The sequence below is a fragment of the Rathayibacter sp. AY1H3 genome (assembly GCF_002932015.1).
Genome location: NZ_PSUU01000011.1, coordinates 1 through 56,461, shown reverse-complemented (window position 1 = coordinate 56,461; position 56,461 = coordinate 1). Strand labels below are relative to the sequence as shown.

Sequence of the window (56,461 nt, the reverse complement as noted above, 5' to 3'; positions counted from 1 at the left end):
AGGATCGCAGACCCGCGCGCCGGGGTCATTCCGCGAAGGCGATCAGGCGAAGTCGGAGATGTCGCCGACGAGGCGGGTGTTGTCCGCGGGGATCGGCTCGACGGCCGCCAGAGCGACCTGGGCCGCGAACTCCTGCACGTTGTAGAGCTTGCCGGCCGACTCGCGACGCGAGCTGATCGCGCCCGGGTTCGCGCGCTCCAGCAGGGTCGCGGTGATGGTGCCCTCGATCATGTCGCCCGAGACGACGACGAACTCGATCCCGCGCTCGGCGAGCTCACCGATCCGCTCGCGCAGGGCGTCCTCGCCGGCGCGCTTGGAGAGCGCGACGGGCTCGTACTCGGGCATCGTGGGCGTGGTCCGGATGAAGTGCGCCTGGTGGCTCGTGACGAACACGACACGGGAGCCCTCGGAGAGCAGCGGCAGCGCCGCGTCGAGCACGGCGACCTGCGAGTCGCGGTTGAGGACCATCGCGTAGTCCTCCCCCATGTTGCTCTCCATGCCGCCGGAGGCGTTCAGGACGAGCACGTCCAGTCCTCCGTACTCCTTCTCGATGCGGGAGAAGAGCTCGGCGCGCGAGTCGGCGTCGGTGAGATCGGCGCCGACGGCGATGGCGGTGCCGCCGGCCTCGACGATCTGCGCGACGAGCTTGTCGGCGCGCGGCGCCTTCGAGCGGTAGTTGACGACGACGCGGGCTCCGGCCTCGGCCAGGTAGCGGACCGTGTCGGCGCCGATGCCGCGGGACGACCCGGTGACGAGAGCGCGCTTGCCGTCGAAGGAGCCGGGGGCGAGGGGATTGGACACGGGTATTCCTCCAGAACGCCGGCTCGGAGACCGGATCGGGCACGATGACGGGCCACGGCCCGACGGAGGAGTCTACCAAGGGCCTCGAGATCGTCGGCGCACCCCCTCTCCCAGCCCTCGTCCGGGGGGCGTTGATAGCCTGGGAATGCTCGTCGAGGGGAAGGAGCACACAGCATGGACGCTGTCACCCAGTACGCGTGGATCCTCTGGCTCGCGCTGATCCTCATCTTCGTGATCGTCGAGATGATCACTCTCGAGTTCACGTTCCTGATGCTCGCCGTCGGCAGCATAGGCGGACTGCTGACCGGGCTGGTCGGGGCTCCCTTCTGGGTCCAGGTCCCCGTCGCGGCCGTCCTCGCCGCCCTCCTGCTGTTCTCCGTCCGTCCGCCGCTGCTGCGGCTGCTGAAGCGGGGCGGCGATCCCACCCCCAGCGGAGCGGACGCTCTCCTCGGGCTCTCCGGCAGCGTCGTCCTCGCCGGCCCCGGAGCCGGCCAGGTCAAGCTCGCCAACGGCGAGACCTGGACCGTCCGCCTGTCCCCGCTCGTCGAGGACCGCACACTCGGAGTCGGCGAGAGAGTCGTCGTCACCGCCATCGAGGGCGCGACCGCGGTCGTCGTCCCCGCCGAAAGGAGCACACCGTGACACCGTCCTCCGTCGTGACGATCGTCGTCGTCGCCGCCGTCGTCCTCTTCGCCCTGGTCGTCCTCTTCCGAGCGGTCCGCATCATCCCCCAGGCCACCGCCGGGGTCGTGGAGCGCCTCGGCAAGTACCACAAGACCCTGCTGCCGGGCCTCAATCTCGTCGTGCCGTTCATCGACCGGGTCCGCCCGCTGATCGATCTGCGCGAGCAGGTCGTCTCGTTCCCGCCCCAGCCCGTGATCACGGAGGACAACCTCGTCGTCTCGATCGACACGGTCGTCTACTTCCAGGTGACGGACGCCCGGGCGGCGACCTACGAGATCGCCAACTACCTCGGCGCGGTCGAGCAGCTGACCACCACCACGCTCCGCAACGTCGTCGGCGGCCTGAACCTCGAGGAGGCGCTGACCTCCCGCGACAACATCAACGGGCAGCTGCGCATCGTCCTCGACGAGGCCACCGGCAAGTGGGGCATCCGCGTCGGACGCGTGGAGCTCAAGGCCATCGACCCGCCCCTCTCCATCCAGGACTCGATGGAGAAGCAGATGCGCGCCGAGCGCGACCGTCGAGCCGTGATCCTCACCGCCGAGGGCACCAAGCAGTCCCAGATCCTGAACGCCGAGGGTCAGCGCCAGGCCGCGATCCTCGCTGCGGAGGGCCAGGCGAAGGCGGCGGTCCTGCGGGCCGAGGGTGAGGCCAAGGCGATCACCACCGTCTTCCACGCCATCCACGAGGGCCGCCCCGACAGCGAGCTCCTCGCGTACCAGTACCTCCAGACACTCCCCAAGATCGCCGAGGGCAGCGCGAACAAGCTCTGGGTCATCCCGAGCGAGCTCACCGAGGCGCTGAAGGGCATCGGAGGCGCGCTCGGCCAGCGCGGCCAGTCCGCCCCGGCGGTCCGCCCGCAGGATGCGGCACCCCCGTCGGCGCCTGCGGCGTCCGCGCCTGCCGCATCCGGGTCCGTCGGCTCCACTCCTGTCGAGCCCGGATCCGACACGTCCGCCCCCGTGGCGCCCGCGACGACCGACGGAGCCCTCGGCTCGGCGCCCACTCCTCCGCCGCCGGCCGTCTAGCCGCGGACCCGGTCCGCGATGCGCACCCCTGAGCGACCCCTCGCCCTGAGCGGGCCGACCCCCCGGGTGATCGCGCATCGCGGATTCGGCCCGCAGGCCGAGGGCAACACGCTCGCCGCCTTCGAACGCGCCCTCGCCGCGGGTGCGGACCTCCTCGAGACGGACGCGCGCGCCTCCCTCGACGGGGTCGCCGTGCTCGTCCACGACGCCGAGGTGATCGACCGCTCCGGCCGCCGCCACGTCGTCGCCGCCACCCGGTGGGAGGAGCTCGCCGACCTCCGACTGGCGGGCGGCGCCCGGCTCGCCTCTCTCGAGCAGGCCCTCGCCGCACTCCCCTGCGCGCGCTTCAATGTCGACGTGAAGTCGCGGGACGCGATCGACCCGGTCGTCGCGGCGGTGTCCGGCGCCGCCGCCGCGGAGCGCGTCCTGATCACCTCGTTCTCCGAGATCCGTCGAGCAGCGGCCCTCCGCCGTCTTCCCGGCGCCGCGACCTCGGCGTCGGCGGTCCGCTTCGTCGTCGCCCTGGTCGCCGCCCACCTCGGCGCCGCCCTCCCCGTGCGTCTCGCTCTCCGCGGCATCGACGCGCTCCAGGTGCCCGAGCGCGCGCTCGGCCTCCGCGTCGCCGAGCCGCGGATCCTCGCCCGGCTGCGGGTGACCGGCTGCGAGATCCACCTATGGACCATCGACGATCCGGAGCGGATGGAGCAGCTCCTCGCGCTCGGGATCGACGGGCTCGTGACCGACCGCACCGACCTCGCCCGAGCGGCCGTCGTCGCCTTCCTCAGCGCCCGTCAGCCACGCCCTCAGGAACCGCGGAATACGCCTCCGACCTGAGGATTCTCTGGCAATGGCAGGGACGGGAAGACCACCTCCAGGTACGACGTTGACACTGGGGAAGCACAGCGAGAGGAGACCACACAATGGCAGATCGAAGCTTGCGAGGAATGCGGCTCGGATCCCAGAGCCTGCAGAGCGAAGAAGGCGTCGTCTTCTCCCCGCGATCGACGTACGAGTACCACTGCGCGAACTGCGGCCACGACACCGACATGGTGTTCTCGGCCGATGCGGAAGCACCGGAGACCTGGGAGTGCCGCTCCTGCGGTCACGAGGCCACTCTGATGGTGGACTCGAAGCCGGTCGTCGTGGACAAGGGCGAGCAGAAGGCTCCGCGCACCCACTGGGACATGCTGCTCGAGCGCCGGACCCGCGCGGAGCTGGAGGAGCTGCTCGAGGAGCGGCTCGCCTATCTGCACGCCAGGCGCGGCGAGCACAAGATCGGCGCGTAGCGCCGGTCAGCGGGAACGGCGTCGCGGCTCGCGCGTCCTGAGGACGAACGAGACCATGCCGATGAGACCGGCGGCCAGGAAGTACCAGCCGAGGTCTCGCGCCCACACCAGAGCCGGGGTCGTGGTGGAGCTGAGGGGGACCTCGTCCACCATGGCACCCGGCTCGAACCATGTCAGGGAATCGATCGTCGAGCCGTCCGGCCCGATGATCGCACTCGTCCCGACGGTCGAGATGTTGACCACGCTGCGCCCGGTCTCGATGGCCCGCAGGCGAGCGATCGCGAGCTGCTGGACGCTCTCGTCCGTCCGGCCGAAGTCGGCGTTGTTGGTCTGCCCGAGGATGACCTGGGCTCCCCCGTCGACCATCGCGTTCGTCAGCGCGTCGTCCGAGATGTCGAAGCAGATCGCGATGCCTGCGAGGACGCCGTTCACGTCGAAGACGTTGGGACGGGTGCCGATCGAGTAGTCGCGGCTCACCAGGTCGACCAGGTCCGGAGCGAACATCCGCCAGAACGCCCGGTCCGGCATGTACTCGGCGAACGGCACGGGATGCACCTTGTCGTAGACCTGCGTCGCCCCCTCCCCCGCCTTCCAGAGCAGCGAGCTGTTGTAGAAGACGTCGTCCGAGGGGTTCGTGATCGTGCCCACGATGAACGGCGCGTCCATCGTCCGGCTGAGGTAGTCGAGGACGGCGGCCGACTGGGCGTTCCGGGTCGGATCGATGTCGACGCCGTTCTCGGGCCACACCACCATGTCGACGTCCTGGTCGAGGATCGGCAGCGTCGCCGAGGTGTGGTCCTCGAGGATCTGCCCGCGGTAGCTCTGCGAGAAGAGGCCCGCATCGGAGTCGCCCTGGACGGCGGCGATCCGGGTCGTGCCCTCCGTCGGTGCCGGCCAGGCGGGGAACACCAGCGCCACGATCGCGAAGCCCGCGAGAGCGCTGACCCGGGCGGAGGCCGGGACGGACATCTCGCGGACGGCCTGCGCGAGCACGGCCGCGAGGAACGCCACCACGAAGCCGAGGCCGGCGAAGCCGATCCACGCCGCGAGACCGGCGAGCGGGCCGAGGGACTGCGAGATCGCGAGGCGGCCCCAGGCGAAGCCGCCGTAGGGCCAGACGCTGGTGATCGACTCGCGCCCGATCCAGAGCGCCGCCAGGAGGGCGGGGAGGCCGACCATCCGGCCGAGCGGTCCCGTCCAGACGCGGTGGCCGCGCGTGGAGACGACCGCCATCAGCCCCGCGGAGACCGCGAAGAAGATCGCCTGCAGGCCGGCGAGGGCCGCCCACGGGACCGGGCCGAGGTAGAGGGTCAGCCACTCGATGTGGACGCCCCAGAAGACCGCTCCGCCGACGAGACCGACGAGGCTCCCGCTCCAGAAGCCGCGCCCCGCCAGCGCGAACAGGATCACCGCGGCGCCCACGATCGCCAGCGGCCAGACATCGGAGTCGGGGAAGCCGCGGTCGAGCACGGCGCCGCCGAGGGCGGCGAGGGGCAGCGCCACCCACAGCGGAACGGTCCGCCCGTCGGGCGGAGGAGCGACCGGCGTCATGCGACGGTCGAGTACGCGACGATGCCGCGGCGGACCAGGTCGAGGGCGGTCCGGGCCGCGCGGCCGACCTTGCCCTCGGCGACGACGGAGAGCTGATCGAGGAGGTCGATGGTCTGCTTCGCCCAGCGCACGAAGTCGCCGGCGGCCATGTCGGACTCGCGGAGCACCATGTCGAGCGGCATGCCCTTGGCCCACATGTTCATCGACAGCGCCAGGCTCGTCGAGATCGGGTTGCTGCCCGGCAGCCGGTGCTCCCGCTCGACGTCGTCGAGCCGGGCCCACAGAAGCTGGGTCCTCTCCAGCGCCTCGGGGAACGCGCCGCGGGGCAGGAACTGCTCGCCGAGCGTCCCCTCCTCGCGTCGCGGCTCGAAGACCAGGCAGCACGCCATCGCCGCGAGGCCGGCCGGATCGAGCTCCGTCCACGCCTGCTTCCGGAGGCACTCGGCGACGAGCAGGTCCCGCTCCCCGTAGATCCGGCGGAGCGTGCGACCGTTGGGCGTCAGCGAGAGCTCGCCGACCTCGTCCCGGCGGAAGTAGCCGAGCTCGAGCAGCACGTCCGTGATGTGGTCGAAGATGCGGGCGACGGCGCCGGTGCGCGAGCGGATCTGGCGCTCGATCTCGTCGGTCTCGCGGCGCAGCTTCCACCAGCGCTCGGCCCAGCGCGCGTGCTGCTCGCGGTCGGAGCAGGCGTGGCACGGGTGCGCCTTCATCCGACGCCGCAGGCTCGTGAGCTGTCCCTGGCGCTTCTCGCGCTCGGCGTGGGAGGCCGACTCGCCGCGCACCGCGCCCCGGCGCTCGAGGTCGCCGATCTCACGGCGGATCGCCGCGTACTGCTCGAAGTCGCCCAGGTAGCACTGCATCGCCGTGACGTAGCCCGCCATCGACTCCTCCTGCTGGCGGACCCGGCGGGCGAGATCGACGACGGACCGGTCGGCCTGGAACTGCGCGAACGACGACTCGAGGATCTCGCGCGTGCGCACCCGCCCGAACTGCTCGATCAGGTTCGCGGCCATGTTGTAGCTGGGGCGGAAGCTGGAGTTGAGCGGGTAGGTCCGCCGGGAGGCGAGGGACGCGACCGCCTGAGGGTCCATCCCGCCGCGCCACTGGATCACCGAGTGGCCCTCGACGTCGATGCCGCGTCGGCCCGCCCGGCCGGTGAGCTGGGTGTACTCCCCCGGTGTGATCGGGACGCGCGCCTCGCCGTTGAACTTCTCGAGCTTCTCGAGGACGACCGTGCGGGCCGGCATGTTGATGCCGAGCGCGAGCGTCTCGGTCGCGAAGACCACGCGCACGAGCCGGCGCAGGAACAGCTCCTCGACGACCTCCTTGAAGGCGGGGAGCATCCCGGCGTGGTGCGCGGCGACGCCCCGCTGGAGTCCGTCGAGCCACTCCCAGTAGCCGAGCACCGCGAGGTCCTCGTCGCGGATCGTCCGGCACCGCTCCTCGACGATCGCGCGGATCTCGTCGCGCTCGTGGCGCTCGGTGAGGCGCACGCCCGACCGCAGCACCTGGCGCACGGCCTGGTCGCAGCCCGCACGGCTGAAGACGAAGAAGATCGCGGGGAGGAGGTTCTTGCCGCGGAGGATCTCGACGACCTCCGAGCGCAGCACGAGCTCCTCGGTGCGCTGCTCCGGGTAGCGGCCGCGACCGCCTCGGCCGTTGCGGCCGCCCCTGCCGCCGCGCTCGACCCGGGAGCCGCCCTGGGCCATGCGGGCGAGCTCGGGGTTCACCCGGTTCGTCGCCGCCCGACCGGAGGAGTCGAAGAGATCGACCAGCTTGCCGCCCACCAGGACATGCTGGTCGAGCGGGACGGGCCGCTCCTCGGAGACGATGACCTCGGTCTCGCCCCGGACGGTCTGGAGCCAGTCGCCGAACTCCTCGGCGTTCGACACGGTCGCGCTGAGCGAGACCAGCCGCACGCGCTGCGGGAGGTGGATGATGACCTCCTCCCAGACGGCGCCGCGGAAGCGGTCGGCGAGGTAGTGCACCTCGTCCATCACGACGTAGGCGAGGTCGCGCAGGAGGTCCGAGTCGGCGTACAGCATGTTGCGCAGCACCTCGGTCGTCATCACGACGATGCGGGCGCGCGCGTTGACGTTCGAGTCGCCGGTCAGCAGGCCGACCTCGGAGGCTCCGTAGTCCTCGACGAACTCCTGGAACTTCTGGTTGCTCAGCGCCTTCATCGGCGTCGTGTAGAAGACCTTGGCCGTCGGGTCCTGCATGGCCAGGTGGATCGCGAACTCGGCCACCGCGGTCTTGCCGGCGCCGGTGGGCGCGGCGACGAGGACGCTGTGGCCGTCGTCGAGCGCGCTGCAGGCCTCGTACTGGAAGGGGTCGAGGTCGAACGCGAGGGTCGAGCGGAACGCCTCGACCCTCGCGTGGCCCTGGCGCGTCCGGAACGCGGCGAACCGCTCGGCGGGAGACGGTCCGGTCACGCGGGCAGGTCGGAGGGGCTGCCGTCGAACACCAGCTGGCGCTTGGCGGCGCGCCGGTCGTGCAGGATCGCGATCCCGCAGGCGAGGAAGAACAGGAAGATGATCGGGATGGCCAGGAGGAACATCGAGATCGGGTCGGCCGCGGGGGTCGCGATCGCCGTGAAGAGCACGATCGCCATGATCGCGATGCGCCACGACTTGAGGATCAGCATGCCGGGGAGGATGCCGAGGAAGTTGAGGAGCACCAGGAAGACGGGCAGCACGAAGGCGATGCCGACGACCAGCACGAGCTTGAGAACGAACTCGTAGTAGATCTTGGCGTCGAGGAAGCTCGCCGCGTTGCTGCCGGTGAAGCTCGTCAGGAGCTCCACGATGTGCGGGAACACGAACCAGCCGGCCGCGCAGCCCGCGAAGAACAGCGGGATGGCGGTGAGGATGAAGCCGAGGCCGTACCGCATCTCCTTGCGGGTCAGGCCCGGGACGAGGAACGCCCAGATCTGGTACAGCCAGACCGGGCTTGCCAGGACGATGCCCACCGTGATGGCGATCTGCAGCCGCAGGTCGAAGGCACCGGCGATCGTCGGGAAGTTGAGGATCGCCTCCTTGCCCTGGGTGGAGGCCACCTCGGAGATCGGAGCCTTGAGGGCCTCGAAGACCCACTCCGAGACGAACCACCCCGCGACGCACGCGATGACGATCGCGATCGCCGACTTGAAGAGCCTGTTGCGAAGCTCGACGAGGTGCGCCCCGAGCGACATGCGCCCGTCGGGGTTCTTCGTCCGCTTCGTCCGTGGCTTCTTCGGTGCCACGGACGTCATTACTTGAGCGGGGACTCGGGCGGCGTGGTGGTGCCGGTGCCGGTGGTCGTGCCGGTGGATCCGGCGACGGTGCCGGTGGTCCCCTCGGTCGACTCACGGCGCTCGGTGCCGTCCTCGTCCTTCATGGTCTTGACCTCGCTCTTGAAGATCCGCATCGACTGCCCGACACTGCGGGCCAGCTGCGGGAGCTTGGGCGCACCGAACAGGAGGAGGATCACGGCGAGGATGATGAGGAGGTGCCACCCCTGGAGGCCAGCGAACATTGCAGACTCACTTCACTTGTCGGTTGCGGTGTACGAGGAGCTTACCCTGTTCGACCCGTTCTGACCGGCGGAGATCGATCCTGTCGCGACGTGCGTCACGCCGGCCCTCGTGCGCACGCCTCACGTCGTCGCGATCGGCGAACAGCGACGAGGACGGCCGGGGCGGCAGGTCGTCCGTCATTCCAGGACTCAGTGTCTCGAGTTTCGCGGTGACCTCGGACAGCTGTCCGAGGAGCACCTTCCCCTTGCGCCAGTAGGAGAGGGCGAAGAGGACCAGCATCGCCAGAGCGCCCAGCGCGAGGCCGAGCCAGATCAGGATCCACGACCACCAGGTCACGACGGCTCCCCCTCGTTCGCGGCGAGCGCGGAGGCCGCCCAGAGCGCGACCGCGGTGCGCGCCTCGGGGGGTGCCACCACGGTGACGAGACCCGCCAACGACGCCACCAGGCGCGTCAATCCCTCCAGATGGGCGACGCGGAGACGGACGAGGACACCGTGGTCCTCCTCCCCCGGCACGGGATCGGGGAACTCGGCGTCGGCCGCGTAGTCGCCCAGCAGCACGACGGCGCTGGGGGCGACGCGCAGGTCCACGACGAGATCGGAGGCGGAGGCCTCGAAGAGCCGTTCCGAGAGGGTCACCTCGTTGCGGCGCCGGACGATCGGCGTCCCCGTGTCGCGGAGGGAGCGCATCCTGTCGACCCGGAACGTCCTGACGCCCTCGCGGAGGTGGTCCCATCCGCGCAGGTACCAGTCCCGATCGACCGATTCGAGCACGAAGGGGTCGACGAGCCGGGACTCGGTCTCGCCGCGGGCGCTGCGGTAGTCGAAAGCGACCTGCGTCGCCGAGCCCATCGCTGTCCGCAGGAGCGCCACAGCGCTGTCCGCGCCCGTGCCGCGCGAGACCGCGACCGCGCTCGGGGCCGAGGAGGCGCCGCGTGCGAGCTTCCCCATCAGCGAGGCGATCCGGTCGTTGCCCTGGTTCTCGGGCAGCGCTGCGAGGTACTGCATGCCGGCGATGAGGGCGGCGGCCTCCCGCGCCGAGAACCTCGGCGAGTCGTCGATCGCGACCTGGTGGGTGAGGACGACGTGGTCGTTCTCCTCGAAGTCGTCCCAGCCGATGTCGAAGAGGTCGTTCGCCTGGTACTGCGCGGTCTCGCCGGGGATGCCCGAGACGGCGATGAGGCGCACCGCGCGGCGCACCTCCTCCTCCGGGATCTCGAAGTGCGCGGCGACCTCGGCGACGGAGACGCGGCCCCGGTCGAGCAGGTAGGGAACGAGGGAGAGGAGGACGGCCAGGCGGTCGCGCGCCTGCAGGGAGCGGGGTCTAGCCACGGGGATCCCCTCCATGGTCGTCCAGGGTGCGGCGGAGGCGGTCGAGGACGCGGCGGCGGAGCTCCTCCGGCTCGAGCACCCGCACCTCGGGACCGTGACCGGCGAGCTCGTCCGCGAGCACGTCCGGGTCGGTGTAGTGCAGGCGCAGCAGGCCCTGGCCCTCGCCCTCGGCCTCGGCACGCCCGCCGAGACGGAGGGCGGCGTCGGAGTCGGGGGCGACGCGCAGGAGCGCGCTGTTGCGCTGCAGGATCTCGTCGAGCTGGGCGAGAGCGGTCGCCGCGTGGTCCCCCTCCACGAGAGGCGCGGTGCGGCCGGTGGACGCGACCGGCCCGACGATCCGCGACAGGAGGAAGGTCCGCGTGCCCTCGGCGCCCTCGTCCCAGCCGTGGAGGTGCCAGCGCCCCTGGTGGTTCACCAGGGCGCGGGGCTGCACGGTGCGCACGCGCGGCTCCTCGCCGCCGGGCTTCAGATAGGGGAAGCGGACGACCTGGCCGCGGTCGAGCGCAGCGTTGAGCGGCTCGAACGAGGCCTCGCGGACCCGGATCGAGGGGCTGATGCCGATGACGGGGTCGACGGACTCGACCCCGATCGAGCGCAGCTTGATCAGCGCGCGCCGCGACTCCGCCGAGAGCGTCCCCTCGCGCCAGACCGCCCCGGCCAGGCGGAGCAGCGCGAGCTCCTCCGGGTCGAAGGTCAGGTCGGCCGGGAGGTCGTAGCTGCGCTTCGCGATGCGGTACCGGACGGTCTGGGTGTTGCCCGGGTCGCCCGGGGCGTCGACCGTCTCGATCGGGATGCCCAGCTCGCGCAGGTCGTCCTTGTCGCGCTCGAACTGGCGCTCGAGCGAGGTCCGGTCGCCCCGGCCCACCCGCTGCCGGTAGCCCTGCACCGTGGAGAGGACGTCGGCCTTCGTCAGTCCGTTCTCGGCCGCGACGAGCGCGAGCACGAGGTTGAACAGACGCTCCTCGGCCGGGACGCGGCTCGAGGACGGGGCGTCGGAAGGCACGCCCTCCAGTCTAGGGCCGGGCCCGGTCAGACCTTTCCGAGGATGTCGGCGACGAAGATCAGCGTCGCGCCGCCGGGGATCCCGCCCTGAGGGGAGCCCTGGTCGCCGTAGCCCTGGTCCGGCGGGATGACCGCGATGACCTGGGATCCGACGGGCTGGCCGATGAGGGCGTCGGCGAATCCGGCGATGACTCCGCCCTGGGTGGTCGAGCCGTCGGCGGCCGTGAAGACGGCGGGAGCGCCCTTCTCCCAGCTGGAGTCGAACACCTTCCCGTCGCTCCACTGCCAGCCTGTGTAGGCCACGACGACCTGGTCGCCCTCGGCGACGACGTCGCCGTCGCCCTTCTTGAGCTGGGCGATGCGGAGGTCGGTCGGCGCGTCACCGGAGGGCTTCGCGAGCCCCGGGCGTCCGTCGTCGCCGAGCGTCACCGTCGGGAAGCCGTCGGGCGCGGGCTGGGCGGCGCCGTTCGCGCGGGCCAGCGAGGCCTCACGGACGTCCGCGACGAGCACGAGCGTGTCGTCCTCCGAGATGCCGAGCTGCGACGAGGACTGGCCGAAGCCGTCCTCGGGGGCGATCGCGATGGCGACGCGCGAGCCGACCTGCGTGCAGAGGAGGCCCTCGTTCAGGCCGACGAGCCCGGCTCCGCCGACGCCGAAGCGGGCGGTGCTCGACCCGTCGTAGGGCGAGGTCTCGAGGACCGTGCCGTCCGCTCCGTTGACCAGGGTGTAGTCGATGGTGACGAGCTGGCCCTTCTCGAGCGGTGCGCCCGAGCCCTCGATGAGGGTGCTGACCTGCGTGCCGTCCGCCTTCAGCGGCGTCGGGACGCTGACGTCCGGCTTCGCTCCGAAGTCGCCCGTGGCGCTGACCGCCGCCGAGGAGTCGCCGGAGGAGAACGGAGCGTCGCAGTCCGCCTGCGAGGAGGACGCGGTGCATCCGGTGAGAGCGGCGACGATGCCGATGCCGGCGATGAGCGCGGTGGTCCTGCGCACGGGTCCTCGATTCGAGTGAAGGGGAGCGGTGACGCCCGGGGTGGAGACGGCCCGGAGGCCGGGAACAGCTTAGAGGATGCCCTCGTCGTCGGGCTCCGCGGTCTCCTCGCCGAACCCGCGGGCCCGGGAGAGCTCGGCGCTGGTGGCGGACTCGCGGACCCGCTTGCGCAGGCTCTTGGGGCTCACGGCGCGCTCGCCGAGCGCGCCGGGGGTCCAGGCCTCCACGTCCTCGTCGCTGAAGTCCGTCTTCGACGGGCGACGCTTGAGCTCGGGGAGCACGGTGTCCGGAGCGAGCCGGCGAGCGGTGATGAGGAAGCCGGTGTGGCCGATCATCCGGTGGTCCGGCCGGACCGCGAGGCCCTCGACGTGCCAGCCGCGGACCATGGTCTCGTTCGACGACGGGTTCGTGAACAGGCCCGAGGCGCGGATCGCCTCCGCCGTCCGCGAGAGCTGCGTGACGGTGGCCACGTAGCAGAGGAGCACTCCCCCGGGCGTGAGAGCCTCGGCGGCGACGTCGAGGCACTCCCAGGGCGCGAGCATGTCGAGCACGACGCGGTCGGCCTCGCCGGACGGGACCGTGCCGGGCAGCGCCTCGACGAGGTCGCCGACGGTGACGCTCCAGTTGTCGGGCGTGTAGCCGAGGAAGGTCTCGATGTTCGCCCGTGCGACATCCGCGAACTCCTCGCGCCGCTCGAACGACGACAGCCGGCCGGTCGGACCCACCGCCCGCAGCAGCCAGAGCGAGAGCGCGCCGGAGCCGACACCGGCCTCGACCACGCGGGCGCCGGGGAAGACGTCGGCGAGGGCGAGGATCTGGGCCGCGTCCTTCGGGTACACGATCGCCGCGCCGCGGGGCATCGACATCACGAAGTCGGCGAGGAGAGGGCGCAGCGCGAGGTGCTCGACGCCGACGGTGTTGGTCACCACCGAGCCGTCGGGCAGCCCGATCACCGTGTCGTGCTCGATGCCGCCCCGGTGCGTGTGGAACACCTTGCCGGGAACGAGCGTGATGGTGTTCATCCGCCCCTTGGGTCCCGTCAGCTGGACGCGGTCTCCCGCGCGGAAGGGTCCGGAATGCTGCAGTGCCTCACCGGTCATCGGCGGGCCTCCGTCTCGGTCGTGGCCGGGCCGGAGCCGCGGTGCTCGGAGGACACCGTCGCGAGGTCCGCGACGGTGCGGCCCGCGAGAGTGGGCCAGAGGGCGTAGGGGCCGGCGGGGTCGAGCTCCAGCTGGTGCGGGACGCCGATCGACGCGGCTCCGGAGGCGACGGCCGCGCCGAGGCCCGTGAGGGAGTCCTCGATCGCGACGCAGGCGGCGATGTCGACACCGAGGGTGCTCGCGGCGAGGAGGTACGCCTCGGGGTGAGGCTTGCTGCGCTCGACCATGTCGCCGCTGACGACGGCGGCGAAGGCGGGGAACGGGATCCGGTCCACGACGGCCGCGGCCATCCGCGAGATCGACATCGTGACCAGCGCCTGCGGCACACCCGCCTCGGACACCGCGTGCAGCAGCTCGAGCGCGCCCGGTCGCCACGGGATGCTCACGGCCAGCTGGTCGACGACCTCGTCGGTCATCCGGTCGATGATCGCGTCGACGGAGAGGTCGACGCCCTTGCCCTGCAGGATGCGGGCGGCGGCGGGCAGGCCCGAGCCGACGAGTCCCATCGCGTCCTCGTGGGTCCACACTCCGCCGAAGGAGGAGACGAGCGCGTGCTCCGACGCCATCCAGTACGGCTCGGTGTCGACGAGCGTCCCGTCCATGTCCCAGAGGACGGCGGCGGGGGCGGACGCTCCTCCGAGCGGCTCGGAGGACAGCGGCCGGGCGGAGGTCTCGGGAGTCACGAGCGACCATGGTACCGGCAGGGCCGCGCCCCTCCCCGGCCGCGGGCCGAGAGCGAACAGCGCGGCCGATCCCGCCGGACGGGACGGGCGCGGCCGGGGGCGGTCCTATCCTGGACGGAGGGACAGGCGCGGTGTGCGCTCCCCGCACATCGAGCCGAACGCGGAGATCCTGCCTATGAACGTGATCACGGGGAACGTCCTGGTCGTGGCCTTCGAGGGCTGGAACGACGCCGGGGACGCCGCCAGCGGCGCGCTGCGGCTGGTCAAGGACGCCGGGGAGTACGTGCCCCTCTTCGCCGTCGACGCCGAGCAGTACTACGACTTCCAGTACACCCGCCCCATGCTCTCGATCGGCGAGGACGGCCGCCGCAGCCTCGCCTGGCCCGGCACCCAGATCTTCGGCCCGGCCGACACCTCGGTCGACGCCGAGAGCGCGCTGTACCTCATGATCGGCACCGAGCCCTCGCGCAGCTGGAAGAGCTTCGCGGCCGAGGTCGTCGACGCCATGCTCGCGATAGACATCTCCGCCGTCGTCTTCCTCGGCGCGATGCTCGCCGACGTCCCGCACACCCGGCCGATCTCCATCTTCGCCTCGAGCGAGAACGCGGAGCTGCGGAGCTCGTTCGAGCTCGAGCGCTCCAGCTACGAGGGGCCGGTCGGCATCCTCAGCGTGATCGGCGAGGCCGCACAGAAGGTCGGCATCCCCGCCGTCTCGATCTGGGCCTCCGTCCCGCACTACGTGCACAACGCGCCCTCGCCCAAGGCGATGCTGGCGCTGCTCGAGAAGCTCGAGGAGGTCGTCGGCCTGGCGATCCCCCGCGGCGACCTCGTAGAGGAGGCGGAGGAGTGGGAGCGCGGCATCGACGCCCTCGCCGCCGAGGACGAGGAGATGGCGTCGTACATCGCCCAGCTCGAGCAGGCGCGCGACACCGTCGACTCGCCCGAGGCGAGCGGCGAGGCGATCGCCCAGGAGTTCGAGCGCTACCTGCGCCGCCGCGGCGACGGCCGCTCCGGCGAGGAGCCCTGGCGCCCGTAGCCTCCGCCGGCGCCCGCTCGTCCGAGACGGTCGTCGATCACGGGACCGCTCCCGGCCGCCCTGACGGGACTCGCCCACGACGGGACTCGAGCCTTACGGGACTCGAGCCTGACGGGGTTCAGGCCGGGCGCACCCCGAGCAGGGCGTCGACCGCGTCGCGCAGGAGCGACGGGTCGTCCACGCCCTCGGTCAGTGCGGCGTCGACGACGGCGAGGGCGGCCGGAGTGCCGAGGTCGTCGGCCAGCGCCTCGCGCAGCTGCGCCAGCACCTCGAGCGCCGAGCGCGGTCCGACGGCGGCGAGGGCCGCCTCCCAGCGCGCCAGGCGCGCCTCGGCCGACGGCAGGTCCTCGGGCAGCCACTCCCAGTCGGAGCGGTAGTGGTGCGCGAGGAGCGCGAGGCGGATCGCCCGCGGGTCCGCGCCCTCGCTCCGCAGACGTGAGACCAGCACCAGGTTCCCGAGCGACTTGCTCATCTTCTCGCCCTGGTAGGCGACCATCCCGGCGTGCGCGTAGGCGCGGGCCAGAGGACGGCCGGACAGCGACGCGGCGTGGCCGGCGCTGAACTCGTGGTGCGGGAAGACCAGGTCGCTCCCGCCGCCCTGCAGGGTGAACTCGGGTCCGAGCCGGTCGAGGGCGATCACCGAGCACTCGATGTGCCAGCCCGGACGGCCGCGGCCGACCTCGGCGTCCCAGGCGGGCTCGCCGGCGCGCTCGGCCCGCCAGAGCAGCGGATCGAGGGGGTCGCGCTTGCCGGCGCGCTCCGGGTCGCCCCCGCGCAGCGCCGAGAAGCGGGCCATCGACTCCGCGTCGAGCCGGCTCTCGCTGCCCAGGTGCCAGACGGCGCTCTCGGCCGCGGCGATGTCGTAGTAGAGGTCGCTCGCGCCCTCCTCCGCCGCGTCCGGAGCAGCGACGCGGTAGGCGACGCCGTCGCGCTCCAGGCGGGCGACCGCCTCCGCGATGGGATCCACGGTCTCGGTGACTCCGACGTAGTGCTGCGGAGGCAGGACGCGCAGGGAGGCCATGTCGCCGCGGAACAGCTCGACCTGCTCCTCGGCGAGGTCGCGCCAGTCGACACCGGTGGCCGTCGCACGCTCGAGCAGCGGGTCGTCGACGTCGGTCACGTTCTGGGCGTACTCGACCGTGTAGCCCGCGTCGAGCCAGACGCGCTGGACCGTGTCGAAGGCGAGGTAGGTCGACGCGTGCCCGAGGTGGGTGGCGTCGTAGGGCGTGATGCCGCAGACGTAGAGGCTCGCGACTCCGCTGGGCGCGTCGAGCTCGACGGGGCCGGCGGTCGCGGTGTCGTGCAGGCGCGGTGCGCTCCCCCGGCCGGGCAGGGCGGGGACGTCGGCGGCGGTCCAGGCGCGCATCTAGGCGGCGATCAGGCCGGTGGCGAGCGCGACCATGAGGACGACGCCGAGGACGATGCGGTACACGACGAACGGGAGGAAGCTGCGGCGGGAGATGTAGCTCATGAAGAACGCGATCACGACGAAGCCGACCACGAACGCGACGATGGTCGCCACGAGAGTCTCGAGCCCGCCGACCTGGACCTGGTTCGGGAGCACGACCGGGTCGCTGATGCTCTTGTACAGCTGGTAGAGACCGCTGCCGAACACCGCGGGGATCGCGAGGAGGAAGGAGTAGCGCGCCGCCGCCTTGCGCTCGTAGCCGAGGAAGAGGCCCGCGGTGATGGTGCCTCCCGAGCGCGAGACGCCGGGGATCAGGGCGAGTGCCTGCGCGCCTCCGAAGATCAGGCCGTCGCGGACGCCCAGGTCGCGCAGGCGTCGCTTCTTCGCGCCGACCGCGTCGGCGATGCCGAGCAGGATGCCGAAGAGGATGAGGGTGGTGGCCACCACCCACAGGGAGCGGAGGGTCGTCTCGATCGCGTCCTGGAAGACGAGGCCGAGGACGATGATCGGGAGGCTGCCCAGGATGATGAGCCAGCCCATGCGGGCGTCCGGGTCCGAGCGCGGGATCCGGCCGACGAGGGAGCGCGCCCAGTGCGACACGATCCGCACGATGTCGCGCCAGAAGTAGATGATGACGGCGGTCTCGGTGCCCAGCTGCGTGATCGCGGTGAACGCGGCTCCGGTGTCGCGGCCGCCGAGACCGGGCAGCAGCTCGCTGACGATCCGGAGGTGGGCGCTGGAGGAGATGGGGAGGAATTCGGTCAGACCCTGGACGAGTCCCAGGATCAGCGCGTCGAGCAGGCCCATGCGTCACTTTCGAGGAGGGCTGGGGCGTCGTCGGCCAGCAGTCGGTCGGGATCGGTCGGTGCTGACCCGGTCCGCGGCGCCGTCAGGAGCTCAGCAGGAGATCGGTCAGGACCTTCCTGCCAAACACTAGTGCGTCCAGTGGAACGCGCTCGTCGACCCCGTGGAACAGCGCCGGGAAGTCCAGGGACGACGGCAGCTGGAGCGGCGCGAACCCGTATCCGGTGATGCCGAGCGTCGAGAGCGCCTTGTTGTCGGTTCCTCCGGAGAGCAGGTACGGGAGGACCTCGGCGCCCGGATCGAACCGGCGGATCGAGGCGGCCATGCTCTCGACGAGGGGGCCGGCGAAGGGCACCTCGAGTCCAATGTCGCGGTGCTGGACGAGGATCTCGACGTGCTCGCCCGCGAGGACCTTCAGGCGCTCGAGCACCGCGTCCTCCTCGCCGGGGAGGACGCGCACGTCGATGGTGGCGTCCGCGGTGTCCGGGATGACGTTGGCCTTGTAGCCGGCCGACAGCATCGACGGATTGGCGGTGGTGCGCAGCGTCGCGGCGATGAAGCGCGAGGCGGTGCCGGTGGCGAGTGCCAGCTCCTCCGGAGTGCTGCGCTGAGGGTCGTGGCCGAGCAGGCGGGCGACCTCGTCGAGCAGCTCGCGCGTGGTGTCGGTGAGGCGGGTGGGCCACTCCTCGCTTCCGATGCGGGCGATCGCCTGCGCCAGCCGGGTGACGGCGTTCTCGGAGTTGATCTGCGAGCCGTGCCCCGCCGTGCCGTGCGCGCGGAGGGTCAGCCACATCAGCGCCTTCTCGCCCGTCTGCACGAGATAGGCCCGCTTGCCGGCCAGCTCGATCGAGTAGCCGCCGACCTCGCTGATCGCCTCGGTCGCTCCGGCGAACAGCTCGGGCCGCTCACGGGCCAGGAATCCTGATCCCCGCACACCGCCCGCCTCCTCGTCGGCGAAGAAGGCGATGACGAGGTCGCGGGAGGGGCGCCTCCCCTCACGGAGGATGTCGCCGAGCGAGGCGAGGATCATCGCGTCCATGTTCTTCATGTCGACCGCGCCGCGGCCCCAGAGCATGCCGTCCTTGATCTCGCCGCCGAACGGGTCGACGCTCCAGTTGTCGGCGATGGCGGGCACCACGTCGAGGTGCCCGTGGACGACGAGGGCGCCGCGCTCGCGGTCCTCCCCGGCGACCCGCGCCACGACGCTCGTGCGTCCCGGGTCGGAGTCGATCAGCTCGGGCTCGAGGCCGAGGTCGCGCAGCTTCGCCGCGACGTACTCCGCGGCCGGGCGCTCCGGCTCCGCCTTCCCGTCGCCGTAGTTGCTGGTGTCGAAGCGGATGAGATCGCGCGCGATGAGCGCCGTCTCGTCGAGGGTGCTGTCGGTCACGGGCGCGCTGTCGATGCTGTCGGACATGCGGGCAACGGTACCGGCGCGGGCTCGACGGCGCGCGGAGGAAGGTGGGCCGGGAGGTGGCGTGAGAGGCCCCGGAACCGTGCTAATGTCTTCTTCGGCCGCGGAAACGCAGGTCGAAGGAAACACTCGTCCGGGTGGCGGAAATGGCAGACGCGCTAGCTTGAGGTGCTAGTGCCCGTATAGGGCGTGGGGGTTCAAGTCCCCCCTCGGACACACTGATCGGAACCCCTCGTCTCTCCTCGGAGAGGCGGGGGGTTCCGTCGTTCCCGGCACCGTCCGCTCCTCGCGCCGGCGGGAAAGATGCTGTGGTCGGAGAGAGCAGACGCCCCGCTCTTTCCCGAAGAGGCGGGGCGTCTCCTGCAGTAAACGGGCGCTCCTGCAGTAAACGGGCGCTCCTGCACCGCAGGGGCGCTCCTGCACCGCAGGGCCCTCCTGCACAGACCGTGCCTCGGCGTCAGACGCCTGCTGTCGCCGGCGACCAGCCGAGAGCCGGAGCGATCGATTCCACGACAGTGCGCAGGAGCCGCGCGTTGTACTCGACCCCGAGCTGGTTGGGAAGGGTGAGCAGCAGCGTGTCCGCCTCCTGCACGGCGGCGTCCGCAGCGAGCTCGGCGGAGACGGCGTCCGGCTCGCCCGTGTAGCTGCGGCCGAATCGGGCGCGGACGCCCTCGAGGGTGGCGACCTGGTCCTGCTCGCCGCGGCCGCCGAAGTACAGCCGGTCGAGATCGGTCGTGATCGGAAGGACGCTGCGCGACACGGAGACGCGCGGGGTGCGCTCCCAGCCCGCCTCGCTCCACGCGTCGCGGTACTCGCGGATCTGGCGGGCCTGCAGCTCGTCGAAGGGCACGCCCTCCTCCTCCAGGAGCAGGGTCGACGACTGCAGGTTCATGCCCTGCTCGGCTGCCCAGCGCGCGGTCGCGAAGCTGCCGGCACCCCACCAGATCCGGTCCTCGAGGCCGGGCGAGCGCGGCTCGATCGAGAGCGGGAGCGACTGGCGCGTCATCGCCGGATCCGACTGCGCGACCGGCGCTCCGGCGAGCGCCTCCCGGAGGATGCGCACCTTCTGCCGGGCGAGGTCGGCGTCGGTCATCCCCTCCGGGGGGACGAAGCCGAACGCCTCGGACCCGCGCAGGGCGGTCTCGGGCGATCCCCGGCTGACCCCGAGCTCGAGCCGGCCGTCGGAGATCAGGTCGGTGGCGGCCGCCTCCTCCGCCATGTAGAGCGGGTTCTCGTAGCGCATGTCGATGACCCCGGTGCCGATCTCGATGCGGCGGGTGCGCGCGGCGATCGCCGCCAGCAGCGGGAACGGCGAGGCGAGCTGCGGCGCGAAGTGGTGCACGCGGACGTAGGCGCCGTCGATGCCGATCTCCTCCGCCGCCTCCGCGAGCTCGATCGTCTGGAGGAGGACGTCGCGAGCCGAGCGGGTCTGAGACCCGGGGACGGACTGGTAGTGGCCGAAGGAGAGGAAGCCGATGCGCGAGACCATGCCTGCCTCAGCGCTCGGGGGTCCCCCGCTATTCCCGGAGGGTGTGCACGGCGGACGCCGAACCGCGACAGCGCTCCCGAGGAGTCCTCAATACACGTATGGTGGTCGCGTGCCCGCTGATCGGGGCGGAGAGGGGTCGTCGTGGAGCCGATGGTCGGTCGCCTCGGGGCGACTCTCGGGGTCGCCATGCAGACGATCAGCGGGTCGCAGGTGCAGGCATGCGCTCTCCGTCCGCAGCGGAACCGGTCGCCCGGTCGCGTCTCCGCGTCAGTGCGCCTCGAAGTCGGCGGAGACCGAGGCGGTGACCTCGATGTCCTCCGGCTTGAGGGCCAGCGGCTCCTCAGGAGAGGAGAACGCCTTGGCGCGGCTCATCATCGCCGAGCCGCCCTCGATGCGCGTGTGCGGCCGCAGTCCCGGCTCGAAGAGGGTCAGCACCCGCACCTCGGTCAGGCCGAGGGCCGCAGCATAGGCCTCGGCCCGCTCGCGCGCGTCGCGGACGGCAGCGGTGCGGACCTCGCGCTCGATGCCCGCACGTCGTGCCGCCGTCACGTCCCAGTCGACCCCCGAGATCTGGATCCCCGGCACCTCCGAGATCGAGCCGACCCAGCGCCCGAGAGCCGCGAAGTCCCGGTACTTCACCCGGACCCCGGCGGCCGCGACATGGAACAGCTGCGTGACGTCCGAGTCCTTGATGTACCGGCGGATCGAGGAGACCGAGATCTGATCGGAGGACCACCAGGTGGCGGCGCCGGACGCCTGCTCGGCGGCCGCCTCCTCACGGACCCGCGCGTGCAGGGCGGTGACCTCGGCGAGCGCCTGGGGCCGGGATCGCGACTCGCGCCGGATCTCGAGGCGGACGGTGCCCCGCTCGGCGGGGTGGAAGTGCTGGGCGAGACCGGCGACGGTGATGGTGACCATGGCCCCATCGTGCCGTACGCACCCCGTCAGCTCCGAGCGGCGAGCATCTCCCGGATGCGGTCGGCGAGGGCCCGCTCCGTCGTCAGGTTGCTGACCAGCTGGGCTCGGTGCCCCCCGCAGGCGCCCGGGAGGGGAGCTCCGCTGCTCGGGTCGACCCGGCTGAGCAGTGCCCGCTCCCCCTGGGCGATCGAGGCCTCGAGCAGGGCGAGCCGCCGCTCGAGCCTCTCGGTCTCGAAGCTCTCGGGCGTGATGTCGGACTCGCGGAAGTGGCCGGCTGTGGAAGTGGGGACGCTCATCGATGATCCGTTCCGTCGGGGGCGCCCAGGAGCGGCGCCATCACCAGGAAGACACCGGAGAACGGCGATCATGACGCGAAGGCGCGAAATGCACTGAGACGTGGCGCGCCACCGGCGGTCAGGAGCGGAAGACGGCCAGGTTCTCGTTCTCCACGATGGCGAGGGTGCGGACGAGGCGGGTGTAGCGCTCGACGAGCTCGCCCTCCCCCGCGCCCTGCCCCAGCAGGGCCGAGATGCTCTCGGCGGGGAAGAGGGAGACGATCTCCATCGCGACGGCCCGAGCGTGCTCGGAGGAGAGAGTGCGCGCGTACTCCAGAGCGCGGGTCAGCTGCGGCCTCTCCTCCCCCTCCGGACTCGCCGACGGCGCCGTCGTGGCGGCATGGCCGAGGACCGCCACGAAGACGCGGGCGATCTCGTCGACCCGGAGTGCGCGGACCAGGGTCAGCAGACGCGAGGAGACGCGGGAGACGCCGCGCGCGAGGAGCTCTCCGCTGAGGGCGCGCACCTCGATCACGTCGCCGCCGCCGAACTCGCCGGAGACACGCTTGATGCCCGAGGCGAACAGGCTCGAGCCGGCTCCGATGCTCCGCTCGGCCTCGAGGTTGATCTCGACGCGGCCGCGGCCGGTGGCCACTCCGGAGATCCAGCGCTGCTCCACGGGCGGATGCGCGTGCACGGCGCGGACGAGGGTGCCCGGGCCCGGCCCTCCCAGGGCGCCCAGGATGACCTCGGGGGTGCGCGCCCCGGCGATCCTGGTCGAGACGCCGTTGTGCGCGGCGAGCTCGGCGGCCCGTAGCTTGGAGCGGATGCCCCCTCGGCCGGTGCCGCCCTTCTGCACGCCGATGCGGCGCAGCTCCGAGATGCCCAGCTCCTCGAGGTGCACGCCCTCGGCGATGCTGCCGGCGAAGACGCCGGGGACGTCGGTGAGCAGCAGCAGCAGGTCCGCGCCGAGGAGCATCGCCAATCCGCCGGCGACGCCGTCGTTGTCCGAGCCGGCGGAGTCGATCGTGTCGTTGCCGTTGACCACGGGCACGACTCCGGCGTCGAGGGCGTGGCGGATCGCCTCGGCGACGTGTGCCATCTGCCGGGGAGAGGCGAGGTCGGACTCGCCGATGAGGATCTGCGCGATCAGGGCGCCCGAGAGCTCGGCCACCGAGCGGTAGAAGCCCATCAGGACGGTCTGGCCCACCGCTGCCGCCAGGCGGGCGCTGATCGGCTCCTCCTGCGAGCGGGCGAAGAGCGCCCGGCCCGAGGAGACGGCGCCGGAGGAGACCAGCACGACGTCCCAGCCCAGCGCGCGGGCGGCGAAGGCGCTCTCGAGCGCGCTGGCCAGGAGAACGGGATCCGGACCCGACTGCTTGGTGACCGAGCTGGACCCCATCTTGACCACGAGGGTCCTTCTGCGCGGCGCGGCCGGGGCGGTGGCGTCGGAGTCGGCGGGGTCGGGCAGGGCGTCGGACATGGCTCCATGCTAGAGGCGCGGTAGGAGGCCCTCCCTCGCCGAGACCCGGTGGAGAACGCCCCCGGACGGGAATGTCGGGGGCGGATGCGAGACTGCCCGGGACGTCTGGAACCTCCTTCACGGTGCCCCTTGCCGGGCGGTCACGGAGGGGTCCGAGCGGCTCGCCGGTGGATGTCGGTGGCGATTGACATACTCGAACACATGTTCGAACATGGGCAGATGAGCCCCCCTTCATCCCTCGTCTCCGCGGAGACGGCCGAGGCCGCAGAGCCCCTTCTGCGGCAGCTCGCGTCGGTGAAGGAGCTGCAGTCCCGCATCCGGGACATGCAGGCGACCACTCTCGAGACCAGGAGCCTCGCCACCCTGCCGGCCTTCTCCTCCGTGCTCCCGGGCGGCTCGCTCAAGCAGGGTGCCGCCTACTCGGTGGAGGGCTCGATGAGTCTGGCGATGGGGCTGCTGGCCGGCCCGTCCGCCGAGGGCTCGTGGTGCGGCGTGGTGGGCGTCCCGGAGTTCGGGGCCGAGGCCGCGGCCGGCATGGGGATCGACCTCGAGCGCCTGGTGCTCGTGCCCGCACCGGCCGAGCACTGGCTCACCGTCACCGCCGCTCTGGTCGATGTGCTGACCGTCGTGCTCACCCGTCCGCCCGCCTCCGTCTCCTCGACCGACGTCTCACGTCTGGGAGCACGACTGCGCCAGCGGGGTGCCGCGCTCGTGGTCCTCGGCGAGTGGCCCCAGGCCGAGGCGCGGCTCAGCATCCGCAGCAGCCGCTGGGAGGGGCTCGGCGACGGCCACGGCTACCTGCGCTCCCGGGAGGCGATGGTCGATGTGGTCGGCCGGGCCGGCACCCGGGTGCGCACGGTGCGGATGAGCATGCCCGGCGTCGAGAGCGCCTTCGGCTCCCGGGTCGAGCACGGCCGCCTGCACGAGCGGGCGGTCTGAGATGGCGAGCGCACCCGAGCTGCGGCGGACGATCCTCGTATGGTGCCCCGACTGGCCCCTCCTTGCGGCCGCCGCCGACGCCGGCCTCGGCGCCGGGCACCCCCTGGCCCTCACGGAGAAGAGCCTGGTCTTCGCCTCCTCCCCCGCTGCTCGGGCGGAGGGGGTCCGGCGGGGCATGCGCGTGCGCGAGGCGCAGTCCCGTTGCACGGGTCTCGCCGTCCTCCCGTACGACCCGGTGCTCGACCACCGGGCGTTCGAGCCGCTCATCCAGGCGCTCGAGGAGATCACCCCGGGCGTCCAGCTGATCCGGCCCGGTCTGTGCGCGATCCGCGCCCGCGGTCCGCGCCGCTACTACGGGAGCGAGCAGAGCGCGGCCGAGGCGATCCTGCAGCGGCTGGCCGAGCTGGGTCTCCCCGACGCCCGCATCGGGATCGCCGACGGGCTCTTCGCCTCCGAGCTCGCCGCGAAGCACTCCGGCTGCCCCGTCGCCGTCGTGCCCCCAGGAGCAGCGGCAGGCTTCCTCGCTCCTCTCCCGCTCGACGCCCTCGAGACCGAGTCCGTCGCTGCCCCTGCCCGTGCTCCCCGCCGGGGGGACGACCTGGTGGCGCTCCTGCGCAGGCTCGGCGTCCGCACCCTCGGCGCCTTCGCCGCCCTCCCTCGCGAGGACGTCGCCGCCCGGTTCGGACCGGAGGGCGCCCACGCGCACCTCCTCGCCGCCGGTGCGGAGTCGGAGACGGTGGTGCCCCGGCTCCCGCCGGAGCGCCTCGACCGGGCGATGGAGTTCGAGCCCCCTCTGGACCGCATCGACCAGGCCGCCTTCGCCTTCCGCGTCCCCGCGGAGGAGTTCGTCGCCGGGCTCACCCGCGCACAGCTGGTCGCGACCGCCATCCGCATCGAGGTCGTCAGCGAGCGCGGTGAGGTCTCCTCCCGGAGCTGGCTGCACCCGAGATGGTTCACCCCGGGCGACGTGCTCGACCGGGTCCGCTGGCAGCTGCAGGGCAGCGGGGAGATCGACACCGGTCTCGGAGCGCCGATCTCGCGGCTGTGCGTCGAGCCCGAGGCGGTCGACGCGATCGGCAACCACGAGCAGGGTCTCTGGGGCACCGCTCCGGAGGAGCGCGTCCACCACGGGCTGAGCCGCGTGCAGAGCATGCTCGGGCACGAGGCCGTGATGACCGCGTCGATCGGAGGGGGTCGATCCCTCCGCGACCGCCAGCACCTGATCCCCTGGGGCGACCGGGAGCCGGGCGACGCACGGCCGAGGACCCTGCCCTGGCCCGGCTCCCTGCCGCCGCCCCTCCCGCCGACGGTCTTCGCGGAGCCCGCGGCCGTGCTGGTCCGCGGACCGAGGGGCGAACCCGTCGCCGTCGACGAGCGCGGCGCCCTCAGCTCCGTGCCCGCCTACTTCACCCCCGGGACCTCTCAGGCACGACTGGAGCCCCTCGCCGGATGGGCGGGTCCCTGGCCGATCGACGAGCGCTGGTGGGATACGAGCACCGCCGTCCGCTACGACCGCTTCCAGGTGGTCGACGCCGCCGGTGTCGCCTGGCTGCTGCTCTGCCTCGACGGGGTCTGGGCAGCAGAGGCCCGCTACGACTGAACCGGAGCATCCCTCCACCACCGCGAACGAGCACCGAAGGAGCCCCGATGGGCTGGAACAACCCGCCGATCCCCTGGTCGGAGTTCGAGCGCCGCCTCTCCAGCGGCAAGCGCGCCGACGGCACGGTCGTCCGGGGCGACGGCGGCGACAGTCCGGCCTGGTCGCACAAGCGCCCCGCCTACGTGGCAGGGGACGACGTCCGGCCGCCGGCTCATCCGGTGCCCTACGCCGAGCTGCACGCCCACTCCCACTTCAGCTTCCTCGACGGGGCGAGCAAGCCGGAGCAGCTGGTCGAGGAAGCGGTCCGGCTCGGCATCGACACTCTCGCGCTCACCGACCACGACGGCCTCTACGGCATCGTGAGGATGGCCGAGGCCGCGCAGGGGCACGCCGTCCGCACGGCCTTCGGAGCCGAGCTCTCGATCGGGCTCACCTCGCCTCAGAACGGGGTCGCCGATCCGGAGGGGACCCACCTGCTCGTCCTCGCGCGCCGCGAGGAGGGCTACCACCGCCTCGCCCGTGCGATCACCACCGCCCAGCTCGCCGGAGCCGAGAAGGGCAAGCCGAGCTACGACCTCGAGGAGCTCGCGCGCGCCGCCGACGGCCACTGGATCGTGCTGACGGGCTGCCGCAAGGGAGCGGTCCGTCAAGCGCTCGCCGCCGCAGGAGTGGCCGCGGCCGAGCGGGAGGTCCGCGAGCTCGTCCGGCTCTTCGGTCCCGCCAACGTCCTCGTGGAGCTGTACGACCACGGGGATCCCCTCGCCTCGCGCGCCAACGACCAGCTGGCGGCGATCGCCGAGAAGCTCCGGCTGCAGACGGTCGCCACCGGGAACGTGCACTACGCCCGGCCGGAGGAGCGCCCCCTCCAGACGGCCCTCGCCGCGGTCAGAGCACGCCGGAGCCTCGACGAGATGGACGGCTGGCTCCCCGCCGCAGGCGGCGCCCACCTGCGCTCCGGCGCCGAGATGGCCGAGCGCTTCGGCCGCTACCCCGGCTCCGTGGAGAACACGGTGCGCGTCGCCGACGAGATCGCCTTCGGGCTCGGCCGAGTCCGGCCCCGGCTGCCGCGCCAGGAGGTCCCCGAGGGGCACACCTCGATGAGCTGGCTGCGCGAGCTCGTGCGCGAGGCCGTGCCGGCCAAGTACCCCCGCGCCGACGCCGACGTCCTCGCGCGCCTCGAGAAGGAGCTCGCGGTGATCGAGCAGAAGGACTTCCCGGGCTACTTCCTGATCGTCCACGACATCGTCCACTACGCCAAGCGGAACGGCATCCTCTGCCAGGGACGCGGCTCGGCCGCCAACTCGGCGGTCTGCTACGTCCTGGGCATCACGGCGGTCGACTCGATCTTCTACGACCTGCCGTTCGAGCGGTTCCTCTCCAGCATCCGCGACGAGGAGCCCGACATCGACGTCGACTTCGACTCGGAGCGACGCGAGGAGGTGATCCAGTACGTCTACCGGAAGTACGGACGTCTGAACGCGGCCCAGGTCGCCAACGTCATCACCTACCGGCCCAAGTTCGCCGTGCGCGACATGGCCAAGGCCCTCGGATACAGCGCCGGGCAGCAGGACGGCTGGTCGAAGCAGGTCGAGCGGTGGGGGTCCGTCACCGAGAGCACCGACCACGACATCCCCGAGGACGTGGTCGCCCTGACCACCCGGGTGCTGGGCACGCCCCGGCACCTGGGCATCCACTCCGGCGGCATGGTGCTGACCGACCGGCCCGTGGGCGAGGTCTGCCCGATCGAGCCCGCTCGGATGGAGGACCGCACCGTCCTGCAGTGGGACAAGGACGACTGCGCCTGGATGGGCCTGGTCAAGTTCGACCTCCTCGGGCTCGGGATGCTCGCCGCCCTGCAGTACACGTTCGACCTCGTCGCCGAGCACGTCGGCGAGAAGTGGGACCTCTCCACCCTCCCCCGGGAGGAGAAGGGCGTCTACGACCAGCTCTGCCGCGCCGATTCCATCGGGGTGTTCCAGGTCGAGAGCAGGGCGCAGATGGGCACCCTCCCCCGGCTGCAGCCTCGCCGCTTCTACGATCTGGTGATCGAGGTCGCGCTCATCCGCCCCGGCCCCATCCAGGGCGGTGCGGTCCACCCCTACATCCGCCGCAAGCTCGGCGAGGAGCCGGTGACGTACCAGCACCCCCTCCTCGTGACGCCGCTCAAGCGCACCCTCGGCGTGCCGCTCTTCCAGGAGCAGCTCATGCAGGTGGCCGTGGCCGTCGGCGACTGCAATGCGGAGGACGCCGACCTGCTGCGCCGGGCGATGGGGTCCAAGCGCGGGACCGAGAAGATCGAGACCCTCCGCGAGCGGCTCTACCAGGGGATGGCCCGCAACGGCATCACGGGCGAGGTCGCGGACGACATCTACCTCCGGATCCAGGCCTTCGCGAACTTCGGCTTCGCCGAGAGCCATGCGATCAGCTTCGCCCTGCTGGTCTACGCGAGCGCCTGGCTCCGCCTGCACTACCCCGCCGCGTTCACCGCCGCGCTGCTGAGGGCGCAGCCCATGGGCTTCTACGCCCCGCACACCCTGGTCGCCGATGCCCGGCGTCACGGAGTGGAGGTCGTCTCGCCCGACGTCAACCGCTCCCTGGCGCCTCCCGGGCTCGAGGCGAAGGAGGACGCCCCCGCACGCCGGAGGGGCGGCGCCGCCTACGGGAGCGACGACTGCCTCCGCGCCGATCAGCCGCCCACGGGACTGTTCGACCGCACCGAGCACTTCCACACGGACGACCACAGGCGCGACAGCGGCTTCGTGATCCGGCTCGGGCTGGCAGGGGTGAAGGGCATCGGCACCGCGCTCGCCGAGCACATCGTCGCCGAGCGCGAACGCGGCGGACCCTACGCGAGCATGGCCGACCTCTCGCGTCGGGTCGGTACGACCGCGGCTCAGCTGGAGGCCCTCGGCGCCGCGGGCGCCTTCGACTCGCTCGGTCTGCAGCGTCGGCAGGCGCTCTGGGAGGCCGGCACCGCCGCAGGCGACCGCGAGGAGTTCCTCGCCGGCTCCACGGTCGTCGTGCAGCCCCCGCTCCTGCCGATGCTCTCCCCTCAGGAGCGCGTGGTCTTCGACTTCTGGGCCACCGGCATCTCGCCCGACGACCATCCGCTGCGCCACCTCCGCGAGGGGCTCGCTCGCCGCGGCGCCCGCTCCTCGGCCGATCTCCCCGGCATCCCCTCGGGGACCCGGATCGAGGTCGGCGGGGTCGTGATCCACCGCCAACGTCCCTCCACAGCCGGTGGAGTGACCTTCCTCAACCTCGAGGACGAGCACGGGATCCTCAACGTGATCTGCTCCGTCGGAGTATGGAACCGCTACCGCCGCGTGGCCCGCGAGGCACCCGCCCTGCTGGTCAGGGGGATACTCGAGCGCTCCGACGAGGGGGTGACGAACCTCCTCGCCGACAGGTTCGAGACCCTCACGGTCGGCGCTCGCACCACCTCCCGCAACTTCCGATGACCCCTCAGCGGCACCGCCCGCTCGCCCACGAGAAAGCGACACCATGACCACTCTCGACCACGCCGCTCCCGCTCCGCACCTCGATGCGCCGCTCCTGAACGACCGCGAGCTGCGCGAGCGCGTCTCCTCGCTGATCGGACCGGCCTACCGCCGGGCCCTGTGGCCGATCTTCCTCGACCGCGACGGCGTGCAGCTGCCGATCCTCTACCCGGTGGACGGACTCCCCGTGCACCCCGACGAGGAGAAGACCGAGCGGATCGTCGCCACCCTCGCCAAGGCCGTGGCGCACCAGGACGTGGGCTCCCTCGCCTTCGCCCTGGAACGTCCCGGGCGCGCCTTCCTCGGCGAGACCGATCGGGTCCTCGCCCGTCACCTGGCGGCGGCGTGCCACAAGCGGGCCATCCCCCTCCGCGCGCTCCTGCTCGTCCACGACGAGGGAGTGCGGGTCGTGACCGCGACGGAGTACGCCGCGGTCACGCTCTGAGCGCTCGGGCCCGAGGCGGCCGTTCAGGACATCGGCGGCCGGCCACCTGAACAGCCTGCCGCCACGGAGCTCAGGAGCTCAGGAGTTCAGGAGTTCAGGAGCTCAGGAGCTCAGGAGCTCAGGCGCTCAGGCGCTCAGCGTCACCAGCAGCGAGGAGGCGCCGAGATCCACCTCGGTGTCCCCGGGCTGCACCGCGTACTCCCCGACGCCGAGAAGCGTCTCCGCCACCTCCGGCAGGGCGATGCGGGCGGCGGACTCGCCGACGTTGATCGCCACGGTCACCCGACCGCGGCCGAGAGTCAGCCAGCGGGCCTCCTCGTCGAACTCCACGCGGAGCGACCCGAAGCGCGGGTCCGTCAGCTCGGGGTAGCGGCGGCGGATCGCCGCCAGCTCGCGGTACACCTCGAGGGTGCGGGCGTGACGCCCCTCCCCGACCTCGGACCAGTCGAGCCGCGAGCGCAGGAACGTCTCCGGGTCCTGCGGGTCGGGCACGACCTCCGGATCCCAGCCCATCTTCGCGAACTCCTCGATGCGGCCCTTCGCCGTCGCCTCGCCCAGATCCTTCTCCGGGTGCGAGGTGAAGAACTGCCACGGTGTCGACGCCGCCCACTCCTCGCCCATGAACAGCATGGGAGTGAAAGGGCCCAGCAGCGTCAGAGCAGCGGCGATCGCGAGACGCCCCTCGTCGAGGGACGCCGTCAGACGGTCGCCGACCGCCCGGTTGCCGATCTGGTCGTGGTTCTGGCTGCAGACCACCAGGCGCCAGGTCGGCATGTGCTCGGTGTCCACCGGACGGCCGTGGTGACGGCCGCGGAACGTCGAGAGGGTGCCGTCGTGGAAGAAGCCCCGGGTCAGCACCTTCGCGAGGGCGCCGAGCGGCGCGAAGTCCTCGTAGTAGCCCGTGGTCTCCCCGGTCAGCGCGACGTGGACCGCGTGGTGGAAGTCGTCGCTCCACTGCGCGTCGAGCCCGTAGCCGTGCGCCTCCCGCGGAGTGATCAGCGTCGGGTCGTTGAGGTCGGACTCGGCGATCAGCGTCAGAGGGCGCCCGACGTGGGCCGACAGCACGGCCACCTCGCTCGCCATCTCCTCGAGCACGTGCACGGCCCGCTCGTCCGAGAGGGCGTGCACCGCGTCCAGGCGCAGGGCGTCGACGTGGTAGTCGCGCAGCCACATCAGAGCGTTGTCGATGATGTACCCGCGGACGGTGTCCGAACCCTCGCCGTCGAGGTTGATCGAGCTGCCCCAGGTGTTGGCCTTCTCGTTCTTGAGGTACGGGCCGAACTCCGGCAGGTAGTTGCCGCTCGGGCCGAGGTGGTTGTAGACGACGTCCTGGACCACGCCGAGGCCGGCACGGTGGGCGGCGTCCACGAAGCGCTGGTACGCCTCGGGTCCGCCGTACGGCTCGTGCACGGCGTACCAGAGGACGCCGTCGTAGCCCCAGTTGTGCGTTCCGTTCACCGCGTTGACCGGCAGCAGCTCGATGAAGTCCACGCCGATCGAGCGCAGGTGCTCGAAGCGCTCCGCCGCCGCGTCCAGGGTGCCCTCGGGTGTGAACGTGCCGAGGTGCAGCTCGTAGATGACGGCGCCGGCGAGCTCGCGCCCGGTCCAGGCGGAGTCGCCCCACTCGTGCGCCGAGGGGTCGAACGTGCGCGAGAGCTCGTGCACGCCCTTCGGCTGGCGAAGCGAGCGGGGGTCCGGCAGCGGACCGCTGCCGTCCACCCGGTACCCGTAGTCGACCTCGCCGGTGGCCGGGGCCGACGCGGGCGCCCGCCACCATCCGTCGTCTCCGTGGCGGGTCATCGTCAGCGACGAGTCGTCGCCGAGAAGGAGCTCGACCGTCGAGGCCTCGGGGGCCCAGACGTCGAACCGCTCGGGCCCGGTCGTCGGGAGTGCGTAGCGGTAGGGAGTCGTGCTGATCACTGCTGTCTCCAGGAGGGGTCGGATCGGTCTGCGGTGCGGTGCGGAACCGGTCAGGAGACCGGGGCGAGCAGTGCCACGGGGTAGTCGGCGAGGATCTCGGCGACCGGAGTCACTCCTCCCGCGAAGGTGCGGCCGGTGAGGACGTCCTCCATCGGGTGCCCGGGCAGGACCACGACCGTGCCGTTCCACCCGCCCGAAGCGGCGAGGCCCTCGGGGAGCCGGGTCGCGACGGTCAGCGCGCCGCCGCGGTCGAAGGCGATCGCGTGCTCGGCGGCGGGCCCGATCGCGGGGACGGCGGCGTAGCGGGTGAACAGCTCGGGGCGGTCGCGGCGGAGCCGGAGGGCGCGCGAGGTGACGAGGAGCTTCGCGGCTCCCTCGGCGTCGATCGCGGGCTTCCAGCCGCCGTCGATCCGCTCCAGCAGCGCTCGACGCTGCCCGAAGTCGACCTCGCGGCGGTTGTCCGGGTCGACGAGGGAGGTCTCCCAGAGCTCGCTGCCCTGGTAGACGTCCGGGATGCCCGGGGCGGTGATCTGCACGAGCTTCGCGGCGAGGCCGTTCGACCAGCCGGCGGCCGACACCCGCTCGACGGTCTGCTCGACCAGCCGGCGGACGGCGGGCTCGTCGAACGCCGCGTCGATCGCCGCGTGCATCCGCTTCTCGAACTGCTCGTCAGGAGCGGTCCAGTGCGTCGAGTCGTCGGCCTCGCGCGACGCCTTCTCGGCGTAGGCGTGCAGGCGCTCGCGGCTCGCGGGCCAGGTCCCCACGACGGCCTCCCAGAGCAGGTGCTCGATCGGGCCGTCGCCGAAGCCGACGAGGGCGTGGAGCTCGCGGAGCGTCGCCGCCCACGCCTCCGGGTCCTCGGCCAGTGCGGTGATGCGGGCACGGGTGTCCTCGCCGCGCTTCGTGTCGTGGGTCGAGAGCGTGGTGAGCGAGGCGGGGAACGAGGCCTGGCGCACGGCCTTGCGGCGGTGGAACTCGACCAGGTCGATCGCGAACTCGTCCGGGTCCGCTCCGACCTCGTTCAGCGAGGTGAGGCGGCTGAAGCGGTAGAACGCCGTGTCCTCGACGCCCTTCGCCATCACCATGCCGGAGGTCTGCTGGAAGCGCACGGACACCGGCGTGCCGGTCTCGCCGAGCGCCGCGGCGACCTCGTCGATGGTCGCGCGGATCTCGGGACGGCGGCGCACGGCGTCGACGCGGGCGTGCTCGAGGTGCTCCGCTCCGTAGGGGAGGTAGCTGCGGTAGACCGGGTAGGTCGCCAGGAGCTCCGCCAGCGCGTCGTCCGCTCCCTCGATGCCGGGGATCAGGCGGGCCAGCCGCAGGACCTCGGAGCGGAGGATGCCGTCGGCGATGCCGCGCTTGGTGTCGTGGATGAGGTCGGCCCACTGCAGCGGGGCGCCCTTCCCCGTGAGCTCGGCGTCGAGGCCCTCCAGCACGGGGCGGGCGTCGGGGTCGACCAGGATGCGGTCGACGTCGGCCAGGGCGTCGTAGCCCGTGGTGCCGACGGTCGCCCAGTGCGGCGGGAGCTCCTCGTCGCCCTCGAGGATCTTCTCGACCCAGACCGGGGCGCCGCCGATCGCGCGGGCCAGGTCGTCGAGGTATCCGCCCGGGTCGGCCAGGCCGTCCGGGTGGTCGACGCGCAGGCCGTCTGCGAGCCCCTCGGTGAACCAGCGGACGATCTCGGCGTGCGAGGCGTCGAACACCTCGGGCCGCTCGACCGTGATGGCGGCGAGGGTGTTCACCGCGAAGAAGCGGCGGTAGTTCAGCTCGGCGTCGGCGCGGCGCCAGTTCACGAGCTCGTAGCTCTGGCGCGCGTGCACCGTGCGGCCGGAGTCGCCGGGCTCGGCGGTGCCGGGCGCGATCGGCAGGCGGTTCTCGTAGTAGTGCAGCTCGTCGCCGACGACCTCGAGCGCGTCGAGTTCGCTGTCGCTGTCGCCCTCGCTCGCACCGTCGCCGAGGATCGGCACGCGCAGCTTCCCGCCCCCCGCCTCCCAGTCGATGTCGAAGGCGGTGGCGTAGCGGGAGGACTTCCCGTTCCTCAGCAGGTCCCACCACCACGAGTTCTCGCTCGGGGTCGCGACGCCCATGTGGTTGGGGACGATGTCGATGAGGACGCCGAGGCCCTCCGCCCGCGCCGCGGCCGAGGCGTTCGCCAGGCCGGCCGCGCCACCGCGGTCGGGATCGACCTCGGTGTGGTCCACCACGTCGTAGCCGTGGTCCGAGCCGGGCTCGGCCTTCAGCAGCGGCGAGAAGTACAGCCAGTCCGCTCCGAGCGCGCGCACGTAGTCGGCGACGCGGGCGGCGTCGTCGAGGTCGAACGCCGACCGGATCTGGAGGCGGTAGGTGGAGGCGGGCAGACGCACGTCAGGCTCCTGTCGAGGGTGCGGTCGCGGAGTCGGTCGACTCGGCGTGGGGGCTGGTGGGTCCCGTCGAGGAGACGATCGGGATGGCCGAGGTGGCCGCCAGGGACGCGAGCGAGGCGGCGACCGAGTGGTCGACCTCGGGCTCGGGGGTGCTGTGCTCCTGGAGGATGACGAGCGACTTCGCCTGGACGGTGAGCATCGCCCCCGCCGGACGCGGGATCGAGTCCGCCTCGGCGCCGGCGGTGTCGACGAGGACGCTCCACTCGAGCGCGTACTCGTCGCTCGGGATCGCGAACTCGACGTCGACGTCGTCGGCGTTGAAGTACAGGAGGAAGCTGTCGTCGGTGACGGGGCGCCCGCGCTGGTCGCGCTCGCGGATCCCGTTGCCGTTGAGGTAGATGCCCACCGATCGGCCGAGACCGGAGTCCCAGTCGGACGGGGACATCTCGGTGCCGGCGGCGGTGAACCAGACGATGTCGGGCAGGGGCTCGCCGTCGCCGCGCAGGACGGGGCGGCCGTCGAAGAAGCGCATGCGGCGGAAGGTCGGGTGCTCGGCGCGCAGGCGGATGAGCGCCGCGGTGAACTCGAGCAGCGGCCGGTCGGCGTGCGCCCAGTCGATCCAGGTCAGCTCGCTGTCCTGGGCGTAGGTGTTGTTGTTGCCGTTCTGGGTCCGGCCCAGCTCGTCGCCGTGGAGGATCATCGGAACGCCCTGGGAGATCAGCATCGTCGCGAGGAAGTTCCGCTGCTGGCGCGCCCGGAGCGCGAGCACCCGCGGGTCGTCCGTGGGCCCCTCCACGCCGTGGTTCCAGGAGCGGTTGTGCGACTCGCCGTCGTTGCCGTCCTCGCCGTTGGCGTCGTTGTGCTTCTCGTTGTACGAGACCAGGTCCCGGAGGGTGAAGCCGTCGTGCGCCGTGACGAAGTTGATCGAGGCGACCGGGTAGCGGCCCGAGTGCGCGTAGAGGTCGGCCGAGCCGGTGAGGCGCGAGGCGAACTCCCCCAGCGTCGACGGCTCGCCGCGCCAGAAGTCGCGGACCGTGTCGCGGTACTTGCCGTTCCACTCCGTCCACTGGGGCGGGAAGTTGCCCACCTGGTAGCCGCCGGGCCCGACGTCCCACGGCTCGGCGATCAGCTTCACCTGCGAGACCACCGGGTCCTGCTGGACGAGCTCGAAGAAGGTGGAGAGCCGGTCGACGTCGTAGAACTCGCGTGCCAGCGCCGAGGCGAGATCGAAGCGGAAGCCGTCGACGCGCATCTCCGTCACCCAGTAGCGCAGCGAGTCCATGATGAGCTGGAGCGAGTGCGGGTGGCGCACGTTCAGGGTGTTCCCGGTGCCGGTGTAGTCCATGTAGTAGCGCTTGTCGTCGTCGACGAGGCGGTAGTAGGCCTCGTTGTCGATGCCGCGGAACGACAGGGTGGGGCCGAGGTGGTTGCCCTCCGCCGTGTGGTTGTAGACCACGTCGAGGATGACCTCGATGCCGGCCGCGTGGAGCGCCTTCACCATGCTCTTGAACTCCTGGACCTGCTGGCCCTGGTCGCCCGTGGAGGAGTAGGTGTTCTGCGGTGCGAAGAAGCCGATCGTGTTGTAGCCCCAGTAGTTCGAGAGGCCCTTGTCCATCAGCGTGGAGTCGTTCACGAACTGGTGCACGGGCATGAGCTCGATCGCCGAGACGCCCAGGTGCTTGAGGTGGTCGATCACCGCGGGGTGGGCGACTCCGGCGTAGGTGCCGCGGAGCTCCTTCGGCACGTCGGGGTGCGTCTTGGTGAGCCCCTTCACGTGCGCCTCGTAGATCACGGTGCTGTCGTAGGAGGTGCGCGGGCGGCGGTCACCGGCCCAGTCGAAGAAGGGGTTGATGACGACGCCCATCATCATGTGCGGCGCCGAGTCCTCGTCGTTCGTCGAGTCCGGGTCGCCGAAGGTGTACGAGAAGAGTGACTGGTCCCAGTCGATCTCCCCCGAGATCGCCTTCGCGTAGGGGTCCAGCAGCAGCTTGTTCGGGTTGCAGCGGTGGCCGGCATCGGGGTCGTACGGTCCGTGGATGCGGAAGCCGTAGCGCTGGCCCGGCTGGACCTGCGGGAGGTAGCAGTGCCAGACGTAGGCGTCCGACTCCTGGATCTCGACGCGCGTCTCGGTGCCGTCCTCCTCGAAGAGGCACAGCTCGACGCGCTCGGCGATCTCGCTGAACAGGGCGAAGTTCGTGCCGCTTCCGTCGAACGTCGCGCCCAACGGGTAGGCGGTTCCGGGCCAGGTCTCCACGAGACTCCTCAGGGGATTGTTCTCGGGCAGTCCGGGAGACGCCGATGTGCGGTCTGCGGATGCCCGACGTCGGGGGTGATGGTCCGTCACTTCCGCGACGGACCGACTGCTCAGCTTAGCGAGCGTGTCTCGAGCATTCCCCTGACGGTCAGCGCTCATCGCGCGGTCCTCCTCCGGTGGTCACGACCGGCGGCCGGAACCGCCGTCCGTTTCGACCTGCGGGCGCGTGAGCGGGCAGGTCGTTCCGGTGGGTCACGCTCGAACAGTACGGTCGCGCCCGGTCCGCCGGGGAGGGCTGGCGCCGCGCCGGGTGCATCGGCTAGAACGCGCCGGAGGGGCTGTCCGGCCCACGCGGAGGGGCCGGCCGGGCTGGGCAGGAGCAGCGATCGGCTCCGTCGTCGAGAGCGCGGCGCCACGTACCGGGGCGCCGCACCGCGATCAGTGCGAGCCGAGCCTGCGCCGCAGGAGATCGATCCGCGCCTGCAGCTGGGTCACGCTCGCCTGCGCCACCGCGGGTCCGCCGCAGAGCCGGCGCAGCTCGGTGTGCACCTGGCCGTGCGACTCGCCCGTCCCCCGTGCCCACAGGCCGACCAGGGAGTTGAGCAGGCTGCGCTGCTCCTTGAGCGTGCGGTAGAGCGGTGCCGGGATCTCGCTCGCCGGCTCGGCCGGGGCCGCCGCGCCCGCGCGGCTGCCGGCGCGCTTGGCCTGCCGCTGCTGCCGGTGCTGGAGCAGCTCCCGCACCTGGTCGGGCTCGAGGAGCCCCGGCAGGCCGATGAAGTCGAGCTCCTCCTCGCTCTCGACCTCGACCTCCATCCCGAACTCGGCGCCCTCGTAGACGACGCGGTCGAAGGTGGCGGCCGAGCCGATCGACTCGAAGCGGCCCTCCTCCAGGAGATCGGAGGACGCCTTGTCGCTGCGCTCGGCGTCGGCCATCAGGTCGGCCTCGGGGTACTCCTCGTCGTCGGAGGTCCTGCGGTCGAGGGCGTGATCGCGCTGCAGCTCCATCGAGCCCGCCAGCGCGAGCAGGCCGGGCACGTTCGGGAGGAACACCGAGGCGGTCTCGCCGCGGCGCCGCGCGCGCACGAAGCGGCCGATCGCCTGGGCGAAGAACAGAGGAGTCGACGCCGATGTCGCGTAGACGCCGACGGCGAGCCTCGGCACGTCGACGCCCTCGGAGACCATGCGGACCGCGACCATCCAGCGACTGGTGTCCTTCGCGAACTCCTCGATCCGGTCGCTCGCCTCCTTCTCGTCGGAGAGCACGACGGTGACGGTCTCGCCGCTGATGTCGCGGAGCATCGCGGCGTAGGCGCGCGCGGTGTAGTGGTCGGTCGCGATGACCAGGCCGCCGGCGTCGGGCACGGCGCGCCGCACCTCGGTGAGGCGGGTGTTCGCGGCGCGGAGGACAGAGGGGATCCAGTCGCCCTTCGGGTCCAGCGCGGTCCGCCAGGCCTGCGAGGTGATGTCCTTGGTGTTGCCCTCGCCGAGCCGCGCCTCCATCTCGTCGCCGGCCTTCGACTTCCAGCGCATCTGCCCGGCGTAGACCATGAACAGCACCGGCCGGACGACGCCGTCCGCGAGCGCGCGGCCGTAGCCGTAGGCGTAGTCGGTGAGCGAGGTGCGGATGCCCTCCTCGTCCGGCAGGTAGCTGACGAACGGGATCGCTGCCGTGTCCGAGCGGAACGGCGTCCCGGTCAGCGAGAGCCGGCGGACGGCGGGCTCGAAGGCCTCGCGCACCGCGTCGCCCCAGCTGAGCGCGTCGCCGGCGTGGTGCACCTCGTCGAGGATGACGAGGGTGCGCCCGGACAGGGTGAGCTCGCGGTGGAGCTCGGCGCGGACCGCGACCTGCGCGTAGGTGACGGCGACGCCGTGGTAGTGGCGGGCGTGGCGGCCCATGCGGTTGGTGAAGGTCGGGTCCAGGCGGATGCCGACGCGGTGCGCGGCCTCGGCCCACTGGCGCTTGAGGTGCTCCGTCGGCGCGACCACGGTGATCCGGTCGACCGTGCGGTTGTGCAGCAGCTCGGCGGCCAGCCGCAGCGCGAAGGTGGTCTTGCCCGCGCCCGGGGTCGCGGCGGCCAGGAAGTCGCGCGGCTCGTGCTGGAAGTAGGCCTCGAGCGCCTCCGCCTGCCAGGCGCGGAGCTTGTTCGCGGTACCCCACGGCGCCCTGCCCGGGAACGACGGGGACAGGTGCTCAGCGGCGGAGGTGCCGACCTGATGACCGAAGCTCGAGGGACTGTTCACGTGGACCGAATCTAGCCGACGCCTCCGACAGCGGCTCGGTCTCCGCGGCCCGCCGGGAGGCGCACGGCGTGTCGCGCCGTGCCACCGGCGGCCTGGTGCGGAGCATGATGGAGGGATGGTCGAGCAGCGTCATCCGTGGTCCCGCTACGTCGCCCTGGGCGACTCCTTCACCGAGGGGATCGGCGATCCCGAGCCCGGCAGCCCCGGCGGGCACCGCGGCTGGGCGGACCGCGTGGCGGAGGTCCTGGGCAGCCAGAACGAGGACTTCGCCTACGCCAACCTGGCGGTGCGCGGCCGCCTCCTGCAGCAGATCGTCGACGAGCAGGTCGAGCCCGCCCTGGAGCTGCGCCCCGACCTCATCACCATCTCCGCGGGCGGGAACGACGTCATCCGCCCGGGGACGGACCCCGACGACATCGCGTCCCGCTTCGAGTCGGGCCTCGCCCGGCTCCGCTCCGACGGGGCGACCGTCGTCCTCTTCACCGGAGTGGACGTGGGCTTCTCCCCCGTGTTCGGGCGGATCCGCGGGAAGGTCGCGATCTACAACGAGAACCTGCGGGCGCTGGCCAAGCGGTACGACTGCATCGTCGCCGACCAGTGGTCCCTCCAGGAGATCCAGGACGTGCGGATGTGGGCGCCGGACCGCCTGCACCTCAACCCGCACGGCCACCACGAGGTCGCGCGCATGGTCCTCGAGTCGCTGAACGTCGAGAACGACCTGCGCCCCCTCGCCCCGGAGCCGCTGCACGCCCGCACGTGGCGTGCCGCCCGCACGGAGGACATCCAGTGGGCGCGGGAGTACCTCGTGCCGTGGGTGCTGCGCCGAGTCCGCCACCAGTCCTCCGGCGACTTCATCACCGCCAAGCGGCCCTCCGCCGAGCGCTGGAGCATCGATCCCGCGGCCTCGGAGCCGGGCTCGGTCGTGCCGGGCAACGCGACGCCGGAGGAGGTCGCCGAGGACATCGCGACCGCGGGCGTGCGGATCATCGGCGATAGGGCCGCGGATCCCCTGGCCTGATCCGCTCCCGGGAGGCGGCGGCTCGCCCCGCGCTCAGCCGAACAGCTCGGCCGGGTGGCCGAGGCGCCAGGCGAAGCCCGGGTCCTCGATCGACCCGTCGGCGACGAGGGGAAGCTCGTACGGGGTGCCGTTGACGTCGACGGTCGCGGTCCCCACGCGCTCGCCGTCGGCGACGGTCTCGAGCGGATCGAGGGCGACCGTGGTCGTCGTCGAGACCGCGCCCCACACCAGCACGGACCGCGCCTCCGCGGTCTCGGCCGTCGCCGTCTCCCCCCAGGCGCTCGTGAGGGTGCCGTACTCCTGCCCCTCGACGGTCAGCGGGACGGTCCGGAAGCCCGCCTCGACGGTCGGGACGAGGGTCAGCACGTCCGCGGCGAGCTGCGGGTGCGTGCGCGCGCCCACCACCACGCCGACCAGGGTGACCGGCCGGCCCTCGACGGTCGAGTCGAGCGAGAACAGCAGGCACGAGCCCGCCTCGTCGGTCGTCCCCGTCTTGATCCCGTCCACTCCCGAGCGGCCGAGGAGCGAGTTGGTGTTGTCGACCTCGCCGACCCCCGGGATGACCGCGGTCGGCATCGCGACGATCGGAGCGAGCACCGGGTCCGCGATCAGCAGCTCGCCCAGGCGCACCATCTCGGCCGTCGTGCTGACCGTCGCCGGCGAGAGCCCGCTGGTGTCGGCGAGGGAGGTCCGCTCGAGCCCCTGCCCGTCGAGCCAGCCGCGCGCCGCGGCGAGGAAGGCGTCCTCCGAGCCGTACGCCCAGATCGCGAGCGACTTCGCGTAGTTGTTCGCGGACGGGAGCATCATGGCGGTCAGCGCCTCCCGCTCGGTCAGCTGCAGACCCGCGGTGACCGGAGCGTTCGAGCCGTTCTCGGCCAGGGTGTCGTTGTAGTACTGCACGTCCGCGCTCGTGAAGGTGATGGTCTCCCCGTCCGTCCCCGCCGCGATCGGCTTCGCCGCGAGGACGACGAGAGCGGTGACGACCTTGGCGATGCTCCCCGTCGGCACGGTTCCGGTGGAGCCGTAGCGGGCGAGCAGCCCGTCCTCCTCCGTCCCGTCGATGCCCACGGCCGCCACGGCGCCGGAGCCGTAGGCAGGCCAGGCCAGAGCGGGCGCGTCGACGGTGCTCGAGACGGGGTCCACCGCGACGGCGCTCGCCGTCGGCAGCTCCGCGGTCGCCGCGTTGGTCGCGTAGGCACCGCCTCCACCGACCAGCACGGTCGCGGCGACGAGACCGGCGACGACCGCCCCGCGCCGTCGACGCGGTCGCGGCTCCGGCGCGGCGGGCTCCCCGAACAGGTCGAGGGCGTCGTCGGATCGGGTCGGGGAGGTCACCCCGTCATCGTACGGGCGGGCCTCTCACCCGTCCCGGACGCCGCCCCGTCGTCGGACGCGGCGGGTGACGCGCGGCACCGACCCCGATCCAGCGTCGGGAGCGTCAGCAGCAGGTCACCGCGGGGCCGCCGAGCGCCGGAGCCGGGCGGTCAGCGCCCGCGGGTCAGCGCCCACAGTGCGACGGCGCTCGCCGAGGCCACGTTGAGCGAGTCGACGCCGTGCAGCATCGGGATGGTGACGACGGTGTCCGAGGCGTCCAGCGCCGCGCGGCTGAGCCCGTCCCCCTCGGCGCCCAGGACGATCGCGACGCGCTCGGGGCGAGCCGCCGCGTACTCGTCGAGCGGCACCGCGTCCGGAGCGAGCGCCAGCGCGGCGACCGAGAAGCCGGCCTCCTCCAGAGCGCGGCGAGCCGGTGCCCACTCGGGGGTGCGCGTCCACGGCACCTGCAGGACCGTGCCCATGCTCACCCGGACGCTGCGCCGGTACAGGGGGTCCGCGCACCGCGGCGTCACGAGCACCGCGTCCGCGCCCATGCCGGCCGCGGCGCGGAAGACGGCGCCGACGTTGGTGTGGTCGACCAGGTCCTCCAGGATCACGACAAGGCGCGCGCCCTCCAGCAGCTCGGCCATCGGCCGCAGCGGCGGACGGTGCATCGAGGCGAGCGCTCCGCGGTGGAGGTGGAACCCGGTCAGCTCCTCGATCAGCGGATCCGGTGCCACGAAGACCGGCACCTCGGGATGACGCTCGAGCACCCCGGCCGCGTCCGGCAGCCGCTTCTCCTGCACCAGGACCGAGCGGGGACGGTGCCCGGCGTCGAGCGCCCGCTCGATCACCTTGGCCGACTCGGCGATGTACAGACCGCCCTCCGGCTCCAGCACCCGCCGCAGCGCCACGTCGGTGAGGCGGTGGTAGTCGGCGAGGAGCGGGTGGTCGAGGTCGGTGATGAGCACGATCGGCATCCCGGCAATCTAGGGCACGGCGCGGACTAAACTCGTCCAGGGGCCGCTCGAACGGCCCTCGAAGGAGGCGCGGATGGAGTCGAGTCCGACACCGGTCGCCGAGGGCCCCGAGGCGCTCGCGGTCGAGCAGGCCGTCGAACTCCTCAGCGGGCGCCGCATCGCCGCCGTCACCGGCGCGGGCATGAGCACCGACTCGGGCATCCCCGACTACCGCGGAGCCGGGGCACCGGTGCGCAGCCCGATGACCTACTCCCAGTTCGTCGCCGATCCCGACTACCGCCGCCGGTATTGGGCCGGCAGCCAGCTCGGCTGGCGCCGCTTCACCAGCACGCTCCCCAACGACGGCCACCGGGCCCTGGCCCGGCTCGAGGAGCGCGGCCTGCTCACGGGCGTCGTCACCCAGAACGTCGACGGCCTGCACGTCCGGGCCGGCTCGCGCCGCGTCGTGGATCTGCACGGCTCGGCGGACCGTGTGCGCTGCATGACCTGCGGCCAGTACTTCGCCCGCGACGCGGTGGCCGAGCGGATCGAGGCGCTCAACCCCTGGCTCGACGACCCCGACGTCTCCTCCCTCAACCCCGACGGCGACGCCGAGGTCCACGACGTCTCGGCGATGACCGTCCCCGAGTGCACGGTCTGCGGCGGGATCCTGAAGCCGGACATCGTCTTCTTCGGCGAGTTCATCCCGACCGAGCGGTTCGAGGAGGCGCGCGCCATCGTCGCGGGCGCCGACGCGCTGCTCGTGGCCGGCTCGTCGCTCGTGGTCAACTCCGGCATCCGCTTCCTCGAGATCGCCCGTCGCGCCCGGATGCCGATCGTGATCGTCAACCGCGGCACCACCAAGGGCGACTCGCGCGCGAGCATCAAGATCGACGGCGGCACCAGCGAGGTGCTCCGCGAGCTCGCCGAGCGCCTGCCCGCGCGCCGCACCGCCGCCCTCTGAGCTCCCGCCCGCTCCGCACCCGACCTCCCGAGAGGCCCCTGTGACCCAGCTCACCCTCGTCCGCCACGGCCAGACCGACTGGAACGCCGCCCGGCGCATCCAGGGCAGGAGCGACATCCCGCTCAATGCGACCGGGCGCGCCCAGGCGCGGGCGGCGGCGCGGCTGCTCGCCGACCGGCGCTTCGACGCGGTGGTCGCCAGTCCGCTGCAGCGCGCCTTCGACACCGGAGCGATCATCGCGCGCGGTCTCGGACTCGACGAGCCGCTGGCGGCGCCGGGCCTGGCCGAGCGCGCCTACGGCGAGGCGGAGGGGATGACCGGTCCCGAGCTCGCCGAGCGCTTCCCCGGAGGCATCGAGCGCGCGCCGATCCCCGGCTGCGAGACCCGCGCCGAGGTCGTCGAGCGGGCGACCGCCGCGCTGCTCGAGGTGGCCGAGCGCTTCCCCGACGCGTCCGTCGTCGTCGCCACGCACGGTGCGGTCATCGGCAGCCTGATCCGCGCGCTCAGCAGCGAGGACCTCCCCGCGCACGGCGTCTCGGTCGGCAACGGCTCCCGGCACGACTTCGCGATCGTCGACGGGGCTCTGCGCATCGTCGGCGTCGACGACTCCGGCGACGTGGTCGTGGCGGACGTCGACCTCGACGACGTGCTCAGCCCGGCCCCGGGAGCCTGACGGCCCCGCCTCCCGGCGGCGGTCCGATCGCCGGCCCCGCGTCAGCGCCGGCCGAGATCCTGCAGGAGCCCGAAGAGCACCCGGGCGGAGTCGCGCCAGGAGAAGGCCGCGGCCCGCTCCGTCGCCCGGGCCGAGTGCGTCCGCCACACGGCGCCGTCCTCGAGCGACCGCACACCGTCCGCGATGCCCTTCGCGCTCGACGGGTCGACGTACACGGCGGCGTCCTGGGCGATCTCGCGGAAGATCGGGATGTCGCTCACCACGACCGGCGTCCCGAGCGCCATCGCCTCGACCAGCGGGATCCCGAAGCCCTCGTCCCTGCTCGCCGTCACGAGAGCGGTCGCCCGCGCGAGCACCGCACGGTACTCCGCGTCCGGCGCCCCCTGGTGGAACACCAGCTTCGCGGTCGGCGCCAGGGCCCGGAGCGTCTCGACGGTCTCGTCGCTCGCCCGGCTCATCAGGTGCAGCTCGTAGTCGGGCAGCAGCCGCATCGCGCGCGCGAGCGTCTCGACGTTCTTGTAGGGCATGAACGAGCCCATGTAGACGAGCGAGCGCGCGGCCGACCGGTCGGGCAGCGATCCCGCCAGAGCGGCGCTCGCCTCGTCGGGCTCGGTCGCCGCGTTCGGGACGACGACCACCGGCCGGGTCGTGAGGCGGTGGGAGCGGATCAGGTCGCGGGTCGTCTCCGAGACGGTGACGACCGCGTCGGCGCGCTGGAGGAGCCTCCGCTGCGGCCACCAGGCGAGGTGGTAGAGCCGCCAGAGCGCGCGCACGGGAGCGGCCAGGTCGCGCGGCGGAGTGCGGTGGCGGTAGTAGATGAGGTCGTGCACGGTCAGGACGAGCCGGTAGCGGCGGCCGAGCGAGCCCATGGTCTGCATCGGCGAGAAGACCACGTCGGGCCGCAGCCGGTTCACCAGCAGCGCGACGAACGGCTCGAACGGGCTGGTCGGCCCGGTCACGCGCTCCCACGGGAGCGACGGGAGCATCGCGAGCTGGCGGCGGTCGCTGATCAGCATGGTCACGTCGTGCAGCTTCGCGAGCTCGCGGACGAGCTCCGCGGTGTAGCGGCTGATCCCGTCGTGCCGCTCGAGCCGGGTGTACCGGCAGTCGACGACGATCCTCATCGGTCGATCCCCTCCTCGAGGGCCGTCCGCAGCACGGCGGCGGCCTCGTCCGGCGTCTCGTAGTGGATCAGGTGGCCGACTCCGTCGATGACGTGCAGGCGGGCGTGCGGCAGCCTCTCGAGCAGGCGGTACTGCGCCGGGAGCGGAGTGATGTCGTCCTGCGCCGCGGCGATCAGCTGCGTCGGCACGCCGATCCGGGAGGCGTACTCGCCGACGTCGTGCGAGACGGAGGCGCGGAACGCCTCGAGGACCGTGTCGCGGGAGGCGAAGGCGCTGAAGTAGCGGTCGTGCTGGTCGTGCACGAAGCGTCGCAGCGCCGGCTCCTTCGTCTTCACCATCGCCAGGCTCATCACCCGCACGATCAGCGGGTCGCTGAGCAGGCGGCGTCCGAGGGGCCCCGGCAGGAGCGCGCCGAGCCGGTAGTAGAGGACGGCGAGCCTGGTCAGGACGCCGCGCGGACCCTGCAGGGCGGGCGCGCCGATCGGGTTGACCAGCACCAGGAGCGGAGCGGGCAGCCCGTCCGCGACGGCCGCGGCCGCGACGATCGAGCCGAAGGAGTGGCCGAGGACGGCCGCCTCGCCGCGGAGCCCCAGCGCGTCGAGGAAGGAGCCGAGCCAGGAGGCGTAGCCGTCCACGTCGTGCGGCAGGCGCGTCATCGGGGTCGAGGCGCCGAAGCCGGGCAGGTCGGGAGCGACGACCCGCACGTCCGCTCCCCCGGCGAGCAGACGGGCGACGACGGGCTCGAGGCCGTGGTGCTCGCCGCGGAACCCGTGCACCAGCACGAGGACGGTCGAGGCGTCCGGAGCGCCGTAGGTCCAGTAGGCGGTGCGGGATCCGGCGACGTCCACCGCGGCCTCGCGGACGGGGACACGGCCGAGATCGGAGGCGTAGGGGGAGGGAGTGGTCATCGCGTTCCTTATCGTAGGGAAACCCCGTCGAAGATCTGGCCGCAACGCCTTGCGTGGCCTCGATCCGAGCCGGGAGCATGATCACGCGCTCGCAACACGGCGCACCGCCCACCCGTCTCGCGAGACGGTCATCCGCTCAGGCAGCAGCAGAAGGAGCACCGTGAGCTTCACGTCGCCGATCCAACTCCCCGGACTCGCCCTCGACCCCCAGTGGTACCGCCGGGCGGTGTTCTACGAGGTGATGATCCGGTCGTACTACGACTCCAACGGCGACGGCGCCGGCGACATCAACGGGCTCGCCTCCAAGCTCGACTACCTGCAGTGGCTCGGGATCGACGCCCTCTGGCTCCCGCCGTTCTACATGTCGCCTCTGCGCGACGGCGGCTACGACGTCTCCGACTTCAAGGCGATCCTCCCCGAGTTCGGCACGATGGAGGACTTCCGCGACCTCGTGCGGAAGGCCCACGAGCGCAACATGCGCATCGTGATGGACTTCCCGCTCAACCACACCAGCGACCAGCACGAGTGGTTCCAGCAGTCCCGGTCCGACCCCGAGGGCCCCTACGGCGACTTCTACGTCTGGAACGACACCGACGACAAGTGGCCGGACATCCGCATCATCTTCGTCGACACCGAGGACTCGAACTGGGCCTTCGACGCCGAGCGCCGCCAGTTCTACTTCCACCGCTTCTTCTCGCACCAGCCGGACCTCAACTTCGAGAACCCCGCCGTGCACGAGGCGATCCACGACGTGGTCAAGTTCTGGCTCGACCTCGGCGTCGACGGCATCCGGCTCGACGCGATCCCCTACCTCTACGAGTCCGACGAGGGCAACGGAGAGGGCGAGCCGCCCACCCACGAGTTCATCAAGAACCTCCGCACCATGGTCGACCGCGACTACCCCGGCCGCATCCTGATCGCCGAGGCGAACCAGTGGCCGCGAGAGGTCGCCGCGTTCTTCGGCACGGAGGAGGAGCCCGAGTGCCACATGGCGTTCGACTTCCCGGTCATGCCGCGCATCTTCTACTCCCTCCGCGCGCAGACGGCGAACGAGCTGAAGAAGGTGCTCTCCGAGACGTTCGACATCCCCAGCGGCGCCGCCTGGGGCGTGTTCCTCCGCAACCACGACGAGCTCACGCTCGAGATGGTGTCCGAGGAGTACCGCCAGGCCATGTACGGCTGGTACGCCTACGACCCGCGGATGCGCTCGAACATCGGCATCCGCCGCAGGCTCGCGCCGCTGCTGGACAACTCGCGTGCCGAGCTCGAGCTGATCAACGCCCTGCTCTTCTCCCTCGCCGGCAGCCCGTTCCTGTACTACGGCGACGAGATCGGCATGGGCGACAACATCTGGCTCAACGACCGCGACGCGTCGCGCACGCCGATGCAGTGGACGCCCGACCGCAACGCCGGCTTCTCGGCCGCCGACCCCGGCAAGCTCGTGCAGCCGATCGTCCAGTCGCTCGTCTACCACTACAACCAGGTCAACGTGGAGGCGCAGCTGGCGCAGTCCCGCTCCCTGCTGCACTGGATGCGGAACGTCCTGCACGTGCGCCGCGGCCACCCGGCGTTCGGCCTCGGGTCGATGCGCGTCCTCGAGACGGACCACGAGTCGGTGCTCGCCTTCGTGCGGGACTACGCCGGCTCGGGCTCCGAGATGGGCGACCAGCCCGAGGAGGTGCTCTGCGTCTTCAGCTTCAACCACAACCCGGTCTCGGTCACGATCACCGACCCGGAGAATCCCGGATCGACGCTGAGCGACCTGTTCGGCGGCGGCCGCTTCCCCGGATTCTCGGACGACGGCACGCTGACGATGACGCTCGGCACGCAGGGCTTCTTCTGGCTCCACGTCGCCAAGGCGCACGAGGCCCGCTGACCCGGCAGCACGCCGAGGGGCCTCCGGCCGATGTCGGAGGCCCCCTTTAGGCTGTCGGCGTGAGCACCACCGGAACGACCGAGACGCAGACCGAGCCGATGCTGTTCGACGACGCCGAGCAGGAGCTCGTCCCCTCCGAGGGGGCGCGGTGGTTCGATCTGCTGGCCGTGTTCGACCTCGAGACCACCGGCATCGACGTCCGCACGAGCCGCATCGTCACCGCGCACGTCGGCGTGATCGACGCGGCGGGCGAGCCGATCGAGGGCACGACCTGGCTCGCCGATCCCGGGGTCGAGATCCCGGCCGGCGCCTCCGCCGTCCACGGGATCAGCACCGAGCACGCCCGCGCGCACGGCCGCCCCGCCGGCGAGGTCGTGGCCGAGATCTCCGAGGCGCTGCGCTCGCTCCTCGCCCGCGGCATCCCGGTCGTCGTCTACAACGCCCCCTACGACCTCTCGCTCCTCGCCCACGAGGCGCGCCGCTGGGGCGTGCCCGTGCTGCTCGACCCGAGCCCCGTCGTCGATCCGCTCGTGATCGACAAGGCGGTGGACCGCTACCGCAAGGGCAAGCGCACCCTGACCCTCGCCGCCGAGCACTACGGCGTCGCCCTCACCGAGGCGCACGACGCGGGCGCGGACGCGATCGCGGCGGGTCGGGTCGCCCAGGCGCTGGGCCGCGCCTTCGCCAACGAGCTCGGAGTCGGCGCGGAGGCCCTGCACGCGCTCCAGGTCGACTGGTGCCGCACCCAGGCCGAGTCCTTCCAGGAGTACATGCGCCGCGTCCGCGACGAGTCCTTCGTCGCCGACGGGGGCTGGCCGGTCCGCCACTGACCCCTCAAGTCAGCGTGCGCCCCTCGCGCAGGAGCGCCACGTACTCCGCGATCCGCCGCTCCCGCGTCGCCGCCCGCTTCAGCTGCGAGAGGCGGAAGAGGAACGCGAAGCGCTTCTGCCCGCCGACGGTCGCGAAGAAGGCCAGGGCCTGCGGATCCGCGTCGAGCGCCCGCTGGAAGTCGTCCGGCACCTCCGCATCGCGCTGCCGGTAGGCCGCGTCCCAGCGCCCGTCGGCGCGTGCCCGCTCGACCTCGGCCAGCCCGCCCGGCAGCATCCGGACCTCCGCCAGCAGCCGTGCGACGTGATCGCGGTTGACCTTGGACCACGGGCTAGCGCGACGCCGCGGGGTGAAGGCCTGGAGCTTGAACTGCTCGTCGAAGGCTCCCGCCTGACCGTCGATCCAGCCGTGGCAGAGCGCGATGTCGAGCGCCTCGGCGTAGGTGATCCCCGGATCGACGGCGGCCTTCTTCCGCAGCTTCAGCCGGACTCCGTCCGGGTCGGGCTCGCCGCGGAGGTAGGCGTCCCACTCTTCAGGAGTCGTGAACGGCAGGATCGGCTTGTCGGCGAAGGACACCATGCCGGGACGCTACCGCGTCGGCTCCCCGACGGCCACGGCCCGCCCGTCGGCGCAAGCCCTCGCTCCGCGGACCGCGGCGCTGTGGGATCGGGTGAGCACGTGTTCCCCCTCCCCCCTCTCGCAAGGAGAAGTCATGCCCACGATCCGCACGGTCACCGTCCTCGGCAGCGGAGTGCTCGGCTCCCAGATCGCCTTCCAGTCGTCCTTCCACGGCTTCGCCGTCACCGTCTACGACCTCTCCGACGACGTCCTCGAGTCGGCGCGCGAGCGGCTCCGCGGTCTCGCGGGCGTCTACGAGTCGGTGCCCGGCGGCGTCGCCGGCGGACCGCAGGAGGCGCTCGACTCGCTCCGCCTCACCTCCGACCTCGCGGAGGCCGTCGCGGACGCCGACCTCGTGATCGAGGCCGTCCCCGAGGACCTGGGCCTGAAGCAGGAGCTGTACGGCCGCCTGGGTGTGCTCGCTCCCGAGCGCACGGTCTTCGCGACCAACTCGTCCACGCTGCTCCCCAGCGACCTGAAGGCCTCGACGGGCCGGCCCGACCGGTTCCTCGCGCTGCACTACGCCAACCACGTCTGGGCGCAGAACACGGCCGAGATCATGGGAACGGCGGACACGGACCCCGCCGTGGTCGACGCCGTCGTGGAGTTCGCCGTCTCCAGCGGCCTCGAGCCCATCAGGCTGCAGAAGGAGAAGGCCGGCTACGTCCTGAACTCGCTGCTGGTGCCGCTCCTCAACGCCGCGTCGGGGCTGCTCATGGGCGGCTACGCCGACTACGAGACCATCGACAAGACCTGGAGGATCGGCACCGGCGCCCCGCTCGGACCCTTCCAGATCTTCGACGTCGTCGGTCTGCGGACCGCCTACAACATCGCCGCCGCGGCCCCGGACGAGGCCTCCCAGGCCTTCGCCGCCCACCTGAAGACGGCGTACCTCGATCGCGGCCGCCTCGGAACGGCCACCGGAGAGGGCTTCTACCGCTACTGAGGACCGCCCCGCGGGAACGACGAAGGGCCCCCGACCGTGAGGTCGAGGGCCCTTCGAGGAGTGCTACTTGCCGAAGTTCTTATAGCGGCTGTTGAACTTCTCGACGCGGCCGGCCGAGTCCATGATGCGCTGCTTGCCCGTGTAGAACGGGTGCGAGGCGGAGGAGATCTCGACGTCGATGACGGGGTAGGTCACGCCGTCGAGCTCGATCGTCTTGCTGCTCTTCGCGGTCGAGCGGGTGAGGAAGGTCTCACCGGACGCGAGGTCGCGGAAGACGATCGCGGAGTACTCGGGGTGGATGTCGGTCTTCATGGTCGTGTCCTGTCGTCGATGGTCCTGAACCGCACCTGTCGTCGACGGGAACGGGTGGATGAGGGCGGGCGCACCGCGAACGGGCCCGAACCAGCTACCGAGAATACCAGACCGGCAGCGCGCGCAGAAGTCGCACCGCGCCCGGATCCCGGAGCGGGGTCAGCCGCGGGCGCGGGCCGAGAAGCGCCCGTTCTCGCGGGTGAGAGCGATGTCGAGCCCGAAGGTCTCGGCGAGCATCGCCTCGGTCAGGGACTCGGCCAGCGGGCCCGCCGCCACCACCGCTCCGTCGCGGAGGAGCAGGGCGTGGGTGAAGCCGTCGGGGATCTCCTCGACGTGGTGGGTCACCATCACGATCGCGGGCGACGCCGGGTCCTTCGCGAAGCCGCCCAGCAGCTGGACGAGCTCCTCGCGGGCGCCGAGGTCGAGGCTCGCGGCCGGCTCGTCGAGCAGGAGCAGCTCGGGGTCGGTCATGATCGCACGGGCGATCTGGACGCGCTTCTGCTCGCCGTCCGAGAGCGTCCCGAAGGTGCGCTCGGCGAGGTGCTCGAGCTCCCACTCGGACAGCACGCGGCGGGCGCGGCGCTCGTCGATCGCGTCGTAGCCCTCGTTCCAGCGGCCGGTGACGGCGTAGGCGGCGGTCATCACGACGTCGAGCACGCTCTCGCCGACCGGGAGGCGGCGCGCCATCGCGGTCGAGGCGTAGCCGATGCGCGGGCGCAGCTCGAACACGTCGACCCGGCCGAGGGTCTCCTCGAGCAGGTGCGCGGCACCGGTCGAGGGGTAGTTCTGCGCGGCGGCGATCTGCAGGATCGAGGTCTTGCCCGCCCCGTTGGGGCCGAGGATCACCCAGCGCTCGTCCTCGGCCACGTCCCACGACACGTGGTCGAGGATCCGCTTGCCGTTCCGGACGAAGGACACATCGACGAACGAGACAACGCTGGGCATGGGAGCCATTCTAAAGGAGGCGGCCGGGAGGCTCAGACGAGCGAGTCGTAGATCGCCCGGGTGTCCCGCGCGATCTGCGTCCAGCTGAAGTGGCTCTGCGCGCGCTCGCGGCCCGCGGCGCCCATCCGCTTCGCCGTCTCCGGGTCGGCGACGACCTCGGCGAGGACGGCGGCCAGGTCGGCGACGTAGCGCTCCGGGTCCACGGGGGTGCCGGTGCCGTCGGTGACCTGCTCGATCGGGACGAGACGGCCGGTCACGCCGTCGTCGACGACCTCCGGGATGCCGCCGGTCGCCGTCCCGACGACCGCCGCACCGCAGGCCATCGCCTCGAGGTTGACGATGCCGAGGGGCTCGTAGATCGAGGGGCAGACGAACGTGGTCGCGTTCGTCAGGACCGCGGAGAGCTGGTGGCGCGGCAGATGCCGGTCGATCCAGACGACGCCGGTGCGCTCCTCCTGGAGGCTGCGGACGAGGGAGGTGACCTCGGCCATGATCTCGGGGGTGTCGGGGGCGCCCGCGCAGAGCACGAGCTGCACCTCGGGAGGCAGGGTCGCTGCAGCGCGGAGCAGGTAGGGCAGGCCCTTCTGCCGGGTGATGCGGCCGACGAAGACCACGGAGGGGCGCGAGGGGTCGATGCCCAGCTCGGCGAGGACGGCCTCGTCCTCGACCGGGTGCCAGGCGTCGAGGTCGATGCCGTTGTAGACCACGTGGACCTTCGCCGGGTCCAGGGCCGGGTAGGAGCGGAGGATGTCCTCGCGCATGCCGCCGGACACCGCGATCACGGCGTCGGCGTTCTCGTACGCCTCCCGCTCGATCCAGCTCGAGACGCGGTAGCCGCCGCCGAGCTGCTCGGCCTTCCACGGACGCAGCGGCTCGAGGCTGTGCGCCGAGACCACGTGCGGGATGCCGTGCAGGAGCTGGGCGAGACGCCCCGCGGCGTTGGCGTACCAGGTGTGGGAGTGGACCAGGTCGGCCCCCGCCGCGTCCTGCGCGATCTGCAGGTCGACCCCGAGGGTCTGCAGCGCGCCGTTCGCCTCGGCGAGCTCCGCGGGGACGGAGTACGCGAACGTGCCCTCCTCCTCGCGCGGCGCGCCGAAGCAGCGCACCACGACCTCCAGGTCGCTGCGCAGCGCCTTGGTGAGCTCGGCCACGTGGACACCGGCTCCCCCGTACACCTCGGGCGGGTATTCCTTGGTCAGCAGATCGACTCGCACCCCCGAACCGTAGTACAGGGCGCTCCCCCGGCGACAGCCGGGGTCCACGGGGAAGCCCGAGCCCCTACTGTGGTGCCATGCAGTCAAAGAAGATCTTCGGCATCGTCCTCGCCGGCGGCGAGGGAAAGCGCCTCATGCCCCTCACGGCGGACCGGGCCAAGCCCGCGGTGCCGTTCGGCGGGCAGTACCGGCTGATCGACTTCGCGCTGTCCAACCTGATCAACTCCGGTCTCACCCAGATCGTCGTGCTGACGCAGTACAAGTCGCACTCGCTCGACCGCCACGTCTCGCAGACCTGGCGCCTCTCCGGGCTCCTGAACTCCTACGTCGCCTCGGTCCCCGCGCAGCAGCGCCTGGGCAAGCGCTGGTTCAGCGGCTCGGCCGACGCGATCCTGCAGAGCCTCAACCTGATCCGCGACGAGAAGCCCGACATCGTCGTCGTGGTCGGCGCCGACCACGTCTACCGCATGGACTTCTCGCAGATGATCGACGCGCACATCACGTCCGGTGCGAAGGCGACCGTCGCGGCCATCCGCCAGCCGATCGAGCTCGCGGACCAGTTCGGCGTCATCCAGCTCGCCGGTGACGAGGCGGGCGACGGCATCGTCCCGACGATGATCTCCGAGTTCCTCGAGAAGCCCAAGGACGCCGTCGGCCTGGCCGACTCCCCGCACGAGGTCCTCGCCTCCATGGGCAACTACGTCTTCGACGCGGACGCCCTGATCGACGCGGTCATCCGCGACGGCGAGTCCTCCACGTCTGACCACGACATGGGCGGCGACATCATCCCCGACTTCGTCGCGCGCGGCGAGGCGGGCGTCTACGACCTCAAGCTCAACGACGTCCCCGGCTCGACCGACCGCGACCGCTACTACTGGCGGGACGTCGGCACCATCGACTCCTTCTTCGAGGCCCACCAGGACCTCATCTCGGCGCTGCCGGTCTTCAACCTCTACAACCAGCAGTGGCCGATCTTCTCGTCGCAGCTGAACTCCCCTCCGGCCAAGATCGTCCGCGACGGCAAGGGCAACATGGGATCGACGGTCGACTCGGTCGTCTCGCTCGGCACCGTGATCTCGGGCGCGCACATCGAGCGCAGCGTCGTCGGGCCCTGGACGGTCATCGAGTCGAACGCGACGGTCACCGACTCGGTGGTCTTCGACAAGGTCCGCATCGGCCCGGACGCGCTGGTCGTCCGCGCTATCCTCGACAAGGACGTCGTCGTCGAGCCCGGTGCTCGAGTCGGCGTGGACCACGACCGCGATCGCGAGCGCGGGTTCACCGTCACCGAGTCGGGCATCACCGTCGTCGGCAAGGGCGTCGTCGTCCACCCGTAGCACCCCCGCGGGTCGAGCTCTGCGCCCCGGCGCGCCCACCCGACCGATCGGACCGGCCCATGAGTGAGCGTCCTGCGACGCCTGCCCGCTTCCTCGTCGTCCTCGACGCGGACTCCACCCTCCTCCAGGACGAGGTGATCGAGCTCCTCGCGGTGCACGCCGGCTCCGAGGAGCGCGTCGCCGCCGTCACGGAGCGGGCGATGCGCGGCGAGCTCGACTTCGGCGAGAGCCTCCGCGAGCGGGTCGCCACTCTCGCCGGGGTCCCGGAGTCGGTGCTCCCCGGTGTGAGCTCGGGCGTCCGCGTCACGCCCGGCGCCGCCGAGCTCGTGGCCGGCGTCCACGCCGCCGGCGGCCGCATCGGTGTGGTGTCCGGAGGGTTCCACGAGGTCCTCGACCCGGTCGCCGGTGCGCTCGGCCTCGACTTCGTCCGGGCCAACCGCCTCTGCTGCGGGGACGGCCTGCTGACCGGAGCGGTCGACGGGGCGGTCATCGACGCCGCGGCCAAGGCGGAGGCGCTCCGCGAGTGGGCGGCGGTCTCGGGCGTCCCGCCGCAGCGCACGATCGCCGTCGGCGACGGTGCGAACGACCTGGAGATGATGGCGGTCGCCTCCCTCGCGGTCGCCTTCAACGCCAAGCCCCTGGTGCGCGAGCGCGCCGACCTCGTCGTCGGCGGCCTCGACCTGTCGCAGCTGCTGCCTGTCCTCGGCCTCCGCGGCTGAGGCCCGCCTCCCCCGGCCTCAGGAAGGTCAGCGGCCCGCGATCGCGACGAGTCCGGCGCAGCCGAGCGCCAGCGCCCAGCTGACGAGCGAGCCCACCAGGAAGTACTCCGCCTTCTCGCCGCTGCCGCCGTCGCGGGAGATCTCGGGGAAGCGCACGATCCCCTTGGCCGCGAGCACGGCACCGGCGAGGCCGATCGCTCCGGCGAGCGTGAGACCGGCGATCAGCAGCCGCTCCAGCGGTCCGATCGTGCGCCCGCCCTGGAGGTCCGGCAGGCGGGCGTCGGCCGGCTCCCGACGCGCGAACCGCTCGCTCCAGCGCGGACGCGGCGCGGGCTCGGCCTGCGGGAGCTCGCGGAACAGCGCCGCCCGCACGATCACGTTGCCGCTCTCCAGCAGGAAGAGCCCGGCTCCGACCGCCAGAGCGAGCTGCTCGATCGGAGGGAGCGTGCTCGCGACGGTGGTCGGCGCGAGCGGCCCCGTCGGGACGCCGGCGGCGCGGTCGACAGCGGTCAGCACCAGGACCGCCGCGACGAGGGCGACGGCCGGACGCAGACCCCCGGGCGGCCGCGCGTTCTCGACGGTCGTGGTCGTCAGCAGCCAGGCTCCGGCCAGGACGACGACGATCGCCGCACCGAGCGGCGGGGCTCCGACGAGGAGCGCTGCGGTCACGGCTGCGGCGGCGAGCACGGGGACCGCGAGGAGGGCCGCACGGCGGCGGAGGTGCGTGCGCGCGAGGTCGCCGAGGCCGATCACGGCGAGCAGCAGCGCCGTCAGCACGTCTCCTCCAGCAGGCGCGCGCCGGCGAGGAGGGCGCCCGCTCCCGCGCGCCGCAGCGCCTGCGAGACGGCGGGCTGCGAGATCGACTCCTGCTCGCCCAGCTCCTTCTGCGACGCTCCGCGCAGGCTCCCCAGCACGAGCCGGCGATCGCGCGCGCTGAGCGCTCCGACCAGCGCGTCGCGGGAGAGGAGGTAGGCGTTGACGGCCGCCTCGCCGGAGTCCCCGTCGGCGTCCCCGGCGACGAACCATCCGCGGGCCGTGGGCACGGCACCGTCCTCGAGCGCATGGGCGCGATCGATGGCCTCGCGCGCGCGCCACCAGCCGGACCCGTCCTCGAGGTCCCCGGCGATCCCCGACCCGACCACCCGCACCTCGCCCAGGCCGATGCCCGCGCGGCAGTCGACGCCGGCCGGGAGCGAGAGGCGCGCCTGCAGCGTCGCCCGGAGCGCGGCGTGGACGGAGGGGTAGATCGCCTGGAACTCGTCGCCGACCGTCGGGTGCAGGGGCTGGATCGCCGGGACCGCGGCCTCCACCTCGGCGAAGCCCCGCTCGATCTCGCGCTGAGCACCCGCGCGGTCGACGAGGGAGCGGGAGGTCACCAGGTCCAGGAGCACGGCGACGACATCGGAGGAGGTCATCGCATAAGCCTAGAGCTTATATCCGTCGGATATAAGCCCAGGGCTTATCGGTCAGTGGCCCATCCCGAGGCCGCCGTCGACCGGGATCACGGCACCCGAGATGTACGCCGCCTCGTCGCCGGCCAGCCAGCGCGTGACCTTCGCGACCTCGGCAGCGGTGCCGTAGCGGGCGAGCGGGATGCTCTTCCGGTACTCCGCCTGCTGCTCCGGCGAGAGCTCCGCGGTCATGTCGGTCTCGATGAAGCCGGGAGCGACGACATTGGCGGTGATGTTGCGGGCGCCGAGCTCGCGGGTCAGCGAGCGGGCGAAGCCCACGAGGGCGGCCTTCGACGAGGAGTAGTTGATCTGGCCCGGCGACCCGTAGAGGCCGACCACGCTGGAGATGAGGACGACGCGGCCGAAGCGCTGCTTGAGCATCCCCTTCGATGCGCGCTTGACGACGCGGAACGCCCCGGTGAGGTTCGTGTCGACGACGGACGTGAAGTCCTCCTCCGTCATGCGCAGCAGCAGGGTGTCGCGGGTGATGCCCGCGTTCGCCACCAGGATCTCGACCGGGCCCAGCTCGGCCTCGACCTGCGTGAACGCGGCGTCGATGGAGGCGGCGTCGGTCACGTCCGCGACGACGGTGAGGGAGCCCTCCGGACCGGAGCCCGAGCGCGCGGTCACGGCGACCCGGTGACCGGCGGCCACGAACTCCTGGGCGATGGCGAAGCCGATCCCCCGGTTGCCCCCGGTGACGAGGACGGTGCGCGGCGTGGTCATGGTGTCCCTCCTGCCGGCGCTCGTGCGGCGCCGGGCGACCCGTACATCCTAGAGGCGCGTCGCGCAACAGATTCCGGGATGAGGCCCTCCCGGCCTGCACCCGCCCGCCGCGACGTAGGCTTGCAGGGCTGTGAAACCACGCGAGACACTCACCTCCCTACCGCCGTCGCCGAGCGCCGAGCGGCGCTCCCGCGCGATCAAGTACTCGATCGCCATGGGCATCAGGATGCTCTGCGTCATCTGCCTGCTCTTCGCCCACGGCTGGTGGCTGCTGTTCTTCGCCATCGGCGCCGTGGTCCTGCCCTACTTCGCCGTCGTGCTGGCCAACGTCGGCAGTGCGGGCGAGCGCGGCAACGTCGAGCGGCCGGGTGCGATCGTCCTCTCCCGGCCGCTCGACGTTGCCGCGCTCGCC

At 72.1% G+C, this 56,461-nt stretch carries 51 protein-coding genes and 1 tRNA gene; 19 read left to right on the top strand and 33 right to left on the bottom strand.

All coding sequences use genetic code 11. The annotated features are described in order from the left end of the window. Positions 1–42: 42 nt before the first annotated feature. On the bottom strand, positions 43–801 hold the full coding sequence (locus tag C5C33_RS06365; protein WP_104260700.1) for an SDR family oxidoreductase: 759 nt from the start codon (positions 799–801) through the stop codon (positions 43–45). A gap of 174 nt (positions 802–975) precedes the next feature. Here C5C33_RS06365 and C5C33_RS06360 point away from each other — a divergent pair, with 174 nt between their 5' ends. The 4 genes from C5C33_RS06360 (at position 976) to C5C33_RS06345 (ending at position 3,799) form a co-directional block, all read left to right on the top strand. Next, positions 976–1,443 carry an NfeD family protein gene (locus C5C33_RS06360; RefSeq protein WP_104260699.1) on the top strand — a complete coding sequence of 156 codons (468 nt, stop codon included), beginning with the start codon at positions 976–978 and terminating at the stop codon, positions 1,441–1,443. Positions 1,444–1,457: 14 nt separating this feature from the next. After that, positions 1,458–2,513, top strand: a complete 1,056-nt coding sequence (locus tag C5C33_RS06355) for an SPFH domain-containing protein (protein ID WP_374953304.1) — start codon at positions 1,458–1,460, stop codon at positions 2,511–2,513. Between the two features lie 18 nt (positions 2,514–2,531). Continuing rightward, positions 2,532–3,347 carry a glycerophosphodiester phosphodiesterase family protein gene (locus C5C33_RS06350; protein WP_104260697.1) on the top strand — a complete coding sequence of 272 codons (816 nt, stop codon included), beginning with the start codon at positions 2,532–2,534 and terminating at the stop codon, positions 3,345–3,347. An 86-nt stretch (positions 3,348–3,433) separates the two neighbouring features. After that, a complete protein-coding gene (locus C5C33_RS06345) occupies positions 3,434–3,799 on the top strand; it encodes an RNA polymerase-binding protein RbpA (protein ID WP_104260696.1) in 366 nt (121 codons plus the stop codon). 6 nt (positions 3,800–3,805) lie between these two features. On the opposite strand, the gene lnt is transcribed toward C5C33_RS06345, so the two are convergent. From lnt to C5C33_RS06295, 10 genes are all read right to left on the bottom strand, one after another. Continuing rightward, a complete protein-coding gene (lnt, locus tag C5C33_RS06340; RefSeq protein WP_104260695.1) occupies positions 3,806–5,350 on the bottom strand; it encodes an apolipoprotein N-acyltransferase in 1,545 nt (514 codons plus the stop codon). Continuing rightward, positions 5,347–7,785, bottom strand: a complete 2,439-nt coding sequence (locus C5C33_RS06335) for an RNA helicase (protein ID WP_104260694.1) — start codon at positions 7,783–7,785, stop codon at positions 5,347–5,349. Before C5C33_RS06335 ends, lnt begins: the two co-directional genes overlap by 4 nt. Then, complete coding sequence (gene tatC / locus C5C33_RS06330; RefSeq protein ID WP_374952911.1) at positions 7,782–8,603, bottom strand: twin-arginine translocase subunit TatC; 822 nt, start codon at positions 8,601–8,603, stop codon at positions 7,782–7,784. The genes C5C33_RS06335 and tatC overlap by 4 nt, the downstream gene beginning before the upstream one ends. Further along, entirely contained in the window at positions 8,603–8,866 is a 264-nt protein-coding gene (gene tatA, locus C5C33_RS06325) for a Sec-independent protein translocase subunit TatA (RefSeq protein WP_104222022.1), read from the bottom strand. Before tatA ends, tatC begins: the two co-directional genes overlap by 1 nt. A 7-nt stretch (positions 8,867–8,873) precedes the next feature. Then, positions 8,874–9,203 carry a hypothetical protein gene (locus C5C33_RS06320; protein ID WP_104222020.1) on the bottom strand — a complete coding sequence of 110 codons (330 nt, stop codon included), beginning with the start codon at positions 9,201–9,203 and terminating at the stop codon, positions 8,874–8,876. Further along, positions 9,200–10,198 carry a YafY family protein gene (locus tag C5C33_RS06315; RefSeq protein ID WP_258059235.1) on the bottom strand — a complete coding sequence of 333 codons (999 nt, stop codon included), beginning with the start codon at positions 10,196–10,198 and terminating at the stop codon, positions 9,200–9,202. The genes C5C33_RS06320 and C5C33_RS06315 overlap by 4 nt, the downstream gene beginning before the upstream one ends. Continuing rightward, positions 10,191–11,201: a YafY family protein gene (locus tag C5C33_RS06310; RefSeq protein ID WP_104222016.1), complete on the bottom strand. Its 1,011-nt coding sequence runs from the start codon at positions 11,199–11,201 to the stop codon at positions 10,191–10,193. Before C5C33_RS06310 ends, C5C33_RS06315 begins: the two co-directional genes overlap by 8 nt. 26 nt (positions 11,202–11,227) lie before the next feature. Continuing rightward, positions 11,228–12,190 (bottom strand): FKBP-type peptidyl-prolyl cis-trans isomerase, encoded by a 963-nt coding sequence (locus C5C33_RS06305; protein ID WP_104222014.1) that lies wholly within the window; start codon positions 12,188–12,190, stop codon positions 11,228–11,230. 69 nt (positions 12,191–12,259) lie between these two features. After that, complete coding sequence (locus C5C33_RS06300) at positions 12,260–13,288, bottom strand: tRNA (adenine-N1)-methyltransferase (protein ID WP_104222012.1); 1,029 nt, start codon at positions 13,286–13,288, stop codon at positions 12,260–12,262. Beyond that, the gene (locus C5C33_RS06295; protein ID WP_258062132.1) at positions 13,285–14,031 is read right to left on the bottom strand and encodes an HAD family phosphatase; all 747 of its coding nucleotides are present in this window, start codon (positions 14,029–14,031) and stop codon (positions 13,285–13,287) included. Before C5C33_RS06295 ends, C5C33_RS06300 begins: the two co-directional genes overlap by 4 nt. A 175-nt stretch (positions 14,032–14,206) precedes the next feature. On the opposite strand from C5C33_RS06295, the gene C5C33_RS06290 reads away from it, so the two are divergent. Further along, positions 14,207–15,067, top strand: a complete 861-nt coding sequence (locus tag C5C33_RS06290) for a proteasome assembly chaperone family protein (protein WP_104222142.1) — start codon at positions 14,207–14,209, stop codon at positions 15,065–15,067. A 118-nt stretch (positions 15,068–15,185) separates the two neighbouring features. Here the strand turns inward: C5C33_RS06290 and mshC are convergent, their stop codons facing one another. The 3 genes from mshC to C5C33_RS06275 form a co-directional block, all read right to left on the bottom strand. Next, complete coding sequence (gene mshC / locus C5C33_RS06285; RefSeq protein ID WP_104246821.1) at positions 15,186–16,433, bottom strand: cysteine--1-D-myo-inosityl 2-amino-2-deoxy-alpha-D-glucopyranoside ligase; 1,248 nt, start codon at positions 16,431–16,433, stop codon at positions 15,186–15,188. Beyond that, the gene (locus C5C33_RS06280; RefSeq protein WP_104222008.1) at positions 16,434–17,282 is read right to left on the bottom strand and encodes an undecaprenyl-diphosphate phosphatase; all 849 of its coding nucleotides are present in this window, start codon (positions 17,280–17,282) and stop codon (positions 16,434–16,436) included. An 82-nt stretch (positions 17,283–17,364) separates the two neighbouring features. Continuing rightward, positions 17,365–18,693, bottom strand: a complete 1,329-nt coding sequence (locus C5C33_RS06275; protein ID WP_181068004.1) for a M20/M25/M40 family metallo-hydrolase — start codon at positions 18,691–18,693, stop codon at positions 17,365–17,367. Positions 18,694–18,821: 128 nt separating this feature from the next. Here C5C33_RS06275 and C5C33_RS06270 point away from each other — a divergent pair. After that, positions 18,822–18,906: transfer RNA gene (locus tag C5C33_RS06270), tRNA-Leu, on the top strand. Between the two features lie 241 nt (positions 18,907–19,147). Here the strand turns inward: C5C33_RS06270 and C5C33_RS06265 are convergent. From C5C33_RS06265 to proB, 4 genes are all read right to left on the bottom strand, one after another. After that, positions 19,148–20,179, bottom strand: a complete 1,032-nt coding sequence (locus C5C33_RS06265) for an LLM class flavin-dependent oxidoreductase (RefSeq protein ID WP_104260693.1) — start codon at positions 20,177–20,179, stop codon at positions 19,148–19,150. A 267-nt stretch (positions 20,180–20,446) separates the two neighbouring features. Continuing rightward, on the bottom strand, positions 20,447–21,097 hold the full coding sequence (locus C5C33_RS06260; protein WP_104225267.1) for an SIMPL domain-containing protein: 651 nt from the start codon (positions 21,095–21,097) through the stop codon (positions 20,447–20,449). Positions 21,098–21,123: 26 nt separating this feature from the next. Next, complete coding sequence (locus C5C33_RS06255; RefSeq protein ID WP_104250347.1) at positions 21,124–21,393, bottom strand: hypothetical protein; 270 nt, start codon at positions 21,391–21,393, stop codon at positions 21,124–21,126. A gap of 118 nt (positions 21,394–21,511) precedes the next feature. Continuing rightward, positions 21,512–22,855, bottom strand: coding sequence for a glutamate 5-kinase (proB, locus tag C5C33_RS06250; protein ID WP_104222000.1), 1,344 nt, complete (start codon positions 22,853–22,855; stop codon positions 21,512–21,514). A gap of 219 nt (positions 22,856–23,074) precedes the next feature. Here proB and C5C33_RS06245 point away from each other — a divergent pair, with 219 nt between their 5' ends. The 4 genes from C5C33_RS06245 to C5C33_RS06230 are packed head-to-tail and all read left to right on the top strand — an operon-like array spanning position 23,075 to position 29,339. After that, positions 23,075–23,794 (top strand): hypothetical protein, encoded by a 720-nt coding sequence (locus C5C33_RS06245; RefSeq protein WP_104246819.1) that lies wholly within the window; start codon positions 23,075–23,077, stop codon positions 23,792–23,794. Between the two features lies 1 nt (position 23,795). Then, positions 23,796–25,394, top strand: a complete 1,599-nt coding sequence (locus C5C33_RS06240; protein WP_104246818.1) for a DNA polymerase Y family protein — start codon at positions 23,796–23,798, stop codon at positions 25,392–25,394. A gap of 47 nt (positions 25,395–25,441) precedes the next feature. Continuing rightward, the gene (locus tag C5C33_RS06235) at positions 25,442–28,855 is read left to right on the top strand and encodes an error-prone DNA polymerase (RefSeq protein WP_104260692.1); all 3,414 of its coding nucleotides are present in this window, start codon (positions 25,442–25,444) and stop codon (positions 28,853–28,855) included. A 43-nt stretch (positions 28,856–28,898) separates the two neighbouring features. Beyond that, positions 28,899–29,339 (top strand): hypothetical protein, encoded by a 441-nt coding sequence (locus C5C33_RS06230; RefSeq protein WP_104221992.1) that lies wholly within the window; start codon positions 28,899–28,901, stop codon positions 29,337–29,339. 126 nt (positions 29,340–29,465) lie between these two features. Here the strand turns inward: C5C33_RS06230 and treZ are convergent, their stop codons facing one another. From treZ to C5C33_RS06210, 4 genes are all read right to left on the bottom strand, one after another. Further along, positions 29,466–31,259 carry a malto-oligosyltrehalose trehalohydrolase gene (gene treZ, locus C5C33_RS06225; RefSeq protein ID WP_258069189.1) on the bottom strand — a complete coding sequence of 598 codons (1,794 nt, stop codon included), beginning with the start codon at positions 31,257–31,259 and terminating at the stop codon, positions 29,466–29,468. 50 nt (positions 31,260–31,309) lie between these two features. Then, a complete protein-coding gene (treY, locus tag C5C33_RS06220; protein ID WP_104260691.1) occupies positions 31,310–33,622 on the bottom strand; it encodes a malto-oligosyltrehalose synthase in 2,313 nt (770 codons plus the stop codon). Position 33,623: 1 nt separating this feature from the next. Then, complete coding sequence (gene glgX, locus C5C33_RS06215) at positions 33,624–35,876, bottom strand: glycogen debranching protein GlgX (protein ID WP_104260690.1); 2,253 nt, start codon at positions 35,874–35,876, stop codon at positions 33,624–33,626. 438 nt (positions 35,877–36,314) lie between these two features. Next, positions 36,315–38,117: a DEAD/DEAH box helicase gene (locus C5C33_RS06210; RefSeq protein WP_104260689.1), complete on the bottom strand. Its 1,803-nt coding sequence runs from the start codon at positions 38,115–38,117 to the stop codon at positions 36,315–36,317. Positions 38,118–38,232: 115 nt separating this feature from the next. Here C5C33_RS06210 and C5C33_RS06205 point away from each other — a divergent pair, with 115 nt between their 5' ends. Further along, positions 38,233–39,135 carry an SGNH/GDSL hydrolase family protein gene (locus C5C33_RS06205; protein ID WP_104246814.1) on the top strand — a complete coding sequence of 301 codons (903 nt, stop codon included), beginning with the start codon at positions 38,233–38,235 and terminating at the stop codon, positions 39,133–39,135. A gap of 33 nt (positions 39,136–39,168) precedes the next feature. Here C5C33_RS06205 and C5C33_RS06200 read toward each other — a convergent pair whose 3' ends face one another. Then, positions 39,169–40,470 (bottom strand): D-alanyl-D-alanine carboxypeptidase family protein, encoded by a 1,302-nt coding sequence (locus tag C5C33_RS06200; RefSeq protein ID WP_104260688.1) that lies wholly within the window; start codon positions 40,468–40,470, stop codon positions 39,169–39,171. A 149-nt stretch (positions 40,471–40,619) separates the two neighbouring features. After that, the gene (locus C5C33_RS06195) at positions 40,620–41,429 is read right to left on the bottom strand and encodes an RNA methyltransferase (protein ID WP_104260687.1); all 810 of its coding nucleotides are present in this window, start codon (positions 41,427–41,429) and stop codon (positions 40,620–40,622) included. Positions 41,430–41,502: 73 nt separating this feature from the next. Between C5C33_RS06195 and C5C33_RS06190 the strand changes: the two genes are divergently transcribed. Then, a complete protein-coding gene (locus C5C33_RS06190; RefSeq protein WP_104250355.1) occupies positions 41,503–42,372 on the top strand; it encodes a Sir2 family NAD-dependent protein deacetylase in 870 nt (289 codons plus the stop codon). A 40-nt stretch (positions 42,373–42,412) separates the two neighbouring features. Next, a complete protein-coding gene (locus C5C33_RS06185; RefSeq protein ID WP_104260686.1) occupies positions 42,413–43,045 on the top strand; it encodes a histidine phosphatase family protein in 633 nt (210 codons plus the stop codon). 41 nt (positions 43,046–43,086) lie between these two features. On the opposite strand, the gene C5C33_RS06180 is transcribed toward C5C33_RS06185, so the two are convergent. Further along, the gene (locus C5C33_RS06180) at positions 43,087–44,169 is read right to left on the bottom strand and encodes a glycosyltransferase family 1 protein (protein WP_104260685.1); all 1,083 of its coding nucleotides are present in this window, start codon (positions 44,167–44,169) and stop codon (positions 43,087–43,089) included. After that, positions 44,166–45,077: an alpha/beta fold hydrolase gene (locus C5C33_RS06175; RefSeq protein WP_104250357.1), complete on the bottom strand. Its 912-nt coding sequence runs from the start codon at positions 45,075–45,077 to the stop codon at positions 44,166–44,168. Before C5C33_RS06175 ends, C5C33_RS06180 begins: the two co-directional genes overlap by 4 nt. Positions 45,078–45,237: 160 nt before the next feature. On the opposite strand from C5C33_RS06175, the gene treS reads away from it, so the two are divergent. Beyond that, complete coding sequence (treS, locus tag C5C33_RS06170) at positions 45,238–46,953, top strand: maltose alpha-D-glucosyltransferase (RefSeq protein WP_104221970.1); 1,716 nt, start codon at positions 45,238–45,240, stop codon at positions 46,951–46,953. Positions 46,954–47,051: 98 nt separating this feature from the next. Further along, entirely contained in the window at positions 47,052–47,783 is a 732-nt protein-coding gene (locus C5C33_RS06165; protein ID WP_104260712.1) for a 3'-5' exonuclease, read from the top strand. Positions 47,784–47,787: 4 nt separating this feature from the next. On the opposite strand, the gene C5C33_RS06160 is transcribed toward C5C33_RS06165, so the two are convergent. Next, a complete protein-coding gene (locus C5C33_RS06160; protein ID WP_104260684.1) occupies positions 47,788–48,360 on the bottom strand; it encodes a YdeI family protein in 573 nt (190 codons plus the stop codon). Between the two features lie 133 nt (positions 48,361–48,493). Between C5C33_RS06160 and C5C33_RS06155 the strand changes: the two genes are divergently transcribed. Then, positions 48,494–49,345, top strand: a complete 852-nt coding sequence (locus tag C5C33_RS06155) for a 3-hydroxyacyl-CoA dehydrogenase (protein WP_104260683.1) — start codon at positions 48,494–48,496, stop codon at positions 49,343–49,345. Positions 49,346–49,408: 63 nt separating this feature from the next. Here the strand turns inward: C5C33_RS06155 and C5C33_RS06150 are convergent, their stop codons facing one another. The 3 genes from C5C33_RS06150 to glgA form a co-directional block, all read right to left on the bottom strand. Next, on the bottom strand, positions 49,409–49,657 hold the full coding sequence (locus C5C33_RS06150) for a type B 50S ribosomal protein L31 (protein WP_068253003.1): 249 nt from the start codon (positions 49,655–49,657) through the stop codon (positions 49,409–49,411). A gap of 159 nt (positions 49,658–49,816) precedes the next feature. Then, on the bottom strand, positions 49,817–50,602 hold the full coding sequence (locus C5C33_RS06145; protein ID WP_104260682.1) for an ABC transporter ATP-binding protein: 786 nt from the start codon (positions 50,600–50,602) through the stop codon (positions 49,817–49,819). A 32-nt stretch (positions 50,603–50,634) separates the two neighbouring features. Next, positions 50,635–51,816, bottom strand: a complete 1,182-nt coding sequence (glgA, locus tag C5C33_RS06140) for a glycogen synthase (protein WP_104221962.1) — start codon at positions 51,814–51,816, stop codon at positions 50,635–50,637. A 77-nt stretch (positions 51,817–51,893) separates the two neighbouring features. On the opposite strand from glgA, the gene C5C33_RS06135 reads away from it, so the two are divergent. Both C5C33_RS06135 and serB read left to right on the top strand, forming a co-directional pair. Next, positions 51,894–53,153, top strand: coding sequence for a glucose-1-phosphate adenylyltransferase (locus C5C33_RS06135; protein WP_104221960.1), 1,260 nt, complete (start codon positions 51,894–51,896; stop codon positions 53,151–53,153). Positions 53,154–53,212: 59 nt separating this feature from the next. Continuing rightward, positions 53,213–53,872 carry a phosphoserine phosphatase SerB gene (gene serB, locus C5C33_RS06130; protein WP_104246808.1) on the top strand — a complete coding sequence of 220 codons (660 nt, stop codon included), beginning with the start codon at positions 53,213–53,215 and terminating at the stop codon, positions 53,870–53,872. Between the two features lie 27 nt (positions 53,873–53,899). On the opposite strand, the gene C5C33_RS06125 is transcribed toward serB, so the two are convergent. The 3 genes from C5C33_RS06125 to C5C33_RS06115 are packed head-to-tail and all read right to left on the bottom strand — an operon-like array spanning position 53,900 to position 56,049. Continuing rightward, positions 53,900–54,649 carry a hypothetical protein gene (locus tag C5C33_RS06125; RefSeq protein ID WP_104260681.1) on the bottom strand — a complete coding sequence of 250 codons (750 nt, stop codon included), beginning with the start codon at positions 54,647–54,649 and terminating at the stop codon, positions 53,900–53,902. Then, entirely contained in the window at positions 54,643–55,287 is a 645-nt protein-coding gene (locus tag C5C33_RS06120) for a SatD family protein (RefSeq protein ID WP_104221954.1), read from the bottom strand. The genes C5C33_RS06125 and C5C33_RS06120 overlap by 7 nt, the downstream gene beginning before the upstream one ends. A gap of 51 nt (positions 55,288–55,338) precedes the next feature. Beyond that, the gene (locus C5C33_RS06115) at positions 55,339–56,049 is read right to left on the bottom strand and encodes a beta-ketoacyl-ACP reductase (protein WP_104225284.1); all 711 of its coding nucleotides are present in this window, start codon (positions 56,047–56,049) and stop codon (positions 55,339–55,341) included. A gap of 130 nt (positions 56,050–56,179) precedes the next feature. Between C5C33_RS06115 and C5C33_RS06110 the strand changes: the two genes are divergently transcribed. Then, positions 56,180–56,461, top strand: a 282-nt coding sequence (locus tag C5C33_RS06110) for a DUF3099 domain-containing protein (RefSeq protein WP_104260711.1), incomplete at its 3' end; no start/stop codon positions are given.

Coding starts and splice junctions, on each gene's coding strand:
- C5C33_RS06135 (WP_104221960.1), top strand. CDS start 51,894: ATGCAGTCAAAGAAGATCTTCGGCATCGTCCTCGCCGGCGGCGAGGGA.
- tatC (WP_374952911.1), bottom strand. CDS start 8,603: ATGACGTCCGTGGCACCGAAGAAGCCACGGACGAAGCGGACGAAGAAC.
- C5C33_RS06245 (WP_104246819.1), top strand. CDS start 23,075: ATGAGCCCCCCTTCATCCCTCGTCTCCGCGGAGACGGCCGAGGCCGCA.
- C5C33_RS06280 (WP_104222008.1), bottom strand. CDS start 17,282: ATGGGCCTGCTCGACGCGCTGATCCTGGGACTCGTCCAGGGTCTGACC.
- C5C33_RS06360 (WP_104260699.1), top strand. CDS start 976: ATGGACGCTGTCACCCAGTACGCGTGGATCCTCTGGCTCGCGCTGATC.
- C5C33_RS06345 (WP_104260696.1), top strand. CDS start 3,434: ATGGCAGATCGAAGCTTGCGAGGAATGCGGCTCGGATCCCAGAGCCTG.
- C5C33_RS06275 (WP_181068004.1), bottom strand. CDS start 18,693: ATGTCCGACAGCATCGACAGCGCGCCCGTGACCGACAGCACCCTCGAC.
- C5C33_RS06145 (WP_104260682.1), bottom strand. CDS start 50,602: ATGCCCAGCGTTGTCTCGTTCGTCGATGTGTCCTTCGTCCGGAACGGC.
- C5C33_RS06180 (WP_104260685.1), bottom strand. CDS start 44,169: ATGAGGATCGTCGTCGACTGCCGGTACACCCGGCTCGAGCGGCACGAC.
- C5C33_RS06255 (WP_104250347.1), bottom strand. CDS start 21,393: ATGAGCGTCCCCACTTCCACAGCCGGCCACTTCCGCGAGTCCGACATC.
- C5C33_RS06120 (WP_104221954.1), bottom strand. CDS start 55,287: ATGACCTCCTCCGATGTCGTCGCCGTGCTCCTGGACCTGGTGACCTCC.
- C5C33_RS06175 (WP_104250357.1), bottom strand. CDS start 45,077: ATGACCACTCCCTCCCCCTACGCCTCCGATCTCGGCCGTGTCCCCGTC.
- C5C33_RS06195 (WP_104260687.1), bottom strand. CDS start 41,429: ATGCCGATCGTGCTCATCACCGACCTCGACCACCCGCTCCTCGCCGAC.
- C5C33_RS06150 (WP_068253003.1), bottom strand. CDS start 49,657: ATGAAGACCGACATCCACCCCGAGTACTCCGCGATCGTCTTCCGCGAC.
- proB (WP_104222000.1), bottom strand. CDS start 22,855: ATGTCCGACGCCCTGCCCGACCCCGCCGACTCCGACGCCACCGCCCCG.
- C5C33_RS06240 (WP_104246818.1), top strand. CDS start 23,796: ATGGCGAGCGCACCCGAGCTGCGGCGGACGATCCTCGTATGGTGCCCC.
- C5C33_RS06160 (WP_104260684.1), bottom strand. CDS start 48,360: ATGGTGTCCTTCGCCGACAAGCCGATCCTGCCGTTCACGACTCCTGAA.
- C5C33_RS06260 (WP_104225267.1), bottom strand. CDS start 21,097: ATGGTCACCATCACCGTCGCCGGTCTCGCCCAGCACTTCCACCCCGCC.
- C5C33_RS06230 (WP_104221992.1), top strand. CDS start 28,899: ATGACCACTCTCGACCACGCCGCTCCCGCTCCGCACCTCGATGCGCCG.
- serB (WP_104246808.1), top strand. CDS start 53,213: ATGAGTGAGCGTCCTGCGACGCCTGCCCGCTTCCTCGTCGTCCTCGAC.
- tatA (WP_104222022.1), bottom strand. CDS start 8,866: ATGTTCGCTGGCCTCCAGGGGTGGCACCTCCTCATCATCCTCGCCGTG.
- C5C33_RS06350 (WP_104260697.1), top strand. CDS start 2,532: ATGCGCACCCCTGAGCGACCCCTCGCCCTGAGCGGGCCGACCCCCCGG.
- C5C33_RS06155 (WP_104260683.1), top strand. CDS start 48,494: ATGCCCACGATCCGCACGGTCACCGTCCTCGGCAGCGGAGTGCTCGGC.
- C5C33_RS06300 (WP_104222012.1), bottom strand. CDS start 13,288: ATGACCGGTGAGGCACTGCAGCATTCCGGACCCTTCCGCGCGGGAGAC.
- C5C33_RS06165 (WP_104260712.1), top strand. CDS start 47,052: ATGCTGTTCGACGACGCCGAGCAGGAGCTCGTCCCCTCCGAGGGGGCG.
- C5C33_RS06205 (WP_104246814.1), top strand. CDS start 38,233: ATGGTCGAGCAGCGTCATCCGTGGTCCCGCTACGTCGCCCTGGGCGAC.
- C5C33_RS06190 (WP_104250355.1), top strand. CDS start 41,503: ATGGAGTCGAGTCCGACACCGGTCGCCGAGGGCCCCGAGGCGCTCGCG.
- C5C33_RS06115 (WP_104225284.1), bottom strand. CDS start 56,049: ATGACCACGCCGCGCACCGTCCTCGTCACCGGGGGCAACCGGGGGATC.
- C5C33_RS06290 (WP_104222142.1), top strand. CDS start 14,207: ATGAACGTGATCACGGGGAACGTCCTGGTCGTGGCCTTCGAGGGCTGG.
- C5C33_RS06265 (WP_104260693.1), bottom strand. CDS start 20,179: ATGGTCTCGCGCATCGGCTTCCTCTCCTTCGGCCACTACCAGTCCGTC.
- mshC (WP_104246821.1), bottom strand. CDS start 16,433: ATGCGCGCCTGGACCGCCGCCGACGTCCCCGCCCTGCCCGGCCGGGGG.
- lnt (WP_104260695.1), bottom strand. CDS start 5,350: ATGACGCCGGTCGCTCCTCCGCCCGACGGGCGGACCGTTCCGCTGTGG.
- C5C33_RS06235 (WP_104260692.1), top strand. CDS start 25,442: ATGGGCTGGAACAACCCGCCGATCCCCTGGTCGGAGTTCGAGCGCCGC.